At 46.7% G+C, this 57,671-nt stretch carries 50 protein-coding genes and 1 riboswitch; of the genes, 32 read left to right on the top strand and 18 right to left on the bottom strand.

Annotated features, from left to right (window positions below):
* Positions 1-168 precede the first annotated feature (168 nt).
* The 5 genes from AC15IQ_RS10885 to AC15IQ_RS10865 all read left to right on the top strand — a co-directional run bounded on the left by AC15IQ_RS10885 (position 169) and on the right by AC15IQ_RS10865 (position 5,544).
* Positions 169-450, top strand: a complete 282-nt coding sequence (locus AC15IQ_RS10885) for a hypothetical protein (protein WP_483179122.1) — start codon at positions 169-171, stop codon at positions 448-450.
* Positions 422-1,108 (top strand): response regulator transcription factor, encoded by a 687-nt coding sequence (locus AC15IQ_RS10880; RefSeq protein ID WP_483179121.1) that lies wholly within the window; start codon positions 422-424, stop codon positions 1,106-1,108. The genes AC15IQ_RS10885 and AC15IQ_RS10880 overlap by 29 nt, the downstream gene beginning before the upstream one ends.
* Entirely contained in the window at positions 1,101-2,111 is a 1,011-nt protein-coding gene (locus tag AC15IQ_RS10875; RefSeq protein WP_483179120.1) for a sensor histidine kinase, read from the top strand. The genes AC15IQ_RS10880 and AC15IQ_RS10875 overlap by 8 nt, the downstream gene beginning before the upstream one ends.
* 155 nt (positions 2,112-2,266) lie before the next feature.
* Positions 2,267-2,950, top strand: coding sequence for an ABC transporter ATP-binding protein (locus AC15IQ_RS10870; RefSeq protein ID WP_483179119.1), 684 nt, complete (start codon positions 2,267-2,269; stop codon positions 2,948-2,950).
* Positions 2,947-5,544 (top strand): ABC transporter permease, encoded by a 2,598-nt coding sequence (locus AC15IQ_RS10865; RefSeq protein WP_483179117.1) that lies wholly within the window; start codon positions 2,947-2,949, stop codon positions 5,542-5,544. The genes AC15IQ_RS10870 and AC15IQ_RS10865 overlap by 4 nt, the downstream gene beginning before the upstream one ends.
* A 153-nt stretch (positions 5,545-5,697) precedes the next feature.
* Here AC15IQ_RS10865 and AC15IQ_RS10860 read toward each other — a convergent pair whose 3' ends face one another.
* Positions 5,698-6,477, bottom strand: coding sequence for an alpha/beta fold hydrolase (locus AC15IQ_RS10860; protein WP_483179116.1), 780 nt, complete (start codon positions 6,475-6,477; stop codon positions 5,698-5,700).
* 219 nt (positions 6,478-6,696) lie between these two features.
* Here AC15IQ_RS10860 and AC15IQ_RS10855 point away from each other — a divergent pair, with 219 nt between their 5' ends.
* The 3 genes from AC15IQ_RS10855 to AC15IQ_RS10845 all read left to right on the top strand — a co-directional run bounded on the left by AC15IQ_RS10855 (position 6,697) and on the right by AC15IQ_RS10845 (position 9,683).
* A complete protein-coding gene (locus tag AC15IQ_RS10855; protein WP_483179114.1) occupies positions 6,697-7,134 on the top strand; it encodes an acyl-CoA thioesterase in 438 nt (145 codons plus the stop codon).
* Positions 7,135-7,389: 255 nt separating this feature from the next.
* The gene (locus AC15IQ_RS10850) at positions 7,390-8,103 is read left to right on the top strand and encodes an ABC transporter ATP-binding protein (protein ID WP_483179112.1); all 714 of its coding nucleotides are present in this window, start codon (positions 7,390-7,392) and stop codon (positions 8,101-8,103) included.
* Complete coding sequence (locus tag AC15IQ_RS10845) at positions 8,100-9,683, top strand: putative ABC exporter domain-containing protein (protein WP_483179111.1); 1,584 nt, start codon at positions 8,100-8,102, stop codon at positions 9,681-9,683. Before AC15IQ_RS10850 ends, AC15IQ_RS10845 begins: the two co-directional genes overlap by 4 nt.
* A gap of 257 nt (positions 9,684-9,940) precedes the next feature.
* Here the strand turns inward: AC15IQ_RS10845 and AC15IQ_RS10840 are convergent, their stop codons facing one another.
* Positions 9,941-11,548 carry an ABC transporter permease gene (locus tag AC15IQ_RS10840; RefSeq protein WP_483179109.1) on the bottom strand — a complete coding sequence of 536 codons (1,608 nt, stop codon included), beginning with the start codon at positions 11,546-11,548 and terminating at the stop codon, positions 9,941-9,943.
* On the bottom strand, positions 11,538-12,452 hold the full coding sequence (locus tag AC15IQ_RS10835) for an ABC transporter ATP-binding protein (RefSeq protein ID WP_483179108.1): 915 nt from the start codon (positions 12,450-12,452) through the stop codon (positions 11,538-11,540). The genes AC15IQ_RS10840 and AC15IQ_RS10835 overlap by 11 nt, the downstream gene beginning before the upstream one ends.
* A gap of 147 nt (positions 12,453-12,599) precedes the next feature.
* On the opposite strand from AC15IQ_RS10835, the gene AC15IQ_RS10830 reads away from it, so the two are divergent.
* The 5 genes from AC15IQ_RS10830 to AC15IQ_RS10810 all read left to right on the top strand — a co-directional run bounded on the left by AC15IQ_RS10830 (position 12,600) and on the right by AC15IQ_RS10810 (position 18,692).
* Positions 12,600-13,202 carry a TetR/AcrR family transcriptional regulator gene (locus AC15IQ_RS10830; RefSeq protein ID WP_483179106.1) on the top strand — a complete coding sequence of 201 codons (603 nt, stop codon included), beginning with the start codon at positions 12,600-12,602 and terminating at the stop codon, positions 13,200-13,202.
* Between the two features lie 454 nt (positions 13,203-13,656).
* Positions 13,657-14,280, top strand: a complete 624-nt coding sequence (locus AC15IQ_RS10825; protein WP_483179381.1) for a SanA/YdcF family protein — start codon at positions 13,657-13,659, stop codon at positions 14,278-14,280.
* A 199-nt stretch (positions 14,281-14,479) separates the two neighbouring features.
* On the top strand, positions 14,480-15,730 hold the full coding sequence (locus tag AC15IQ_RS10820) for a stalk domain-containing protein (protein WP_483179105.1): 1,251 nt from the start codon (positions 14,480-14,482) through the stop codon (positions 15,728-15,730).
* A gap of 226 nt (positions 15,731-15,956) precedes the next feature.
* On the top strand, positions 15,957-17,813 hold the full coding sequence (locus AC15IQ_RS10815; RefSeq protein WP_483179103.1) for a YecA family protein: 1,857 nt from the start codon (positions 15,957-15,959) through the stop codon (positions 17,811-17,813).
* Between the two features lie 24 nt (positions 17,814-17,837).
* Positions 17,838-18,692 carry an REP-associated tyrosine transposase gene (locus AC15IQ_RS10810; RefSeq protein ID WP_483179102.1) on the top strand — a complete coding sequence of 285 codons (855 nt, stop codon included), beginning with the start codon at positions 17,838-17,840 and terminating at the stop codon, positions 18,690-18,692.
* Positions 18,693-18,826: 134 nt separating this feature from the next.
* Here the strand turns inward: AC15IQ_RS10810 and AC15IQ_RS10805 are convergent, their stop codons facing one another.
* The 5 genes from AC15IQ_RS10805 to AC15IQ_RS10785 form a co-directional block, all read right to left on the bottom strand.
* Positions 18,827-19,702, bottom strand: a complete 876-nt coding sequence (locus AC15IQ_RS10805; RefSeq protein WP_483179101.1) for a DUF6544 family protein — start codon at positions 19,700-19,702, stop codon at positions 18,827-18,829.
* A 75-nt stretch (positions 19,703-19,777) separates the two neighbouring features.
* Positions 19,778-20,230 (bottom strand): MarR family winged helix-turn-helix transcriptional regulator, encoded by a 453-nt coding sequence (locus AC15IQ_RS10800; protein ID WP_483179100.1) that lies wholly within the window; start codon positions 20,228-20,230, stop codon positions 19,778-19,780.
* A 123-nt stretch (positions 20,231-20,353) separates the two neighbouring features.
* Positions 20,354-21,835 carry an alpha/beta fold hydrolase gene (locus tag AC15IQ_RS10795; RefSeq protein ID WP_483179098.1) on the bottom strand — a complete coding sequence of 494 codons (1,482 nt, stop codon included), beginning with the start codon at positions 21,833-21,835 and terminating at the stop codon, positions 20,354-20,356.
* A 244-nt stretch (positions 21,836-22,079) separates the two neighbouring features.
* A complete protein-coding gene (locus AC15IQ_RS10790; protein WP_483179096.1) occupies positions 22,080-23,195 on the bottom strand; it encodes a mechanosensitive ion channel family protein in 1,116 nt (371 codons plus the stop codon).
* Positions 23,196-23,327: 132 nt separating this feature from the next.
* Positions 23,328-23,594, bottom strand: a complete 267-nt coding sequence (locus tag AC15IQ_RS10785; protein ID WP_483179095.1) for a hypothetical protein — start codon at positions 23,592-23,594, stop codon at positions 23,328-23,330.
* Positions 23,595-23,859: 265 nt separating this feature from the next.
* On the opposite strand from AC15IQ_RS10785, the gene AC15IQ_RS10780 reads away from it, so the two are divergent.
* The 9 genes from AC15IQ_RS10780 (at position 23,860) to AC15IQ_RS10740 (ending at position 35,129) form a co-directional block, all read left to right on the top strand.
* Positions 23,860-25,611, top strand: a complete 1,752-nt coding sequence (locus AC15IQ_RS10780) for a sigma 54-interacting transcriptional regulator (RefSeq protein ID WP_483179094.1) — start codon at positions 23,860-23,862, stop codon at positions 25,609-25,611.
* A gap of 286 nt (positions 25,612-25,897) precedes the next feature.
* A complete protein-coding gene (locus tag AC15IQ_RS10775; RefSeq protein WP_483179093.1) occupies positions 25,898-26,104 on the top strand; it encodes a hypothetical protein in 207 nt (68 codons plus the stop codon).
* A gap of 120 nt (positions 26,105-26,224) precedes the next feature.
* Positions 26,225-26,548, top strand: a complete 324-nt coding sequence (locus tag AC15IQ_RS10770) for a hypothetical protein (protein WP_483179092.1) — start codon at positions 26,225-26,227, stop codon at positions 26,546-26,548.
* Between the two features lie 468 nt (positions 26,549-27,016).
* The gene (locus tag AC15IQ_RS10765; protein ID WP_483179091.1) at positions 27,017-28,084 is read left to right on the top strand and encodes a hypothetical protein; all 1,068 of its coding nucleotides are present in this window, start codon (positions 27,017-27,019) and stop codon (positions 28,082-28,084) included.
* The gene (locus AC15IQ_RS10760) at positions 28,084-28,326 is read left to right on the top strand and encodes a DUF6504 family protein (RefSeq protein ID WP_483179090.1); all 243 of its coding nucleotides are present in this window, start codon (positions 28,084-28,086) and stop codon (positions 28,324-28,326) included. Before AC15IQ_RS10765 ends, AC15IQ_RS10760 begins: the two co-directional genes overlap by 1 nt.
* Before the next feature lie 510 nt (positions 28,327-28,836).
* Positions 28,837-29,277, top strand: coding sequence for an RNA-directed DNA polymerase (locus AC15IQ_RS10755; protein WP_483179089.1), 441 nt, complete (start codon positions 28,837-28,839; stop codon positions 29,275-29,277).
* A 55-nt stretch (positions 29,278-29,332) separates the two neighbouring features.
* A complete protein-coding gene (locus AC15IQ_RS10750) occupies positions 29,333-32,407 on the top strand; it encodes a DNA polymerase III subunit alpha (protein WP_483179088.1) in 3,075 nt (1,024 codons plus the stop codon).
* 432 nt (positions 32,408-32,839) lie between these two features.
* On the top strand, positions 32,840-34,558 hold the full coding sequence (locus tag AC15IQ_RS10745) for a glutamine--tRNA ligase/YqeY domain fusion protein (protein WP_483179086.1): 1,719 nt from the start codon (positions 32,840-32,842) through the stop codon (positions 34,556-34,558).
* Positions 34,559-34,895: 337 nt separating this feature from the next.
* Complete coding sequence (locus AC15IQ_RS10740; RefSeq protein WP_483179085.1) at positions 34,896-35,129, top strand: hypothetical protein; 234 nt, start codon at positions 34,896-34,898, stop codon at positions 35,127-35,129.
* Here the strand turns inward: AC15IQ_RS10740 and AC15IQ_RS10735 are convergent.
* Positions 35,119-35,292: a hypothetical protein gene (locus AC15IQ_RS10735; RefSeq protein WP_483179083.1), complete on the bottom strand. Its 174-nt coding sequence runs from the start codon at positions 35,290-35,292 to the stop codon at positions 35,119-35,121. The genes AC15IQ_RS10740 and AC15IQ_RS10735 overlap by 11 nt on opposite strands.
* A gap of 225 nt (positions 35,293-35,517) precedes the next feature.
* On the opposite strand from AC15IQ_RS10735, the gene AC15IQ_RS10730 reads away from it, so the two are divergent.
* Complete coding sequence (locus AC15IQ_RS10730) at positions 35,518-37,212, top strand: IS1634 family transposase (protein ID WP_483176844.1); 1,695 nt, start codon at positions 35,518-35,520, stop codon at positions 37,210-37,212.
* Between the two features lie 132 nt (positions 37,213-37,344).
* On the opposite strand, the gene AC15IQ_RS10725 is transcribed toward AC15IQ_RS10730, so the two are convergent.
* The 5 genes from AC15IQ_RS10725 to AC15IQ_RS10705 form a co-directional block, all read right to left on the bottom strand.
* Complete coding sequence (locus AC15IQ_RS10725) at positions 37,345-37,746, bottom strand: hypothetical protein (RefSeq protein WP_483179081.1); 402 nt, start codon at positions 37,744-37,746, stop codon at positions 37,345-37,347.
* Positions 37,724-38,599: a ParA family protein gene (locus AC15IQ_RS10720; protein WP_483179080.1), complete on the bottom strand. Its 876-nt coding sequence runs from the start codon at positions 38,597-38,599 to the stop codon at positions 37,724-37,726. The genes AC15IQ_RS10725 and AC15IQ_RS10720 overlap by 23 nt, the downstream gene beginning before the upstream one ends.
* Before the next feature lie 430 nt (positions 38,600-39,029).
* Entirely contained in the window at positions 39,030-39,554 is a 525-nt protein-coding gene (locus AC15IQ_RS10715) for a hypothetical protein (protein WP_483179078.1), read from the bottom strand.
* A 193-nt stretch (positions 39,555-39,747) separates the two neighbouring features.
* Positions 39,748-40,185: a universal stress protein gene (locus AC15IQ_RS10710; protein ID WP_483179077.1), complete on the bottom strand. Its 438-nt coding sequence runs from the start codon at positions 40,183-40,185 to the stop codon at positions 39,748-39,750.
* Positions 40,186-40,243: 58 nt separating this feature from the next.
* Positions 40,244-40,702, bottom strand: a complete 459-nt coding sequence (locus AC15IQ_RS10705; RefSeq protein ID WP_483179076.1) for a universal stress protein — start codon at positions 40,700-40,702, stop codon at positions 40,244-40,246.
* Positions 40,703-41,269: 567 nt separating this feature from the next.
* On the opposite strand from AC15IQ_RS10705, the gene AC15IQ_RS10700 reads away from it, so the two are divergent.
* Together AC15IQ_RS10700 and AC15IQ_RS10695 are read left to right on the top strand one after the other, a co-directional pair.
* Entirely contained in the window at positions 41,270-41,461 is a 192-nt protein-coding gene (locus tag AC15IQ_RS10700) for a hypothetical protein (RefSeq protein ID WP_483179075.1), read from the top strand.
* 128 nt (positions 41,462-41,589) lie between these two features.
* Positions 41,590-41,964 carry a hypothetical protein gene (locus AC15IQ_RS10695; protein WP_483179073.1) on the top strand — a complete coding sequence of 125 codons (375 nt, stop codon included), beginning with the start codon at positions 41,590-41,592 and terminating at the stop codon, positions 41,962-41,964.
* A gap of 160 nt (positions 41,965-42,124) precedes the next feature.
* Here the strand turns inward: AC15IQ_RS10695 and AC15IQ_RS10690 are convergent, their stop codons facing one another.
* Both AC15IQ_RS10690 and AC15IQ_RS10685 read right to left on the bottom strand, forming a co-directional pair.
* Positions 42,125-42,289 carry a hypothetical protein gene (locus tag AC15IQ_RS10690; RefSeq protein ID WP_483179072.1) on the bottom strand — a complete coding sequence of 55 codons (165 nt, stop codon included), beginning with the start codon at positions 42,287-42,289 and terminating at the stop codon, positions 42,125-42,127.
* A 598-nt stretch (positions 42,290-42,887) separates the two neighbouring features.
* Positions 42,888-44,078 (bottom strand): M24 family metallopeptidase, encoded by a 1,191-nt coding sequence (locus AC15IQ_RS10685; RefSeq protein ID WP_483179070.1) that lies wholly within the window; start codon positions 44,076-44,078, stop codon positions 42,888-42,890.
* A gap of 628 nt (positions 44,079-44,706) precedes the next feature.
* Between AC15IQ_RS10685 and AC15IQ_RS10680 the strand changes: the two genes are divergently transcribed.
* The gene (locus AC15IQ_RS10680) at positions 44,707-45,780 is read left to right on the top strand and encodes a UDP-N-acetylmuramoyl-tripeptide--D-alanyl-D-alanine ligase (RefSeq protein ID WP_483179069.1); all 1,074 of its coding nucleotides are present in this window, start codon (positions 44,707-44,709) and stop codon (positions 45,778-45,780) included.
* A gap of 8 nt (positions 45,781-45,788) precedes the next feature.
* Here AC15IQ_RS10680 and AC15IQ_RS10675 read toward each other — a convergent pair whose 3' ends face one another.
* Complete coding sequence (locus AC15IQ_RS10675; protein WP_483179068.1) at positions 45,789-46,880, bottom strand: purple acid phosphatase family protein; 1,092 nt, start codon at positions 46,878-46,880, stop codon at positions 45,789-45,791.
* A 698-nt stretch (positions 46,881-47,578) separates the two neighbouring features.
* Between AC15IQ_RS10675 and AC15IQ_RS10670 the strand changes: the two genes are divergently transcribed.
* The 6 genes from AC15IQ_RS10670 (at position 47,579) to AC15IQ_RS10645 (ending at position 57,530) form a co-directional block, all read left to right on the top strand.
* On the top strand, positions 47,579-49,147 hold the full coding sequence (locus tag AC15IQ_RS10670) for a S8 family peptidase (protein WP_483179067.1): 1,569 nt from the start codon (positions 47,579-47,581) through the stop codon (positions 49,145-49,147).
* Between the two features lie 94 nt (positions 49,148-49,241).
* A riboswitch (molybdenum cofactor riboswitch) is annotated at positions 49,242-49,360 on the top strand.
* 275 nt (positions 49,361-49,635) lie between these two features.
* Positions 49,636-50,469: a Rossmann-like domain-containing protein gene (locus tag AC15IQ_RS10665; protein ID WP_483179380.1), complete on the top strand. Its 834-nt coding sequence runs from the start codon at positions 49,636-49,638 to the stop codon at positions 50,467-50,469.
* 31 nt (positions 50,470-50,500) lie between these two features.
* A complete protein-coding gene (locus AC15IQ_RS10660; RefSeq protein ID WP_483179379.1) occupies positions 50,501-51,316 on the top strand; it encodes a class I SAM-dependent methyltransferase in 816 nt (271 codons plus the stop codon).
* Positions 51,317-51,525: 209 nt separating this feature from the next.
* Positions 51,526-52,983, top strand: a complete 1,458-nt coding sequence (locus AC15IQ_RS10655) for a type I restriction-modification system subunit M (protein ID WP_483179065.1) — start codon at positions 51,526-51,528, stop codon at positions 52,981-52,983.
* Positions 52,976-54,172: a restriction endonuclease subunit S gene (locus AC15IQ_RS10650; protein ID WP_483179063.1), complete on the top strand. Its 1,197-nt coding sequence runs from the start codon at positions 52,976-52,978 to the stop codon at positions 54,170-54,172. The genes AC15IQ_RS10655 and AC15IQ_RS10650 overlap by 8 nt, the downstream gene beginning before the upstream one ends.
* 16 nt (positions 54,173-54,188) lie before the next feature.
* Positions 54,189-57,530, top strand: coding sequence for a DEAD/DEAH box helicase family protein (locus AC15IQ_RS10645; RefSeq protein WP_483179062.1), 3,342 nt, complete (start codon positions 54,189-54,191; stop codon positions 57,528-57,530).
* Positions 57,531-57,577: 47 nt separating this feature from the next.
* On the opposite strand, the gene AC15IQ_RS10640 is transcribed toward AC15IQ_RS10645, so the two are convergent.
* Complete coding sequence (locus AC15IQ_RS10640) at positions 57,578-57,661, bottom strand: DUF4411 family protein (protein ID WP_483179378.1); 84 nt, start codon at positions 57,659-57,661, stop codon at positions 57,578-57,580.
* Between the last annotated feature and the right edge of the window lie 10 nt (positions 57,662-57,671).

The raw sequence follows: 57,671 nt of genomic DNA, 5'->3' as shown, positions 1-57,671 counted from the left end.
AAACCCATCAATCGTAATAAAAGTGCAAGATATTACAGTACCATTGCATAACCATTTTAGAGGACAACTAACCTGATACTGGGATTATAACCGCCAAGTGTATCAGTCTCTGAAAGTGGCCTGGGGAAGTGGGGCAAATAACGTTAGCTCCTTTTTTAGACTGCCTGAGTGCGACTTCAACCAATTGTCGTGGTATTCTTAGGCATTAACCGCATCAAACAAAAGCTATCAGATATGCTCCAGGATCGTGTGAATGTGGGGTGCCAGCTGTACTTACATGGCAAAGCCTCCAAGATAATCGTTAGCGGTGACCATAGCCGCAAAGACTATGATGAAGTCAACACTATGAAGGATTTTCTTAGCGTAAGGGCGCACCCCGAAAAGATATTTTTATGGACCATTCTGGAAAAGGTTGAAGCACATGACCAAAATTCTGCTGGCAGAAGATGATAAAACCATAGCCGCTGGGATCGAGTATTCTCTTATGCAAGAGGGATTTTCTACGCTGCTGTGCTATGATTTCAAATCAGCGCAAAAAGTCCTGTCTGAAGAAATGCACCATATTGATTTGTGCCTGTTTGATTTATCCCTGCCGGATGGAAGCGGCTATGAGCTGTGCAAGTTTGTTAAACAGCGCAGTGATATGCCGGTGATTTTTTTAACCGCCATTGATGATGAGGTTAACGTAGTAATGGGACTTGATATGGGAGCAGATGATTATATTATCAAGCCTTTTCGTATCCGGGAGCTTATTTCAAGAATAAAATCGGTTTTACGCCGCTATCAAAAACAAGGCCAGGGCAAAAGCATCATCGAGATAGATGATGTTATGATTAACACCTTGGAAGGAAAGGTCTATAAAAATAACCGTGAAATCACCCTGACTGCTCTGGAGTACCGCATACTGCTCATATTCGCCAACCACATCGGACAGGTTCTGTCCAGAAATCAGCTATTAGAGCAGATATGGGATATAGCCGGCGACTTTGTAAACGATAATACCTTAACGGTATATATAAAAAGACTAAGGGAAAAGCTGGAAAATGATCCACAGCACCCAGCCCTGATTAAAACAGTACGCGGTTTGGGATACAAGGTTGGTGAGTAAACTGCTGCGTAATAAAGAGATTCAAAGATTATTAATGGTAATGGGCCTGATTAATGCGGCAGCAACTGTTGTTGCTGCATTCATTTCTCCTTGGGCTGCACTGCTGGTCTTTTTGTCCGGTAGTTTGATAACGGGCTGCAGCTGGATTTATACCAGATGGAGATATGGAGAAATAGCCAGGCTCTCAAGGTATCTGCGCCAAATCAGTGGAGGTGATTACTCCCTCGATATCCGGGACAATCAGGAAGGGGAGCTTAGCATATTAAAAAACGAGATTTATAAGGTTACTTTAATGCTGTCAGAGCAGAACTCCCTGCTGCAGTATGAAAAGCTACGCCTAACTGATGCCATTGCAGATATATCCCATCAGCTCAAGACTCCATTGACCTCCATGATGGTAATGGCTGATTTGCTAAGCGATGCTAGACTGCCCGAAGCCAAAAGAATCGAATTCACCCATATGATCCGGGTGCAGCTGGAACGCATTGAATGGCTCTTGGCTTCATTATTGAAATTGGCCCGGATTGACGCCGGAACGGTAGTTTTTAAGCAAGATGTGATAATGGTGAGTCAGCTTGTTCAAAAGGCCTTGGAGCCGGTCTTGATCCCCATGGATATAAAAGAGCAAACCTTCACCATCAGCGGAGATGATAAGGTTTCTTTTCAGGGGGATATCAAATGGACCACTGAGGCTTTGATCAATATTCTGAAAAACTGTGTGGAACATACCCCCGAAGGCGGGGTTATTTCGGTTTCATTTGCGGAAAATGCGCTGTTTACAGAAATAATCATCACCGATAATGGAGCAGGAATTCCTAAAGAGGATTTACCCCATATTTTCCAACGCTTTTATAAAGGGAAGAATGCCGCTGAGGATAGCATTGGTATCGGGCTGGCCATGGCTCACAGCATCGTTTCCGCTCAAAATGGAACCATCGAAGTAATAAGCAAGGGGGACCAGGGCACCCAATTTATTATAAAGTTTTATCGGCAAATGATTTAACTTAAATCAGGGGGGAGAGTTCGAGCTGACACCAGCTGCTTATACTGACCCATCTCCTGGCTTTCAAAGTGACTAAATAGTTATATTACAGTCACTTGTTTGTCATTTTGGACAGATATACTGTACCCAGCATCACAAAATGGAGGTTTTATAACTTGGAAATCTTGAAGATAGAAAATCTGTCTAAAATCTATGGTAGGGGGGAGACAGCTGTAAAAGCCCTGGATGAGGTCAGCTTTTCGGTTAGAAGAGGCGAATTCATCGCCGTTGTCGGCCCTTCCGGATCAGGCAAATCTACGCTCTTGCATCTGTTGGGCGGAGTGGACCGGCCTACCAGCGGCAGGGTGATGGTGGACAACACTGACATATACCGCCTCAACGAGACTCAGCTGGCCATTTTTAGACGCCGGCAAATTGGCCTGGTTTATCAGTTTTACAATTTGATTCCGGTGTTGACGGTGGAAGAAAATATTGCTCTGCCATTGCTGCTTGATGGTCATCAGGTCGATAAAGAGCATTTCAACAATATTGTTAACACCCTAGATCTGCAAAACCGATTGTCTTATCTGCCCAATCAGCTTTCCGGCGGTCAGCAGCAGCGGGTTTCCATTGGCAGAGCCTTGATCAATAATCCTGCATTGATGCTGGCTGACGAACCCACCGGCAACCTGGACAGCAAGAACAGCCATGAGATCGTTGACCTACTTAAAATGTTTAACAAAACCCATAAGCAAACCCTGATCATCATCACCCATGATGAACGAATTGCCTTACAAGCGGACCGAATCATCTCCATCGAGGACGGCCGAATTGCCCGGGATGAGGTGATTCGCCCATGAATATCGTAAACCTGCTTACTTTAAGAAATTTACAGCAGAACCGCAGACGGACCCTGGTTACCATCGTGGGTGTTATCATCTCTGTAGCGATGGTAACGGCGGTGGCGACTTTGGGCATATCCTTTATGGATTTGCTGCAGAGAGCTGCTATCGCCAGGGATGGGGAATGGCATGTCTTGTATAAAGATGTAAATCAACAGCAATTACAGGCGATCAAGCATGATGCACAAACAAAAACCCTCATCATATCCAGGGATCGCGGCTATGCTCTTTTGGAAGGAAGCCAAAATAGAAACCGACCTTATCTGTTTATAACGGAATACAACCCCCAGGGTTTTGAGCAGTTTCCCATCGAATTGACCGGTGGGCGTCTGCCGCAGGCCAAGGGCGAAATTGTTATCTCAGAGGAAATCGCCCAGAGCGCCAAGGTAAACTATCAGATTGGCGATCAACTTGTGCTGGATATCGGTCAGCGTCTTAAGGCTGAAGGCAATGAAGAGGTCCTAACTCAGAAGGCACCGTTACAGAGAAACGAAAACGGTGAGTTTGCTGCCGAGAAGATTATAAATAAAACTACCCAGAGCTACACAGTAGTGGGTACTATAGCCCGTCCGACCTGGGAACCCACCTGGGCCCCGGGGTATACCATTATCGGCTATGTTGACGAGAAGATGGTAACCGCAGATGATCCCGCCAATGGCCTGGTGGTTTTGAATAAAGTGAAAAGATCACTCTACAGCCATGCCCGGGATCTGGCCGTAGATAATAACATTGCCAACGTAGATTTCAACAATTCCTTGCTGCGCTATCACGGTGTAACCGATATCGATTCCCTGCACAAGACCCTTTACTCTCTGATCGCCATTATTATGACCATAACTGTAGTAGGTTCAGTGGCATTAATCTATAATGCGTTTGCTATCTCAGTTGCTGAACGCTCCCGCTATCTAGGCATGTTCTCCAGTGTAGGGGCAACCAGACGCCAGAAAAGGAACTCGGTATTTTTTGAGGGAGCAGTAATAGCCCTGATAAGCATCCCCATAGGAATCTTATGCGGTCTGGGCGGCCTGGCCATTACCTTCTGGTTTATCAACCCCATATTACAGGGGGGATTAGGGGTATCTGAACCGTTCACGGTGGTAGTAACCCCTATGACAATACTGGGGGCTGGGGTTATATCCCTGTTGACTATCTTCATTTCTACCTATTGGCCAGCCAAACGGGCCTCTAATATCTCGGCTATCGATGCCATCAGACAATCAATGGATATTCGGCTCACCCCCAAGGCAGTCAAATCTTCTCCGCTTATTCGTAGACTTTTCGGATTTGAAGCTGAAATCGGCTTAAAAAATCTAAGAAGGAACCGGCGCAGGTACCAGGCCACCGTATTATCGTTGGTAATAAGCATAGTGCTGTTTTTAACAGTCTCATTTTTTACCGACAATCTAATAAAATCAGCGGAACTGTCCCGGGATGGGATCAATTTTGATATCCAGGTTACCCTGCCGGGGGAAAGTGCTGAAAAGGATTATAAGCTAGCCCAGTCTATTGCCGGCCTGAATAATGTAACAGAATATTCGATAGTAAAAGACTTGACTTTAAATTCATGGTTAGATGAAAAATCCATTGCCGGGGAATTGCAAGCAAGAGTACGGGAAGATAAGCAAATGCTTAAGAACGGGAAATACCCATATTATATCGATATACATGCGCTGGAGGAGAAGAGTCTGAAGGATTATGCTGAGATGGTCGGCGCCGATTATGATCAGCTTACAAACCCCCATGAATTATCCGGAATTGTAATTGATAAAATCTCCTATCAGGATTATGATGCCAGAAAATTTATTGAGACTAGGGCTATACAGACGGAAATCGGCCAAAAAATAGAACTGCACCATATTGATAGGGATTCGGCCCAAGAAACCTATTTAAATCAGCTGCAAATTGCTTCATTTACCGATCAAGTCCCAATGGGTGTTTTTACTGCTGGACTGGGTGGACTGACTGTTATTGTATCGGAACAAGTGATGGATGAGTTGCTTGCCCAGGGCATAACTGCTGACACCCGACTTTTGCTTAATAGTACTGACCCCATGGCAACCCAACATCAGATTGAGGAACTGCCGGAGAGCAATCTGAGTATCTACAATGTGTATCAGCAAAGACAGCAAGAAGAGCAGATAATTTTACTGATATCGGTTTTTACCTACGGGTTTATTGTTTTGATCACGGCAATTTGTATTGCCAATATCTTTAATACCATCTCCACCAGCATTGCCCTGCGAAAAAGGGAATTCGCCATGCTCAAATCGGTCGGCATGACTCCACAGGGTTTTGGCAAAATGTTAAATTACGAGAGTATCTTCTACGGCATTAAGTCTCTGCTTTATGGACTGCCGCTTAGTGTAATGGTAATGTATTTGATCTACCGATCTATGATGTACAGTTTTAGCTATGGATTGGAACTGCCCTGGAGTAGTCTGGGTTATGTCATTGTCATCGTATTTATTATCGTAGGTGCAGCAATGCTCTATTCCAGTTCCAAAGTAAAACAAGATAATATTATCGATGCCTTGAAACAGGAGAATATCTGATAATGAGCCAATCAACCCAGCTGAGGCAGGGAAACGGAGGGAATGCTTTAAGCCCTGCTGGGAAGATTCCAGTAACCCCCATGCATATGCTCTTCAGTTTGAAAAATGCGGATATAGGCGGCGTTTTTTCCTGGAAAACGGGAACTCCAATGCTTACTGGGATAGACTGCTTAAAAATAGGTCGATAGCCTGGTTAACAGCTTGAGGGTTATCTAAATTGGTGGCATGGTGAGCCCGAGGGATTACCACCAACTGAGATGCGGTAATATTCCGGTGCATGAATACTTGCTGACGCATGGTCAGCACATCATGGTCCCCAATTAATAACAGAGTAGGGGCATGTACTTTTCGCAGATCATGTTTGCTTTCCATGCGGGTAACTGCATCCCAGAGACGAACCCAATTATTATGGGGAATCATTGCAAAAGCTTCTTCTATGTAAGCCTTAATCTTAGGATTGAACTTGCCAAGCATCTGTGCCTGTAATTTTGCTAAAGTAGGTATAGCAATGAAACGAGTCGATATCCGGTTAATCGGCACTGCCATCATTTCGTACAGGTTGAAAGTGTTGCTGCAGGGTGTTCCTATCAATATTAATGCCATGACCCGTTGAGGGTAGCGGATGGCGGTCTGTAAGGAAATATGTCCGCCCATGGATAGGCCGCACAAAACCGCTTGCTGGATGCCCAAATGATCAAGCAGTCCGATGAGGTCGCCGCTGAAATCTTCCGAATCAACTTTACCGGGCGGCAGCGATGAATAGCCATGTCCCCGAACATCCCAGACGATAACCCGGTGGCTTTTAGCAAAATGCTCAATTTGTGGCCCCCATTGCTTGTGATTCCAGGAGGCACCATGGGTAAAAACGATTGGGGTGCCAATACCAATCTGCTCGTAGTATATTATGGCTCCGTTGTTTTCAAACTCAGGCATATTTTAATTTTATCCATTATTAGAACAGTTTATCGATAACAATCGAAGTTTACGCCTGGGATAGGTCTGGTTTTGCAATGTGCAATGCGGTGGCATCGGGTGCCGCGTTACTTCTGGTGGTTGCAATTATACTTAATACCATTACATTGCTGGTGTATAAGGGGAAAGACAACCGATCTGAAAGTAAATAACCAAATACTGTTGTATGGAGGCAAACTGATGGGAAAGATAGGGCATAAAACGGAAATCCGGGTAATATATGCTGACACCGACGCGATGTCAGTAGTATACCACGGCAACTATTTCAAATGGTTTGAAGTGGGCAGGACAGAATTATTGAGAAATATAGGCTTTCCGTACCGTCGTTTGGAACAAGAAGGGGTAATGCTCCCTGTTGTCGAGTGCGGCTGCAAGTATATCAAACCGGCTGTATACGATGACCTGCTGGAGATAACCGCTGTTATTGAGGAAGTAAAAGCCGCTACTTTTATAATAGAATATGAAATATGCCGAAAAGGTACAGGAGAGCGCCTGGTAACTGGTTTCACCAGACATGCGGTTACCAACCACAACTTGAAGCCGGTTCGATTAAGGGTTGCTGCTCCTGATCTGTATAAACTATTATTCAATAATGATAATGAAAACCTGATTTCGTGATTTGTAGGAGTAATGTGTAGGATCAGAAACAAGTAGGTGAGCTATATCAGCCTTATCTTTAGGCTGCTGGATTGCTGGGCCAAAATGCTATAGTAAAAATCAAAATAAGGCTATTATTGGAGATGATAATAAACTGGGAATACTATTTCTTATTCTAACACTGCCATTTATTGTTTTAGCCATGACAAATCAAAGCTTCTTTGGCTGGGCATACACTAGTTGCTCATGGTTGCTACCAAGTAAGGAGATTCATAGGTGATTGAAGTCCAGAACATGACCAAGAAATACGGCAAGCTAGTAGCCAATGACAACCTAAACCTATCCGTGGGCAAGGGACAGCTGGCCGTACTGCTCGGCCCCAACGGCGCAGGCAAATCAACCCTGATTAAGGCTGTTTGCGGCCTGTTGCGTTTCCAAGGTGTAATTACCATCAACGGGCATGATAATCATACGGTGGAAGCGAAACGAATTTTGGGATATGTACCGGAGTTCCCCGTATTGTACCCGATGTTGACGGTGTCGGAGCATTTGGAGTTCATTGCCAAAGCGTACCGGTTGGAGGCCTGGGAGGAAAGAGCAGAGGTATTGCTGCGCCGCTTTGAGCTGGAAGATAAAAAAATGAAGTTGGGTAAAGAACTTTCCAAAGGAATGCAGCAAAAGGTCAGTGTCTGCTGTGCGCTTCTGCCCCAGCCCCAAGCCGTCATTATGGATGAACCGCTGGTGGGGCTTGACCCGCATGGAATCCGAGAATTAAAAGCGGTTATTGCTAAGTTGCGGGACAGCGGCTGTGCTCTTATTATCAGCACCCATATGATCGAAAGCGTGGAGGAAGACTGGGATGTGACCTACATCATGGTCAAAGGCCGCATCGCACGCGTTTGCCGTCGCACCGACCTTGCGATTGGGCAAAGCCTGGAAGATGTATATTTCAACATCACAGAAGGAAAAACCGGGGAGGCCACGCCATGAACAGTCTGGTTTTTCTGCTGCTAAGAAGCGCCAAGAACACCCTGCTGGAGCTGCGGCGGAAACCGGCCAAGCTGCTGTTATGGGTGCTTGTGATCGCAGGGATTGGCGGTATTTTTATTCTTTCCCTGTTTACCCGCCAAAGCACAGCCGGTTCACTTGATCTAGTCTGGCTCAAAGGCCTCCTGTTCGTATTCATTCTAATTTTTGTCGTGACCGCGATTCAAAAGGGCCTAGCCAACGGAGACGTCATTTTCGACATGAATGATGTTAATTTGCTGTTTGTTTCACCGGTTAGCTCCCGTATGATCCTGATGTACGGCATCGTACGCATGGCGAAAATGGCTTTTCTGGCGGGCTTTTTTATCCTGTTCCAAAGCAATTCCCTCAGCGTTGGCTTTGGGGTAGGTTTTGAGGGGGTGCTCCTGGTTCTGCTCGGGTTTATATTGGCTGTCGGAGTCCTCCAAATTATGTCCCTCCTGATTTACAGCCTGACCAACGGGAGACCGAGGCGGAAATTGATGGTTCGTGTGCTTGCCGTTCTGGCCTTTCTCCCGCTTTTAGCTTATACCGGCCTGCAGCTTATCAAAATGGATGATCTTCTTCTAGCCCTGGAAAGCGTTTTGGGTTCACCCTTGGTAGATTGGACGCCGGTGGCGGGATGGGCGTCGGCAGGGGTTTTAGCTCTTATTGCCGGCGATATGGTTAAGGGAGTCTTATTTTTAGGGCTGTTGGTGCTGTCTGGAGTGGCGCTGATCCTCTATATTGCCTTGAGCAATCCCGATTATTATGAAGACGTATTGGTTGCTACAGAAACCGCATTTGAGAGAAAGCGCGTTCTGGCCGAAGGGCAGATCAACCCGGAAGCCTCATCGACGAAGAAAGTTAAGGTTGCCCAAACCGGTATCGGCGGTCGGGGAACCAGCGCCATTTTTTATAAGCACCTGCGGGAATCCTTTCGTGCCAATCAGCTCGGGCTTTGGGGCATGTCATCCATCATTATGGTATTAGGCGCGGCCCTGTTTTCTTGGTTTATGCGCGATGGGGAGGGCGGGATTCTAGTTTTGCTGCAAATTCTGATGTGGATTCAGATTGGCATGATTGGAACCGGGCGGGGCTTGAAAGAGCTTTATATGCATTACATCTACCTGATTCCTGAAGGTTCTTTTCAGAAAATTGTCTGGAGCAACCTGGAAATAGTGTTTAAGGTACTGGTGGAAAGCATGGCTATTTTCGGCATCGCAGGCCTGATCATGGGCGAGCCGATTGGGCTGATTCTTGCGGCCAATTTGGTTTACACCCTGTTTTCATTTCTATTGCTGGGCATCAACTATCTCTTCCTGCGCTGGACGGGTGCGGATATCAGTGCCGGACTCCTGATTTTCATTTACACCATAGCCGTAATAGTTATTATGCTGCCCGGCCTGATTGCCGCCATTGTCATTGGCGGTATGTTTCAGGCAAGCGGCGTGCTGATCGGACTTGTGGTGCTGGCTTTATGGGAATTGCTGGCTGCACTTGGCTGCTTCGCACTGTCCAAGGGTGTTTTGCACCATTCGGATATGCCGGTACTGAAGGTGTGACGCGGAAGCAGGGAGACGTTCTTTTTATACGAAAATGACTTACACCATCTTTCATGAACCCTGTTATCTGAGCATGAAATCAATTACCCTGGGACCAGCAATAAGCAAATACGTACCAACACTTCAAGACCCATAGATACCGTAAAACATAAAACATGTAAAAGTTCAATCGACCTTAAGAAGATATAGTAAGCCACAATTCATGGTTGCCTGGATAAAATTGCGGACCCTGGAGGAAAACCTGATGAGCAGGATTGCTATATGGGTGTCAATATATCTCTATTTCTAAATCCCAGCAAACCAATCCCTGTCAATAATACTGAAATACAAACCAAGCAGACCAGTGGAAACAGCGGCAGATGTGCAATATCAATGGTATAGTGGACATAACTAAAGGGGGAAATCTGCAGCAGTGACCAATCTACTATCTGCGCTTCCCAGCCAAGTTCCAGCAAAATAAACGCTAACCAGGCAACCCAGGATAGTGATGTTACTCGAGGCCATAAGCCATATAATAAAGCAGTTACACCTAGTAGTATCCATACAGGTGGTATTTTGGAAACATTCATAAGAAAGATATTCCAGAAGCCGTTACTTAAATCACTGCTAACCAAGCCATAGGTCAGTCCACCGGCAATGCCCATTGCTAGCAGTAGTCCAGCCGAACATAGTGCTGTTACGATCAAATGGCTGCACATCCAACCAGTCCGGCTGATTTGTTTATCTACCAGTAATTCTGCTCTGCCTTCATTTTCTTCACTTTTAATGAGCAGCACAGAACTCATGGCGTAGACAGCCACGGCAAGTGAAGCCAGATAAATGGTGATACTTATAAAGACATAGCCCAAACCTGCCTGTTCAGTCCAGTCTGTACCACCAAGGCTGGACAGCCAACCGCTTATTCCACCGGATTGGGCCAAACCAGGTGAGAAGGCGGAAAACACAATTATATATAATAAGATACAAATCATCCAGCCGAAAAAACCTTTTTTATGTAGTTTCCATGCCAAGGCAAAAGTGCTGGAGAAATGAGGATCTGCTTCCGAAGGTCCGGGACGGGACGGAAGAACACCTGCCCCCAAATCTCTTCGGGTTGATAATACGTAAGAAATCACTATAGGCACAGCTGCCATAGCAGTAAAGTACATCAAACTCCAGCCATAGTTTCCAGCAAAAGGCCTGGTTACTCGCTGCCAAGCCATAGGACTGATCCATTTCAACACGGTATCTCCGCCTCCAGCGTTATTCAAAATCATCATTATGATTCCCAGACCAGCAACGGCAAGACCAATTCCTTTAGCGCTTCCGCTGTTTTCCCGCAACTGAACACCTAAAGAACCTATGCCGGCAAAAAAACAACCACTGGCCGACATGGTTGCTCCAAACACAAATGAACCGGCTACTTCACCTCCAAGGGCAATTACACTTAAGGCAATCAACACTCCTGACACCAAGTTTCCGGCGATAGTTAAGCTCAATGCAGCAGTCATGCTGGCGTAAGGGCCAACTTCGTAAGCTCGAATCAGCTCGCTGCGACCTGTTTCTTCATCTGTACGTGTATGACGAATAACTGTAAGCAGGCTGCCAATGGCCAAAACAAGTGCCATTTGTGAAGCACCCCTCCAAACCATAGCCCCCGCAAGATCAAAGGACATGACCGGACCCAGAATCGCAGAAACCAAAGGATCTTTATCAAATTCATTTAAAACACTATACATTCCCTGGTCTGCCATAGCGGAAAAAGTAGCTGCTACAAATAAACCGAGAATTGCAGGCAGCACTATCCAGAGAGGGAGCCAAAATCGATCCCTGCGAAGAAAAAGTTTAAAAAGCGCTCTAGTACCTGTAAATGCACTAAGCTTCATCTCTTTTGGCCTCCTTTTCACGAGTATCGTCACCATAATGACGCATGAACAGTTCCTCCAAGCTAGGCGGTTCAACCGTTAAGGATTTGATTTTCAAGGGTAGGAGAAAGCGCAGAATTTCTGTCATGGCCTGAGAATCAGCAGAAAACCGGTATTTGCGGCCATCCTGAACTACATCATAAATTCCAGGCACCTCGTTCAATCCTTTGGCTTCATGCTCAGTGGTCACACTTACGGTAGTACGGGTAAGATGCCGAAGATCATGTAAAGCTCCTGATTCGACGATCTGCCCTTGCCGAATAATACTTACCCGGTCGCAAAGGGCCTCTACTTCGGAGAGGATATGACTAGAAAGAAACACCGTCTTGTCCGAGTTCTTTACTTCCGCTACGCATTCTTGAAAAACCATTTCCATCAGGGGATCCAGGCCTGAGGTAGGCTCATCCAGAAGATACAGTTCCGCATCACAAGAAAATGCTGCCACCAAAGCAACCTTCTGGCGGTTTCCTTTGGAATAGGTTCGGCTTTTCTTGGTGGGATCAAGCTGAAAGCGCTCCAGAAGCTGTTTTTTTCGAGATATATTAAGCCCTCCATGCAGCCGTCCCAGAAAATCTATTATCTCCCCTCCGGATAAATCAGGCCACAGGGTAACATCACCAGGGACATATGCAATTTTGCGATGGAGCCTCACTGCATCCTTCCACGGGTCTCCTCCGAGCAATATTACTTTTCCAGATGTTTTCTTCAAAATCCCTAACAGGATGCGGATCGTTGTAGACTTCCCGGCACCGTTAGGACCAATAAATCCATGCACCTCTCCCTGTTCAACTGTAAGATCGATTCCCTTTAAAGCCTGGGTGGCACCAAAGGATTTGGTCAGCTGTTGAATATCAATTACATTCATATAAAATCCCCCGGTTAGTTTTATAGTATTATATATGTATTCTATAAAACTATAATAAATCGGCTCACAGTATTTGTCAATAAGTTTTGTAGTTTTACATTGACTAACTATAAAACTTTTAGTATGATTTCGATGAGGTGAAAAAATATGAATGGATACGAACGCAGAACAGAGCTAAAAAAAGATAAAATACGAACTGCTGCTCTAGAACTATTTTGCAAATACGGCCCGGATAAAACTAGCATAAATGAAATTGCTCAAAAGGCAGGGGTTTCCCCAGCCAGTATTTTTAATTATTTCGGCAGCAAAGAAGGCCTTATGAAAGATACAATCATTGCCTTGCTAGATAGCAGTTGGAAATTAAGGGAGGCACTGTGGGCAAGCGAACTGCCATTTCCTGAATTGTTGAAGCGCACAGTAACAATGAAAAATGATTTCTTTGACAAATTAGACCTTAATAATTTCTTGGCTTTGTTGAATTCTAATCCGGAGATAAAAAAACACATTGATGACTTTAACCAAAAAAAATACCCTCAGATTGTAGCAAAATTCATTGAAAAAGGCCGTAGGGAGGGGTATATACGCAAAGAGATCTCATTTGAGGCCGCGATCATCTACCTGACAATGTATCAGGACGTGCTACAGGAGCCTGAAATGCAAAAAAGAATAAATAACGAATTGTTAAAGGAATTACTGGATTTGATGATATATGGCCTGGCAGGACAGCCTATCGATGATAAGATGGAGTAAGTCACATCCAAAATAATGTATTAGTTTAAAAACATGGAACGTCCATTTTGATAAACTGTCTCATAGACGTTCTATTTGTTTTAGATAGCTGTAGCGCATCTTTTATGGGTATCATAGTCTGGCAATCCGGAATACCCTTGCTTGTTTCCCCGCTTCCGCACCAACCTCATACCACTCATGGCATGCGATAAGGCCTTTTTACTGAATGGTTGGAAATTTCATTTTGTTATAATTAAATGAAGAATCCTAATTAACCAATTGCCCAACTTTAACGGAGGTATGGAATGGGCACACTAGGGGATCGCGGGAGCAGTTTCCACTTCTTTTGCTGAAAGATATATCTCTTATTTGGCATAAAACTAATAACTTGATCGATCTAGGGATGGAACGAACATTGAACAGATTTCTACGAAAACACGGCAAGCAAATTATAAAACTAGGGATTATTCTGCTAATGATTTGTGGCTCCGTGTTTTTTGCGGTTAATCATTATGTTGAGCAGGTTGGGGTCAAATACATATATTCGGCCGCCGATGTCCCCGAAGCTGATACTGTACTTGTGCTGGGGGCCTATGTATATCCCAATGGAACATTATCAACCATGCTAAAGGACCGCGTGACTGCAGGGTACGAGCTGTACCGACTCGGGAAAGCCCCCAAGATTATCGTGAGCGGCGACCATGGGCGCAAAGACTATGATGAAGTCAATACCATGAAGGACTATCTTAAGAGTAAAGGTGTACCCGGGCAGGATATTTTTATGGATCATGCCGGTTTTAGTACCTATGAAAGCCTGTATCGAGCTCGGGATATTTTTCAGGCCAAAAAGGTTATTATCGTTACCCAGAAGTACCATTTGATGCGGGCAGTCTTCATAGCCAGAGAACTAGGCTTGGAGGCCTATGGGGTCGCTTCAGACATGCATGATTACGGGCAAGTGATGGTAATTTATGAAGGGCGTGAAATGATGGCCCGGAACAAGGACTTCTGGCTGGCCAAGGTCATCAAGCCTCAGCCCACTTTTCTAGGGGAGGTCATCCCGGTGTTTGGCGATGGCGGGGCCACGGATGATAAATAGGTGGACGCCCGGCAAAACAAATTGTGGTTTCTCAGAGGTTAAAAAGGAGGCGAGAATCTCCCTGGCGTTGCCTGGATGCTGAATAGGAGATGTTCTATTTGCTGCCTTACCTTGATTTTAGCGTAACAAAAGGAAGCAAAATGAACGCCCCCATTCTTCCTACAGTGATAATTAATTTTTCTATGGAGGTTACTATGTCATGAAAAAAATCATATCAATTCTAATTGTAGCGTTAATGCTAATGGTTAGTCCGCCTTGGACTGTCATGGCTCAAGCGCAGCCGCCGGTCACAGTGTATGTGGATGGATTGCCCCTGATTATGGATGTGCTGCCGATTATTGAGAACGGCCGCACCTTGGTGCCTTTCCGGGCTATTGCTGAGGCCATGAATATAACTGTTAGCTGGGATAGCCAGTCGCGCACGGTCAACGCGACCGACGGAATCGCAGCGGTGCGCCTGCAGATTGACAGCCGCACCGCCTACATAAACAACACTGCGGTCAGCCTGGAGGCGCCGCCTAGAATAGCTAATCATCGCACTCTGATTCCTTTGCGCTTTTTCAGTGAGGCCTTTGATTGTCAGGTTGCCTGGGATGGGAGCCTATATAGGGCGAATATAACCACGCCCCTTAAAGACATGACCGTTATTGGATTTTACGCCCTGGGTGACAGTCAGAGCAGCAGCTGGACCGATTTGTTCGGCCAAAGCTATCCCCAAACTGGGGTAGGCAATACCGACATAGTTAATGAACTGGCCTTGGGATGGTACAGTATTGACAGGCAGGGCAACCTTTTAGATAAAAGCCGCACCGGCTGGCAGAGGCCCGATGGCTGGGAGGCAGTATTGGAAGGCGCCGAAAAATATGGTTTACCTGGTGAAATGGTTGTTCACGTCACTGATGGTGATGGTACCATTTCCGCGCTGTTGAATAATCCTGCCGCCATGTCGCAGGCTGCCCGGGAGATTGCCGCCGAAGCCTCGCAATACGGCGGCGTTAACCTGGATTTCGAGGGATTGGGCTTCAACGATAGCGGGGATGTGCTTAAACAGGTGCAGCAGCGGTTTACTAGCTTTGTAGAATTACTGGAGCAGGAATTGCAGGCTGGTGGCAGCGGGTTGACCCTTACCCTGCACGCCCCCAACAGCGCCTATCCCGGGTATGATTACCAGGCTTTAGGCCAGATCGCTGATCGCATTATTATTATGGCTTATGATTATGGACCCAAGCCGGAACCGGTCACCCAAGTGACCCAGGCGGTGGAAATGGCTCTGGCTTCTGTCCCCGCCAACAAACTGATTCTGGGCATATCCGCTCACAGCGAAAGTGCTGCCAGCATTGGTGCCAAAGTGGGCATTGCAAAACGCTACCGTCTAAACGGGGTGGCATTGTGGCGCTTAGGGCTGATTGATGATGGTATGTGGCAGGTATTACGGGGACGGAGTTGTTGACAAGTTTTTGTCAAAGGGACAGAGTTATTGATAGGTTTTTCTTCAAGAATGGGTAGGTTGATTTACATCGTTGTTTTCAGGGATGGGGTTAATTTGCCGTAGTAAGATAAACAAAGGTGGCTCGGTTAGTATTTTCTAACTCAATGGATATAATATGATAATTTAACATTTAGAGATTTCGGACCTATACTGAATGAATTATTATTTTCCGAGGAGCTGAGTAAGGTTGGATAAAATTTATTCCCAGGTGTCTGCTTATGTGTATTATTATGGAGTGATCCATATCAAGGATCTCTATCCATTGCTAAAAAAGAGTCTAGGAAAACATATGACCCAAATCACTCTAACAAAGTTGAAACAGATTCTACTGACTGAAGCCAACAATCCCGCCAGCTTATATGATTTTGAACTGGCCGGCGACTTTATTCGGTATTTCACATTGGATGATTATCACTCAGTGTTAGAGAAGCAATCTACGCGAGCGCTAGAATACCGCCCCGTTTCCCCGCGCGAAGTTGAACTTATTAATCAGTGTTGTGATGAAGAATTATGGGGAGAAGCCACACAGCGATTCTGTGATTGGATAAAACAAAAGGGAAGTTTCGATTCCGAGACCGCTACTGACATTACCATTGGATATGTAGAGGCTATGCGCTTCGATTGTGACATAGCTGAACTTATAGAGTCCATCAGTGAACAGTTTGCCCTGGACAACTTAGGCGAATTGCATGCCGTAGTGGATATAGTAACGGGGGTGATCAACGAGATTCCGCGCTGGGAGCTAAAAGGCTGGAGTTCAAAAGAGGTTTACCAAAAGCATGACAAGCCTATTTTACAGCCTATACAAGATTCACTTTTCGATTTGCAGCCTGAAAAACATTCACCTGCTGCCAATACGGTAAGTTCAACTGTTATTAATGTGGGGCGCAATGATCCCTGCCCGTGTGGATCCGGCAAGAAATTCAAGAAGTGCTGCCTTAATAAGATCATTGATAATACAATTGATGAAATCAATGGCATGATAAATGAAAATAAAATGAATGATATTCCGACAGTAGAATACCTGGGTGCTGTTACTGACGAAGCTATGCAAGCCCTGCTTGAAACTTTTATCCACTTTACAACCATGAAACCATGGCAATGGATAAGCGGCAGCGAATTGTTTGCAGTCGAGTTGCCACAGGGTGAGACACATTATGCTGCCATCCTGGGATTTGAAGGAGAAGTATTCGGGCTGGTAGTATATTTAGGCTCTCAAGGCCTGCAATTACATACCAAACAGAGCCATCCCTATTATTCGACTCAGATCGATTTGCATGAGATGGGGCCGCAGTTGTTGCTGTCTTTGGGCAATAAAGAGGAATTGGATCCAGCCGAGGCCCGGTTGTATGCACAATTAGGATATAAGTTCCGTGGTCGAAATTCCTGGCCGGTTTTTCGTAAAATGATTCCCGGTCATTATCCATGGAAATTAGAACAACAAGATGTGATTCTTGCCACAACCATGCTTAGTCAGGCTACGGAAATGGCTGCTCATTGCAGAAAACACCGCCGCCAGTGGACCAACCGAGTATTCAAGAAATCACAGATGGCTATATGTAAGGCTGGCCAAACGGCTGAAGATTTGGAAAAAAGGCTGCGATGGATCCCATATCCAGCTTATGAGCCGGAACCATTGCTATATGATCAAATAAGGGCTGTTAGATTGGCAAAATCACTGCCTTACAGTGATTTTGCCTGGGAGATGGATAGCTTTTATGATGATATCCCAATACAAGAAAAACCCAAGGAAGTACCGTGGTTTCCACTATACACGGTAATTGGCGAGGCACATACCGGGATTGTAATAAAATATGAAATTGATAATTTTTATAGCTGCCAACCAGATAAAACTTTCCTGGATTTAGTAGAGAAAATGGGGTACTTACCATCAAACTTGATCTTCAGTAATCCTTCCAAGGCAAATCTGCTCCAACCTCTTTGCCAGCAGATGGGTCTGAAAGTGCGACTCGCGGACAAACTGCAAATCGACGAGTTTAAACAACAGATCTTGTCTGGCCTGTCGCGGGGACGGAGTTCTTGACAAGTTTGTGACACGGGGACGGAGTTGTTGATAACTGATTCAATTCTTCCAAGCAATGGCCGCCACGTATTGACACTTTTTACCAATAAGGTTATTTTTGGAAAAGAGGTGATTATTATGCCAAGGCGGGCAAGGAAGAAGAGTTCATCAGGGATATATCACATTATAATGCGCGGTATCAATCGGAAAACAATATTTGTAGAACAGAATGACGGCGCTAGGTTTATTAAAACTCTAAGCAAATATAAAGATAAATGTGGGTATATTATCTATGCCTATTGTCTGATGCCTAACCATATTCATCTTTTGATCAAGGTCGGAAACGAACCACTCGAGCAGGTGATGCGCCGGATATGCGGCAGCTACGTTTACTGGTATAACCGCAAATATCAAAGGATCGGGAACCTTTTTCAAGACCGATTCAGAAGTGAGGCAGTAGAAGACGATAGTTATTTCCTAACGGTAATGAGATATATCCACCAAAACCCGGTTAAAGCTGGACTTGTAAAGAAAGCTGACGATTATCGCTGGAGCAGTTTTCGAGAGTATACAAATAAACAGCTGCTCATTGATACCGATTTTGTGCTCAAGCTATTTGCCCCCGACCGTGACAAAGCCGTCAAGAGCCTTATCCAATTCTGCAATACATTAACCGATGATCGCTGCTTGGAAATAGACGAAAAATGTCTATTGACTGATGCAGAAGCAATGGAATTGATCATGAATCTATTTCAAATCACGAATATATTGGAGTTGCTGAAGTATGATAAAGCACTTAGGAATTTACATTTGAGACAACTGAAAGAAGAACATCACCTATCTGTTAGACGGATTGAGAGATTGACTGGTCTGAACAGAGGCATTATTCAAAACGCCTGAACACCAAGAACCCATCAACAGACCTAAGGATATTAGACTCCGTCCCCCTGACAGAAAAGTGTCAACAACTCCGTCCCCGCGTCCCCTTAGAATTTTGAGATTGGCGTTTTGGGCAATCGTTTAGTCTGATGACTTCACTTAATTTTGCCGGAAGGGCTATCATATTCGATTACAACACCCTGGCTGTTGAAATACATCAGATCACCATCATCATAATGCCAGATGGCCTGTAAAATAGTGGGTTTTCTGGTCCCGCCGCTTTCCTTATAATCTTGTAAGATCGCAGACCACCTGACCTTTTCACTGCGGCCATCAGAGGTCACGGCTTCCCGGTCGTCGGTGGTGAAGGATACTGCCTCGCCATTTTCAATGAATGTAAACATACCACTGGCCTTAATACCGTAATACGATATGGTCGCTTTAGCGTGTAAATCATCGACTGCTTCCCAGGTGATATAATCCTGCAAAGCAGCATTGGGGACTAACAGGCATTCTGACAGGAATGTCACCAGGCTGGCTTTATCCATTGAGGGGCCGGTCTGATCAAATAGAGTAATAGACTTCGCCAATACGCCTTTCATGGAACCGTGTCCGTCAATAAAAGCATCCAGGCCTTCAAAGGGGATTCCATACATGGAACTGTCAATATAGGCTATTCGGTTCGGCCTATCAACAAAATTGTATTGCGTATAATCGATCTTTACCTGCTTGTTTTTATCCAGTATGAAGTCCACATCTGTGAAGCTGGCTTTCATTGATGACATTTTAGGTGTGCCAATATAACCGCAATACCTGAAATACTTCTGTACCGGCAGGGGTAAACCGGCGATATCTTGTTCGGTAAAAACATCATTTTCGTTCGCGGTCCTGGCTAACAAATTGTCGGCACTATCTACAAATACTATCCGGGTTTTGGAATAGGGGATATTAAAATACACGATAGTAGCTCCAATTACAATGAGCAAAATCCCGATAATAATCAATAGCATATTCCTGCTCCTTTTTTTCATATGAATTCTCCATTCATCATTATTTATAAATGTTCCCCATGAATCATTGCAACTACCTTGTCACAACATTAATTTTTAAATATTATTTGGTTTATTAAGCATCCCTTCAACGTTATTGACCAGTTTAGTCAGGCCTCTGTAAAATCCCTCAGTCAATTCAGAATCAAAATCATTAAAGATTTTGGCCAGGAAATCCAATTCTTTTTCATAACGCCCCGAAAAATGCTCTCTGCATTTGTCGGTCAATTCAATTCGTAATGCCCGGGCGTCATATTTGTCCTTGCTTATGTTTACATAGCCGCGTTTTTCCAGAGTCTCGGCCAGCCGCTTGGCGTTTTGGCGCGAGTAACCCACGAAATGTGCCACCTCACTTACAATAGGCGGCTCGGGGAATTTAGATACTCCAACCAGAAACAGCCATTGTTTGATAGTAATATTGGCATCAAATTTATCCCCGATAACCTGCAATTTGTTGGCTAATGAGAATATCGAAGCAAAAATATAGGCCTTCTTTTCCAGTTCATCCATGACTAATCCTCCTATTACACCCTGCACTTTCAGCAAATCTGATACAGTAGCCTTGCCATCTGTATGGGGACTAACCCCTGGTCTGTGCAGATTTACGTCTATTAAAGTGACTTAAGGACCGGATCAATTCTCCAGGCGAATGGCATTCACAATTTTATCGAATAGCTCTTGATCCTGCTCAGTGACTTGAGGCGAATAAAAGACTATGCTGAAACCGTAGTTGCCGCTGGTTAACCGGTATATGTGCGGGTTCCAAAGACCTGACTCTGTCGCGATTCTGGTGATGGTTCTTGATCCCGGATAATTATCAATCTGAATCGCTTCTGTGCAAATCAGTTCTTCAGACTGATTTATTTCAGGCTTATAATTCAGAAATACGGCTTGCTCTCCCGGCTTGAGCAAGATTGGAGGGGGAATCTCAGCCACCTTTTTGTTGTTGCCATCGTAGAAGACGCTCGAATCGATAGTCCAATCGCCGGGGAAGTGAATAGTAAATCTCAGTTCTGTTGGGCTATCCATAGGTTGTGACCCGTAAGCCGTCAGTTGGCTCAATGCCAGATTTGCCTGAACTTTCTTCCAACCCGGTATCTTATCTGATGCAGTCACTGAAAACGGCTCATCCTGTTGAGAAACCCTGGAGACATCAGTGTATTTATTGATAAACTCTCGGGCGGCTACACAAATATCCCCTACATTGGTCTGATACATAAAATGAGTGCTATTTATTTGGCTTGACTCAACATGTGCCCCCAGTCTCTTGAGGTGATTGGCCTGACATTCTGCACCGGCTTTTTCAACCGTCTGTGAGGATATCAGCTTCAACACTGGTATTTGTTTTGGAAATGCCATGGCGTTTACTTCTTTGATATTGTCGAGCAGACGAAACGACTGATCGATGATAGTATCATTGAGAACATGATAAGCGAATAATCGATAATCACTTATTTCCTTGGCGGTATATCCGTTTGCGGGCAGCTGTGCAGCAGGTGCCAACTTGTAGGTGAGGCGGGTCAAACCAATGGATTGCTGCCATTTGGCTATGGTGTATATGAATTTGGGCGGATTAGTGGCATCTGCTGTAATGGCCGTTGAGGTTGTATCCAGCATTATGATGGCTGAAACTTCCTGCGGATATTTGGCAGCATAGTATTCACTGTATACACCGGATGCCGAATGCGGCATCAATATATAAGGGGGGGTAAAACCGGCGGCAGCCAACGCTACTCGGGTCTCTTCGGTGTAGTTCTCATTAGTCCGGGGTGTATCGGTCTGTTCACTGAAACCAATGCCGAAATAATCAATGCAAACCACAGTATATTCTTTGGAGAGCTCTCTCATCAGGGGACCAAAGTCGGCACTGGGCAGTGCTACCCCGAAACCCGGCAGCAATACAATGGTTTTTTCGCCATCGCCCATGGAATACACATGCATTTTATGCTCGTTGACTTCCACCATCTGTCCGTATGGAGAAATGGCTTCAAGTTCATTTCTGAAGAATAGGCTATTGCCAGCAAGGCCAAGCAGGTTGATAAAGACAATGGCTCCGAAGATTGTTGCCAGGGCTTTAAATACTTTTTTAGCCCAACCCGATTTGACTTTCCTCATCGTATTCACTCACCTTTCACATAAGCAGGGTGCTGCTAGCGGGTCGATAGATCTCAACAAAGACTATGCCTGCTTTTCGGGGTGAATTCATAATAATGAACTCCGCATTAACAGTAGGGCAACATGTTACCTATAATATATGTAACATATTACCTTTTGTCAACTATTTTAAGCTAACAAAGAAGTAAACAAATACAAGGGGTGGATAAATTGAAGAGTGGGAATAACCCATAGCTGGCAAGAATCAGGGCTGATTGGCGGAGCTATGGTTTTTTGCCGGTGGCATTTTCTCAACATATAGGCTCTGGCTCGGAAGTGCAAAACTAACTTCGAGTTCTTCGAGTATTTCCATTATTTTCAGATTAATATCTTCTCGTACTGCCAGGTGATCAGCCCAGACAGTAGTAACAGTGAAAAAGTAAATTTTTATGTCCAGACTACTCTCATTAAAATGTTCAAAATAAACCATTATAGTCTCAGGGTGCACATCAGGATGGTTTGCCAGCATAATTTTGATGCGATTTACACACTGCTGTATTTGATCGCGGGTGGCATCATATGTGATCTGCAGGTAAAAACTAACCCGTCTTTTGCCTCGGCGTGAATTATTAGTAATAGACTCATTGGCCAGAGTAGCGTTGGGAACCAGAATTAAGGATTCATCAAATCCCCTTATTCGGGTAGTTCGAAAAGTAATATTCTCCACTACGCCATCGATGGTGCTGCTAGTAATCCAATCGCCTGAAACGAATGGTTTTTCAAGTATAATAACAATTCCTCCGAATACGTTAGCCAGAACATCCTTGGCTGCCAGAGCAAAAGCCAATCCTCCTAAGCCCAGGCCAGCGATAAAACCATTTACATCGTATCCCCATTCCTGTGCTATTATTACCAATACCAGAGAAATAAGTATCAATCGGGCGGTCTTGGAGAAAAAGCCGATTATAATGCCATCCAGATTAAACTTGCGCCGCAGCTCCTGTGATAAGGGGGAGTCAGTTTCAGCCAGAGAATACAACCCCCAGGCGATTAATACAATTATCAGAGATCTGAACAGATTTAGCACCAGCAGGTCTGCAGCAGCGTTGAGAGGCAGATAACGAAGTGCAAAGTAAAACCCGCTTAGTAAAATGAGCCATTCCGCTGGTCCATAAAAAGCAGCCAGTAATTTGTCATCGTAATCACTGCCGCTTTTTTTAGCAAGGCCTTCTAACCAGGGAAAAACCAACTTCTTTACTAACTTACCCAGGATATAAAACCCCAGGAAAATCAGCAAAGCAATAGTGGCTGATTGTACTATGTGGTAAGTCCATAAAGTCTGAAGCGAGGTCAGACCTAGTTGCTCAAGAAGTCTATGCATAGCATCAATAAACGGACAACCGCCGACCATTCCTTTCTAAATCTAGGGCAATATCCATATTAGCACAGTTTAAAGCCAGTTTATACCTTAAAAGGGAGCAGAGAAAAAAATATCCAAAAGGACGATCTGAGTTTACCAGCGGGAAGGGGGGTGATTCTTGGGAAAACGGCTGCGTGGGGGAATCTCATCAGTATAATAAAGATGGTAGTGGTTTTCTACCTTTATTTCCGTTGAGCTTTGTTCAAAACAAAGCTTGAGACAAAAGGATGAAGCCCAACCGCCCATTATCAAGGCCAATAGATAGGGCCACCAGCCCGTAAGCACCAATCCATATATGGCAACCTGACAGAGCAGCAGACTAAAAACCAGTAGACCGCAATGCTGGCTTCGTTTTGACAAATCATTATCCTCCTGACTAATGTCATTACTGAGTTTCCACCAGATTTTAGTCCTTTATACCTTTTGTCCAGGCCAGGCTAAATAGCTTCAATTTCAAGATCAAAATTCCATGATTTAGGTTGTAAATAAGTTCATTAAATGGCAAAGGGGATAGACACAGCCGAATAACATCGTATTGAGCATTAAGCTGCCCTTTTAGGCTTTGAACAATAATGAATAAGGTTATAGAATAAAAGTAGACAGAGAATTATGAGGGGTGAAGATAGTGCCCGAACGCTCGTTGTTGCCGGGTAAGTTTTTCTTCGAGTATATTCCCGATATAGCATTGATAGTCAAGCCGGACGGCCAAATCGTGGAGGCCAATCCGGCTGCTTGTAATGCCTACGGATACGATAGGGAAGAACTGTTGGAAATGGATATTTTCAAACTGACCCCTGCTTACCTGCACGGCCTGCTACTTGAGAATTTCAAAAAGGCTAAGAAGGGCGGGGCCTTGGTGGAGATGCTGCAGCATGACCGTGCCGGACAGGATATTCCAGTGGAAATGAACCTGCAGCCGGTGCGTTATCAGGAGCAATTGTACTTTCTGTGCTCAATCCGAGATATAACCCACCTCTTGGAGATATTATCCAAGAAAGACCATTTAAGCTGGCTTACACGCATGTTCACCAACATATTCATGCACATAACCGATGGGGTCATGATCCTCGATTCCGAGGGCAATATCAATGAGGTCAATTTAGCTGCGGAGAGGATCCTCAACAAAAATGCGGCTGAAATGAAAGGTAAACCACTAGGTCAGGTACTGGGCATTAAAACCCCCTACACCAATGAACTGCTACGGCGCGGTAAGCCTTACAGCGACATTGAGGTATTTGTAGAGAGCGGCAACAAGAACATCCAACTGACCCTGACTGGTAACCCGGTTAGGGATGAAAACAACCAGCTCAGTGGCGGGATACTGTTCATGCGCCCTATCGAGAACATCCATAACCTGGTGCACCGCTTCACCGGCAACCGGGCTAGTTTTCAGTTCGAGGATATAGTGACAGTGAGCGACAACGTTCTGGAGACCATCCGCCTGGCCGCCCAGGCTGCCGGGAGCACCAGCAACGTGCTCCTGGAAGGTGAGAGTGGCACCGGTAAAGAGGTTTTTGCCCAGGCCATTCACAACCAGGGCAGCCGCCGCAGTGGACCCTTTATCGCTGTGAACTGCGGTGCCATACCCCGTGAGCTGGTGGGCAGTGAACTGTTTGGCTATACTGAAGGTGCTTTTACCGGCGCCAGAAAAGGGGGCAGCCCCGGCAAATTTGAACTGGCCAACGGTGGCACCCTGTTCCTGGATGAGATCGGCGACATGCCCCTAGAGCAGCAGGTTACATTGCTGCGGGTTTTACAGGAGAAATCCATCACCCGCATAGGGGGCAGCAAACTGATCCCCATCGACGTGCGGGTGATCTGCGCCACCAATAAGAACCTGTGGGAAGAGGTGGAAATGGGCAGCTTCAGGGCTGACCTCTTCTACCGCCTCAACGTCATCTCCATACAGATTCCCCCCTTGCGGTCGCGCATCAAGGATATCTCACTGTTGTTCGATTATTTCCTGAAATCCATCCAGGCTAAGACCGGCCGCCAGTTCTACTATGATGAAGAGAGCCTGATGAAGCCTCTGCAAAATTATCACTGGCCGGGCAACATCCGCGAACTGCAGAACGTAGTGGAGCGAATGGTCAATATTGCCGGAGGTCCCAACCTGAGTGTTGAGCACCTGCCTCCAGAAATTAGAAAAACTGATTTTAATGGCAGTCACTTCAATCGGGGGGCTAAAACGGAAACCACCATTTTTGAAGCCCGGCAGAACAGCAAAAAGCAACGGGCTGAACAGGAAAAACAGAATATCGTAGCTCTCCTGGACAAATACCAGGGCAATGTCAGCCAGGTTGCTCGGGAGTTGGGCTATGATCGCAGTACCATTTATAGGAAAATGCGCCAATATAGTATACAATCCAATTCATAAAACAGCCTCACAAACTGTTGCATATTGTTGCGATAAACAACATTATGCAACATAGTGCTACAGCAATACCACAACATATTACAGAACAAATTGCTAGGCCGATAGTTGGTATACCAAATTAATAAATGCCTTAAAATCGCCCCTCGGGGCGGTTTTATAATTTTTATAACTCTCAAATCGATAAATTGGCACAAAGATTGCTTATATAATTGATCAGAACCAGTTGCATTGTAGTAATCTTTTCGGGGAGGTTGAAGCCAGGAGATGAAGATTCGTCACGGCAGGGATGATCCCGCAGAGTAAAGACAACCAGGCAATCAGGTTGGCGTCTCTTGCGGGTGTGGAAATGAGCGGAAACGCATCCGCTTCCTCGGCCGAGGATCAAGACAGCTGGATGATTGTCCCCAAGAAGGCTGGATGTCATCAAATCACCTATAGAAAGGCCATAAAATGGCATGTTAAGCGCCAGGAGGAGTTATTAAAATACGTATAGATAAATTAAAAGAACCTGCCGGGTTCTAAGAAACACCGGCAGAACTAGAAAAAGGGCCTGCTAGTAAAAAGGAGTAATAGAGCGGAATTATGGCAAGGCCTATCGAGAGGAGGAGCATGCTTGGCGCGGATTGATGACCTGGTTCTAAAAAACGCCTTGATTGCTAATTACGAAGGAGAGGTCAAGGACCGAAAGCCACATGGCAAGGGCTGTGCTTATTATCGAAGTGGAGGACGTTATGAAGGAAATTGGGAAGAAGGTAAGCGTTCCGGGTATGGAAAGGAATTCTATCCCGATGGCACTTTGAGATATGAAGGTAACTGGGAGAACGGGTTGCGCAGTGGTTATGGCAAATCATACTACACCACCGGCGAACTGGCCTATGAAGGAGAATGGTCCAAGGATAAACCTATTAATTATCCCGAGGCCTACTTAACTCCCTAAAAATAGTAAACTCTATTAAATAGCTACCCCCACCCCTTCACAATATTTCTCTCTAAACCCGCTTAAAACCTAGGCGGGTATTTTTTTGCCCTTTTTTTGTGGTGACAGACTAATGTGACAAGTCTTAGAATTGTCGGCGTATACCGCATCAAACCAGTATTGCCGAGATAGTCTAATGTGACAAGTCTTAGGATCTTATCCCGACTAAAGATTTTATTTAATTCAACAATTCCGCCTTCTCGGTATTGAACTTAAATCCGACTTTTCTAAACACGCAGCATGGATTGGTTTTCCAGCATTAAGGAGGCCGTAAAGCTCAACAGACCACTTTTCTCAGCCAGATATATCAGATAGGACAGCAATTCAGTCATCATTTAGCACCTTCCTCCAAGGCTTTCCTGTTGACCGAACAAGTGTTCTATTATAGTATGTTTATACTAAACATTGTTTGAACAGGCGGATGATGTTGTGCGAAATATTGTTTTTATTAAAGCTGTCAATACAGGGATTGGCGAAGCCGGGCTGGAAATCTGCAGCCACTGCACGCCGCTGGTGGAACCGCAGCAAGATGGCAGCGTATATCTGGATATCAGCGGCTGCGGGTCAGCTAACCAGATTGTTGGGGATCTGGCCGAGAAAATAGCCTCGCTGGTGGGAGAATTAATGATAGGCTGGGCCAGCTCGCGTCTGCTGGCCTTCGTCGCCGTGCAAGCTGACCTGGGTTCTAAAAGCCCTAAAGGGGCGTGCCGTTGGCATAACACTTCCCGGGCCGCAATCACTGAGGTGATAGCCGGTTGTGAAGCGGATTTCCTCAGCCAATTGCCCCTTAAGCAATTTCCGCCCTTAAAGCCGCAAGAGGTCAAGAAATTGGCCCGGGCAGCCTTTAGTACCGTGGGAGAAATAGCCCGGCTGCCCCGTCAGCGCCTGGCCCTATTGGTAGGCAAGAGAGCGGATCTCCTGGCCAGAACCAGCCAGGGTTTGGACGATACCCCGGTAGTGGGGTTGTATCCGCCCCGGCGCCTGGCGGTGCCATTGGGCAGCGCTGGTGAAGAAGAGGGCATGGAGCGAATCGGGCAGCACTTGAGCCTGGCGGCGCAGACTTTGGCAGGGCTCTTAGGGGAGCGTGGAGCCGGAGCCTCGCGGGTGCGCTTAGAGATTTTCGGGTATCAGAATATGATCCGGGAACGCCGCTTGAGCCAGCCTTGTTTTGAGTCCCGCCGCCTGAATAATATCCTCCTGGGGTTGTGGCGGCAGTTGCCCCCTTTTCAAGGGAGCTGGCAGGGGAGGGTGGTCTTGGAGGAAGTGGCGGTCTTAAACTGGCAGGAGCAGGATTTGTTCACCTTACCGGTTGGTGAGCGGGAGCGTCATAACTCCTATTTGGAGGACGCCTTGCATAGCCTGGAGGCGCGCTTTCCAGGGCAGATCAGGCTGGGCCCTGCAGAGGTGGAACGCCGCGAACAGGTTTTGGCTCTGTGGGATCCGTGGCGCTTTCCGGCAGATCATAAAGCTTTGAAGGGCAAGGCGGAGGTGCAGTGATGGGAGTAAAGCCGATTTCTATCGGGGTGCGATGCCGTAAAGGGGCTCCGGTTGCAATCCGTTACGGCGGCTATGTTCTGGCAGTGGAAAAAATTCTGGAACGCTGGCGGGACACCGGTTGCTGGTGGGAAGGAGAGAGTGAGAAGGCTTTCTTTCGGGTGTTGTGTCAGGACGGAGGCATACGTGAGATTTACTGTGACCTCACTTTGAAGCAATGGTTTTTGTACAGGATTTACGATTAGGACACAGGGGGACGCGAGCGACCGAGCAAGGTCGTGACATATAGTGGGTGAGAAGCCCACCGAGAAAGGACTAGCCAACCACTCGTAGCCAGCCTTGGAGCGCAACTGGCAACAGAAGCGTTTAAGCGTAGGCAGGCGAGGTAATGGGCCGAAAGCCAGAGGCTGAAGGGAATGAGCCCCGAAATGTGTGTGGATGAGGAGGCCGATGCCGTACGTCCAGCAGAAGGCAACACCTCAGCGGTCGATAGGGCGAGAACGCTGAGGCTCCTCCGGGGTCAGAGACCTTGGCACGTTACACATTGTTAAGTCACGGTAACTCGGGAGACCCTGACAGTTCTTCCGCAGGGGAGTATGGCCGACAAGCAATACAAAGCAAGGGAGCCAAAAGTCTGTCAGGGAGTCGGATTGCTGCATAGTACTGATGAACAGGGTAATGCCTGGGGAGGAAAGGCGGCAACGTATTATAGCCCTTAGTCAAGGAAACATTGTCCTACTGGAGAGGAGAAGACAGTGGAAACGCAACTGGCAAGGATAGCCGAACGAGCAAGAGAAAATCCCAAGTACAAATTCATGACCCTAATCCATCTCATCAACGAGGATACGCTAAGTGCTGCACATAACCAGATGGCAGCACGAAAAGCACCAGGAGTGGATGGGGTAACCAGAAAAGACTACGGCGAAAACCTGGAAGAAAACATCAAAAACCTGGTGTCAAGAATGAAGAAACAAGCCTACAAACCGCAAGAGGTCAGGCGGGTTCGCATCCCCAAGCCAGGAACAGACAAAACGCGTCCGCTCGGAATACCCGCCTATGAAGACAAACTTGTACAGGCAGTAGCAGCACAGATACTAAACGCCATCTATGAACAGGACTTCATGGGTTTCTCCTATGGATTTCGACCACAAGGGAAGTCTCCCGCATTTATTGGTTGGAGGGGTAAAAAGGGGTGAAAATGACACAGATAAATGTGTCATTCGTCCCCATGTGTCATTTTGAGGTGAGGATATGGTTGTTCATCTGCATGTGCACGGACCTTTTTCTTTTCTGGATGGAGGCAGTTCGGCTGAGGAACTGGTAGCCCGGGCAGCCAGTTTTGATATGCCCGCCCTGGCCTTGACTGATCATAACTGTATGAGCGGGGCGGTGCGCTTCCAGAAGGCCGCCCGGGCGGCAGGCATCAAGGCCATTCAGGGAGTGGAGATCACCCTCGATAATGGCACCCATCTGACTCTCCTGGCTAAAAACCCGCGGGGCTATGCCTCTTTATGCCGCCTGGTCAGCAGAGCCCACCTGGACAATCCTCGAGGGGAACCGGGGGCCAGTTTTGAAGCTCTCCTGACATTGGAAGAAGTCATTATCATGTCGGGCTGCCGCCGCGGGGAACTGGCCTCACTGATTCTGCAGGGGCGCTGCCGCGAAGCTGCTGAACTGGCTTCGCACTATAAAGATCTGTGGGGCGATAATTTCTATATCGAGCTGCAGGATAACCTCTTGCCCGGCAATCATTTGCTAAATCAGAGCCTGTTGGAACTGGCCCGGGCCATGGACATAAAACCGGTGGCCACCAACAATGTCCATTACGCCAGCCGCGAGGATTTCGTGCTGCATGACATTCTTACCTGTATACGCACCCTGAGCACGGTGCAGGATATACATCCTGCCCGGCCTTTAAACGGGGAGAGCTATCTCAAATCCTCCCCTGAGATGGAAGAATTATTCCGATTCTGCCCCGAGGCCTTGCAGAATACCCTGCAGATTGCGGAGAGGTGCGAACCGGCACTTGAACTCGACAAAATCCATTTTCCCTGTTTCCATTTAAAACCGGGGCAGAAGGCTGCCACTTTGCTGCGTCAGGTGACTTTTGCGGGGGCCGAAAAGCGCTATCACAGGATAAGCTCAAAAATAAGACAGCGCCTGGAGACAGAACTGGATATCATCGAAAAACTGGGCTTCCCCGAGTATTTCCTGGTGGTCTGGGATCTGGCCTGCTTTGCCCGCCGCCATGGCATCCGCTATGCCGGGCGGGGTTCGGCGGCCGATTCACTGGTGGCCTATTGCCTGTTCATCACTGAGGTGGATTCGCTGCAGAGAGGTTTGCTTTTTGAGCGCTTCATGAGCCTGGAACGTCAGGGACTGCCGGATATTGACATTGATTTCGAATACCGTCACCGTGATGAGGTGATTGATTATGTCTATCAGCGCTATGGGGAGGAACGGGTGGCCAGGGTGGCCACTTATAACACCTTTCAGGGGCGTTCTGCTTTGCGTGAGGTGGGCAAAGCCCTGGGCTTCCCGGAGGAAGAAATAGGTCCCATGGCCAAAAAACTGCCCCATACTCATGCGGATAATATCCGCAAGATGATGGACCTCTTGCCGGAATTGAAAGACAGCCCGTTGCATGAGGAGCGCTATGCGTTTTTGCTGGATGTCTGTGAAAAGATCGCAGGTTTCCCCAAATTCTTAGGAATGCACTTGGGCGGAGTGGTGATCAGTGATATCCCCCTGCAACAGTTGACCCCTGTGCAGAAATCGGCCCTGGGTCCGGTAATTTGTCATTTTGATAAAGATGATGTGGAAGAATTGGGCCTGGTCAAACTGGATCTGCTCTCTTTAAGGACGCTGTCAGTGGTGCAGGATACCCTGGCTTCCCTGAATGAGGAGGGCCAGGGGATCGATTACGACAGTATCCCCATGGATGACCCGGACAGCTATGCCATGATCCGCCAGGGTGAGACCATCGGGGTTTTCCAACTGGAAAGCCCGGCGCAGCGGGCCTTGCAGGCACGCCTGGAGGCCAGTCATATGGAGGATGTGGTGGCCAGCATGGCCTTGATACGCCCCGGACCCATCAAGGGCAATATGGTGGAACCCTACATTGACCGCCGCCAGGGCCGGGCAGAGGTAGAATACCTCCACCCCCTCTTAAAGCCTATCCTGGAGAAGACTTACGGGGTGGTCTTGTTTCAGGAGCAGGTGATTGAGATCGCTATTGCTATCGCTGGTTTCACCCCGGGGGAGGCCGATCAGCTGCGCCGGGTGATGACTCATGCCCGCTCTCGCAAAGCCATGGAGGAGATCGGGGAAAAATTCATCAGCCGGGCAATGTCGCGGGGCATTGACAGCGAGCTGGCCGAAAAAATTTTCTCCTATATCGCCGGGTATGCCAGCTACGGCTTCTGCGAGGCCCATGCGGCCGCGTTTGCCACTACCAGCTTCAAGACCGCCTATCTGATCCAGCACTATCCGGCCCAATATTTCACGGCCTTGTTAAACAACCAGCCGCTGGGTTATTATCCTCCGGCCATACTCTGCAACGAGGCCCGCCGCCGCGGCATCAGCATACTGCCCCCGGATGTCAATCTCAGCCAGGCCGGTTTTGAGGCTATCGGGAACGAACACATCCGCACCGGGCTCAAGCAGGTTAAAGGCATCAGCCGGGAAGCCTTGCAAGCCATTATCGCCGGGCGCAAGCCAGGGCCTTATAAGGACCTGCCCGATTTCATCAGCCGCACCGGTATTGACCGGGATATCGCGGAAAATCTCATCAAATGCGGAGCCTTGGACAACCTGCATAAGAACCGTCGTCAGATGCTGTTGGAACTACCGGGCTGGCTGGAATGGCGCCGCAGTAGGGAACAAGGCACAGCCCAGCTTTTTGCCCCTCCGGCAGGGGAGGGGGAGGATTTTTCACTATTAGAAAAGGCCGCCTGGGAGCGCCTCATCCTGGGAATAGATACCGAACATCATGTGATGGCCATTTATAGGCCGGAGCTGCAGCGGCGCGGCATCAAGTCCAGCTGTGAGGCCAAACGGATGGCCAGCGGCGACCGCATAACTGCAGCCGGGCTGTTGCTGCGTCCCCACCGCCCCCCCACCCGCAGCGGCAAAATTACCGTATTCCTGTCTCTGGAGGATGAGTTCGGGCTCCTTGATGTAACGGTATTTGAACGAGTGTATTTTCAATATGGATCTTTTATTTTTGGGGAGCAGCAGGGACCCCTATTGGTACGGGGCATGGTGCAGCGGCGTGGCAATGGAGTCAGCCTAATGGCGCAGAGTCTCTCATTTGTTAATATGTAAGGGAAATCTATAGTTCTGGCATTTATTAAATCAAAACAATAATTCTTTGGTAAATTAAAAAATGACACAGATAAAGCGTCCCCCTGTGTCATTTTTTATTTTTGGAGAACAGCAGGGGCCTCTCTTGGTGCGGGGCACGGTGCAGCGGCGCGGCAATGGAGTCAGTCTGATAGCTCAGAGTCTCTCATTTGTTAATATGTAAGGGAAATCTATCTTTGTGTCAGTTCTGGCATTTATTAATTCCAAAATAATGATTCTTTGGTGAATTAAAAAATGACACAGATAAAGCGTCCCCCTGTGTCATTGTTTGATGCACTTGCTTCAGGTGATGAGGGGGGATATAATTATAAGTTAGTATATACGGCGATAAATACCCCGCAGAATGCAGAAGATTGGTACAGCAGGGTGTTGGAACATATAAGGGGGTTCATTATGACGACAGCAGGAACACCGGATGAAGCCGGCCTAGGTGCAAACCGGGACTTACCAGTCAATTTTATTCAGGACATCATCAGCAATGACCTAAAAACCGGAAAGGTGAGGAGCATACATACCCGTTTCCCGCCAGAGCCGAACGGCTACCTGCATATCGGCCATGCCAAATCGATATGTCTCAACTTTGGTTTGGCCAAAGCCAATAACGGCCTGTGCAATCTGCGTTTTGACGACACCAACCCCAGCAAAGAAGAGACCGAGTTTGTGGAGTCCATTATGCGCGATGTGCGCTGGCTAGGTTTTGATTGGGATGATCGCCTATATTACGCTTCAGATTACTTCCAGGACTGTTATGACTGGGCGGTGCAGCTTATAAAAGAAGGCAAAGCCTATGTGTGCGATCTCAGCGCTGAGGAGATCCGGGCTTATCGCGGCACTTTGACCGAGCCTGGCAAGGATAGCCCGTACCGCAACCGCTCCATTGAGGAAAATCTGGACCTGTTCGAACGCATGAAAAACGGGGAATTCCCCGACGGCTCCCGGGTCTTGAGGGCCAAAATCGATATGGCCTCGCCCAATATGAATATGCGCGATCCGGTTTTATACCGTATCATGCGGGCTACTCACCACCGCACCGGGGATAAATGGTGCATCTACCCGATGTACGATTATTCCCATCCCCTGGGGGACGCCAAGGAAAATATCACCCATTCGGTCTGCACCCTGGAGTTTGCCGACCACCGTCCCTTATACGACTGGTTTATCGAAAACGTGCGTCCTGGCAGTGAACCGCATCAATACGAGTTCGCGCGCCTCAACCTCAATTACACTGTGATGAGCAAGCGCAAGCTGCGCCGCCTGGTTGAGGAGGGTTTTGTCAATGGCTGGGACGATCCGCGTATGCCTACCATTTCTGGCCTGCGCCGCCGCGGCTACACGCCTGAGTCGATCCGCGATTTCTGCGAGCGCATCGGGGTGGCCAAACGCGACAGCGTGGTGGATATCGGCCTCTTAGAACATTGCATCAGAGAGGATTTGAACAAGAAAGCCCAAAGGGTGATGGCTGTCCTAAAACCCCTCAAGATTGTCCTGACCAATTACCCGGAAAACCAGGTTGAATGGCTGGAAATCGAAAACAATCCGGAAAACTCGGCCGCAGGCAGCAGAAAAGTACCGTTTGGGCGGGAGTTGTACATTGAACAGGATGATTTTATGGAGGTCCCGGTGAAAAAGTTTTTCCGCCTCTTCCCGGGTGGCGAGGTGCGTCTGAAAGGCGCTTTCATAATTAAATGCGAAAAAGTGGCGAAAGATGCCGAAGGCAATATCGTTCAATTGTACTGCACTTATGATCCGGATACCAGGAGCGGCGGTCCGGCCTCGGGACGCAAGGTAAAAGGCACTCTGCATTGGGTGGAAGCCAGTCATGCTATCCCAGCAGAGGTCCGACTGTACGAAAAGCTATTCCTGGTCGAAGATCCTGACAGTGACGAAGACGGTACTGATTTTGTAACCAAGATCAACCCCAACTCGCTGCAAGTTCTGAACAATTGCCTGGTAGAGCCGGAGTTGGCCGAGGCTCAGGTTGAAGACCGTTTTCAATTCCTGCGCCATGGATATTTCAGTGTAGACCCCGATAGCAAACCGGGAGCACTGGTTTTCAACCGTATCGTCTCATTGCGTGACAGTTGGGCTAAGATCCAAAAAACAGCGCAGTAGCCACTTGAGATCTGTTAATTGAGCGAGCTAACAGCTGTCTAATTACACTATGAATGTCAGCCGTGAAAGTGTCGCAGAGCAAAACCTGCGGCATATCGAGCTAGACCGGCAGCTGTCTAAACACCGCAGATATTTCAGCGAAAAGTGCTGTAGGGTAAAACCTGGCACTTTTTGTATGGTTGAGAAAAAATTAACAATCACTTTTATTAATAACTATGGCCTACCAATAATATATTATTGTAAGATATATGTAGCTGGCAAGAGACTATAGGCCAGACAAAATGTACCAGGTAAGGGAGGAGATAGTATCAGTATTATGCTTCCCAAACATGAGTACGTGGTAAAAGCGCTCGCGCAAATGGATAAGAAAGATGCCCTCATGCTTAAAAAAAGATGGGGCATCGAAGATGGCAAACCGATGCAGATATCGTCTTTGGCCAAGTACTTCAGCTTGACGCACGATAAAGTTATGGAGGAGTTGCGGAGAGTAGAACATCAGGTATTCAAACGCGCCCGCGAACTAGAGGACATTGAAAAATCAGCTGCAGAATCACTGCCTACTAATCGTTAAATACCTCGCCTTTATTCACAACCGCCTTGACCCGTTGCACAATCAATTCTACCAACCTATCCTGCCTGCGCAGTCGCACGTAACTACGGGAGGGGTCCAGGGCGTAATGACTGATTAGGTTTTTGCATTGAGCAGCATCCAGATTATCTAAGGACTTCAACAACAGAATACTACCGCCTTCGAGGAATGCCTTGAAGGGATCAATGGCAGGGGGCTCCTTAACCGGAGCCTTTTTCCTGACTTTTGCAGATAAGCTGAAAAGAATACCCGTGTAAATGCTGTAATATTAGTATTTATCGGGTATTTTTTATATCCCTCTACTGTATATCTAACGTATGTATGTTATAATATGGTTATACTATACTTGGTTCATACGAGGGGTGCAGGCATGAGCAGTCTACAGGTATATAACAGCCGAGGGATCAAATATGTGAGAATCGTGGAGTCTTATCGGGATCCAGTTAATAAGAAGCCCAAGACCAGGGTACTTAAGGTATTAGGGCGTGCAGACGAATTGGAAGCGCAGGAGCCTGGAATTCTGAATCGTTTGCGCAGAGAATGCCGGGAGTCCAGGGCTTTCAACGAGAGTCTTAAACAAGAAGCAATATTTAAAGATATCCAGCATTACCTGGAAGGATCTGATAACGACGCTGCTAAAGGCTTTCCTATTCGTAATTACGGCGTTAAGGTATACGAGAGTATCTGGGATGAATTGAAACTTGATTACTTCTTCGATTATCGCCAGAAGCGTGATTCCAACCTTAAGTTCAAAGTCAAAGATACGACATCTATGCTCGTTTACTTCCGGCTGCTAAAACCGGCATCAAAGAAAAAGAGCTTTGAACAAAAGGAGTTCTTTATCAACTCCAAGGAAATGAATTTAGAACAAATATACCGGAGTCTTTCTTTTCTTGCCAATGAAAAGAAATCTCTGGAAAGGCACTTGAACAAGCAGCTATCACTTAAAATGACACGCAACCTTGGAGTTGCTTTCTACGATGTTACCACTTATTACTTTGAGTCAGTCAGAGCCGATGAACTTAAGAAGTTCGGTTATTCTAAAGACAACAAAGTAAATCAGGTCCAAGTCGTAATGGGGCTCTTAATTGACGATGAGGGCATCCCAATTAGCTATGAACTGTTCCCCGGAAATACCAATGATTTTAAGACGCTGGTGCCAGTTATGGAATACTTACGGGAAACCTATGGCATAAAGAAGATTATAATAACCGCTGATCGTGGGCTAAATTCTAAACAGAACCTGGCCTACCTCAGGTCAAAAGGTTTTGATTATGTCATGGCATACAAAATCCGATCTGCAAGTAAAGCAATTAAGAACCTAGTTCTTGGGGACGAGGGCTACACTGTGGAGAGCCCGCAATTTAAATGGAAGGTCTGCAATTTTCAGAACAGTGTTAAGATTAATGGCGAAAAAGTCTTGCTCGATGACAATATGGTGATAACTTGGTCAGCTAAACGTGCTGAGAAAGACCGTAGAGACCGCGAACGATTGATAGAGAAGTCCCGGCGCCTTGTGGACTCCAAATCCAGTCTCAAAGCAGAAATGAAAAAGGGTGGCAAAAAGTATGTGCAACTGGCCATTTTTGATGACGATCACGTTTCATTCAACGAAAATCAGGTTGAAATGGATGCACAATTCGATGGATATTATGGAATTCAAAGCTCGGACAAAAGCCTGTCAGCGGCGCAGGTGATAGGGATCTATCAAGGCCTTTGGAAGATTGAGGAGAGCTTCAGGGTTATGAAAAGCAATTTAGAGGCCAGACCCATCTTTGTTTGGACAGAATCGAGTATTCGCGGCCATTTCGTAATGTGCTACCTGGCTTTGGTAATCCAGCGGTATCTAGAATACAAACTCAGAAAAGAAAAACTTGAGTTGTCTACCGAAAAGATCCAAGATGCTCTTCGAAGTGCTAATCTTACTGTTATTGATGATGCAAAAAGCAACAGCTCATATTATCTAAAGAACCAATCAAATGAAGACTTTTCGGCAATCCTAAGTACTTTACAACTTCCTGAAATCTTACCGTATGGTAAACTGAAAGACATCCGCAAAGCTTAGATATACAATCCTACAATTAAAAGAAAAGCTCTCAATTGCCTATCATCTAGGGGCGCGGAGAGCTTTCTTCTTCCTCTATTTTGCAAAAGTCAGGAGAGGACATTGAAAAATCAGCTGCAGAATCACTGCCTACTAATCGTTAAATACCTCGCCTTTATTCACAACCGCCTTGACCCGTTGCACAATCAATTCTACCAACCTATCCTGCCTGCGCAGTCGCACGTAACTACGGGAGGGGTCCAGGGCGTAATGACTGATTAGGTTTTTGCATTGAGCAGCATCCAGATTATCTAAGGACTTCAACAACAGAATACTACCGCCTTCGAGGAATGCCTTGAAGGGATCAATGGCAGGGGGCTCCTTAACCGGAGCCTTTTTCTTTCGCTGGGGTTTGTCTGCAGGTATGGCCGATTCAGCTATATAGGCCTGCCAGGGTACCGAGAGTCTGCTGGCCAGGCGTTTGTTGCCTGCCACCTCTTCGGCAAGAATATGCAGCATCTCAGCCATACATTTATTCAGTCTCTCGTCGGACATAATGCAGAACCTCCTCGGTCAATTGACGGTATTGCTGATAAGGCACTTGATATCCGTATTTGCCGTGCAAACTGGAATAAGGCACAGAAAAATCCATAGCCGCTGCAGCCTGCGAACTCTCCGGCAGGATGGTATTAAATACCCGCCCATATCCAGATCGGTCCGCATCCATGCTGAGTATATGTGACTGGGTGCGGTGCAGGGCGCTTTGGTGGCGGTATTTATTGATCACCACTCCCAGAGGCTCAAGCTGAGCGCCGGTCTCTGTAACCAAGCGGCGCACGCGGCTGACGATCTGAGGGATGCCATAGGTAGATAGTATATCGGGAATGACCGGGATCAAATAATACTGACTGAAAACCAGCCCATTCTGAGTGATCAGGCCTAAATTGGGTGGACAATCGATTAAGACCAGATCATAAGCGGTTGCCAATTCTGCCAAGGCCTCACCGAGTATTGTCAGGGGGCGGTCAGAAATGATCCCGCTGGGCTCTATGCCAGCCAAATTGTCCTGCAGGTCGATTAGATCCAGGCTGGAGGGCAGCAGATCCAGCCCAGCAATGCCTCCCCCGATGTTTGAGACCCGGTGTACGATGGCCTCCTCAGCGTAGAATACGGTGCGCTGCTGCTGCAGTCGGTCACGGAAAAGCTGCACCACGGTCTGACCCCTGACATTGCGCCGTTTCCATTCGTATTCGTTCATTAAGGCCATGGTGGCATTGGTTTGCGGGTCCAGGTCCACCACCAAGACCTTGAGCTGGTGCTGCAAAGCCATAAACTCCGCCAGGGCTACAGTTATGGTGGTCTTTCCCACCCCGCCTTTTAAATTGATGATGCTGATTATCGAAGCCATAAAAACCTTCATCCATACAGAAATAGGCAAATTCGACATTATTTTAAGGTAATTGTAACTTATAAGACCGTAAATGGGTACCCTCGATATATGATGGGGAAAAGAGTGATCAATATCAAAGCGCGGAAAAGGTTGGCATTCCTGCTGACAACAGGAGTGATTGACCGTTGTGGATCAGGTGGTTGGGTATGGTAAGGGACAGGAGAAACATCCAAGAGAACGATGGAAAAAGAGTGGTGTCATTCTGATGAATAGCCGAAGAATCTCCTTGTTTTGTTAGTTACAAGCTCCTTCACTAGCGTTCAGGATGACAAAGAGGGGCTTTATCAGTAATCTCGAACCGTCCCCATGTTGATTGGGGGTGGGAGGAAGCTGCAAGTGCGGGAAAGAAAAGGCGGCCCACTGGCCGCCTTTTTGAGTATGAGGAGGACTATAAATTAGATGTCATCTTTTGAACCCCTTCAAGGTAGTAGCTCCGTTTGACCGTCTTTCCATCGACAAGCACTCTGACCGCAGGGCCGTTTTCGCGATGCAGCTGGCCCTGAAAATACCACATTTCCTTGTAGCTATGGTGCTCCGGTTGACGCTCTATCCAGGCCGGCCCATCGACACGGTGCAGCCTGCCTTCTTGGTACCATTGCTGACCTATCACCTCGCCGCAGTGGTCATAGACAGTTACAGCCGGCAATCCGCTGCGGTGCAGAAGGCCAAGTTGGTAGTATTCTTCCCGCATCACCATGTTAAGGCCGGGAAAATAAATCACCGCGGCAGGTCCATCCAGACGATGCAGTCGGTTTTCGACATACCATTGTTCAGCCAGCAGAAAGCCGTCGGCTTTAAGAGCCGTGACCGCCGGACCATTCTCGCGGTGTTTAATTGTTTTGGTTTTGTCCTTATAGTATACGACTAGCTCTAGGTTTGGGTAGTTATCGGTAAGGCGGTTGGCAGCGAACAAAGCATATACCCTCCCAATGGTAAAAATAGCCCTTTATCAGGCTTTTGCGTTAGCAAAAGGGTACCACGACCATGGGAGAGAATTCAATATATCGGCATGAACAGCCGTTTTACAGCCATGAATAGCCGCTGATTTGACATGAAAGTACAATTTTCTTAAATAACCAACAAATGAAACAGTTGTGATACAGTCGCTATTTGACAACCAGCACCGGACAGGGGGCCTGTTGCACCACCCGACTACTTACACTGCCCAACAGAATCCCGCCCAAAGTACTCAATCCCCGGCTGCCAATTACTACCAGATCATATGTTCCTGAGTTCAACTGGCTTATGATGGCCCGCTCGGGGGTTCCCCAGACCAGTTCGGTATCCACCGTCACGCTATGTGGCGGTATTTGTTTAAGAGTATCGGCGATAATACTCTGGCCGACATCATTGAGTCTGGCGGCCATGCCTTCGGTTACCAGCGGTGGACCCTGCATGGTGTCCAGTCCGGTCAACTGACTTATATTGATGACATGAAGCAAAGTAACAGAGCTGCGGTATTTTTCCGCGATGTCCACCGCCTGAACTGCGGCCATCATTGAATGTTTGGAACCGTCTATGGGGACCAGGATCTTCTTAAACATTTTATCATCCTCCCATTAGTCAGTTTGTGTAAGTTGCTTATTATTCTTCCGTTAGGACTCATTCACCGCGCACGATCAAAACCGGACAAGGAGCCAGTTTGACCACCCGGTCGCTAACGCTGCCTAACAGTAAGCCACTTATGGCTCCCAGGCCGCGGCTGCCCATGACGATCAGGTCATAGCCGCCGCTTCTGGCCTTTTCCACGATGACCTCGGAGGGATTGCCCCAGGCCAGTTCAGTGGCGATGGAGATCCTGTCATACTTATCGGCGCCTTGGATCAACTCCAAGTTGGTAAATACTTTATCCAACAATAGCTTACCGTCATGTTCCAATTGGTCCATGAGCTCGTTTTTAAGAGATGGTCTGATGTAATTGCCCCGACTGCCCTGCCCATAATTTATAACATGCAGCAGAGTCACCATTCCGCCATTCTTCACTGCCATGAACACCGCCCGCTGTGCGGCCAGGTAGGCAAAATCAGAGCCGTCTATTGGGACTAATATTTTTTTAAACATGGATCACCTTTCCTTTACTTGCGGCATTAGGAAAAAGAAAACATTCACAAAAGTTCAAAATATTCTGAAAACATTGACCCAATATATATTATAGTATAAACTAAAATTACGGGGGAAGGGTTGAAAAGAACCTAACTCCCGAAAACACTCCCAAGGGGCAGGTTCTTTGAAAAGCTGAGCAGGGCGGTAACCATCGGGCAGGGCAGGGTAGGCTGCAGGCTCGATGAAGACAATGACCGCCTGACCGCCTGAATAGGAGAACAGTGTTTCCAGCTGGAGTGAACATAGGAGGTAATGGATTGTATCCAAAAGCTCCAAAGTAAAAGGGTTAGCATCAAGATTGTGCTGACCCTTTTGCCATTTCTGATCGAATAAGGGTGTAAACTCACAGAACTAGAGAAATTGGCTCTCAGCCAATAGCTATAACAAGTCAGTGCTGGTTGGACAGTTGACCGACTTTAATGTAATGCAAGCCATTCAATTCTACAAAAGGTTGCATATTTATTATGGGAACATAATCATTAAATGGCTATTAGTGTTATACTATACTAGTAGGGGGTGATGTTCGTGAACAGAGCCACTCTGTTGCAGGAACTCAAATGCGCCATCACGGAGATTGTTGAGTTACAGGAGCAGATCACCCTAACCGATAATTTCCGGGAGGTGAGGCGGCTGAAAAAGCGCCTCAGGGAGGTGCGGTGCTTGAGAACCTGGCTTTTGCAGCAGCTTGACTGCCTCAGGGTTCGGCACACCGCGTAAACCAATCACACTGACAGAGAGGCTAGACCTCCTTATTTTTTTGCCCATTTTTAGGATTTATTATATTAATGGTAATAAGAGGAGAACTCTTATCGATTAACGAAATCATATCATGGGAGGTGTTACTGATGGGGATGACAAAGGATGAGAAATTCGAAATGATGTTTGATACGGTCTTAGAGATCGCCAGGAAAACCAAGGCAATACCTTATTCGGATTATCTACAGGCCAAGTTCGATATCGATGAAACCGATATAGACATGATGGAAAAGCTCAGCCGCCCTCTTATAGAGGATTTCCAGCACGGCAAACGCACTGATTACGGCTTCATCCAACAGAGTCTTACCAAAGCGGGTCTGCCCCTTAACAAAGTAGATGCCCTGATCTGCTTGTTCTATGCACAGGGAGATAAGGACGATTTCTGGGAAATGCTCAAGAACAAGCCTCATTACATTGAAAAGCGTTTTAAACAGATTAAAGACAGCCTTAAGCCGTTGTACTAGTAGCTCTAAAAGGCTCCTCACAGAGGTGAGCCGGACGAGCTGCAGGTTGAGCCCAACATGCCGGCTAAAACAGCCTGGTCATGGGGGATATGCCGCTATATCCGGCTTTAAGGTTTTCGCTGTCTGCCGACCAGCATCAACTGCTGGTTATACATTACATTTATTCAGATTTCCTGTGAAACAGACGGTAGACAACAAAACCGAGCCAGCACCCGAGAACAACCAGACTGATCATCTGTAAATGAGTAAGGGCGTTGAAGTCCAGCGTAATCACCCACAGGGTGAACGCGATCAGGAAAAGCACATCCATCAAGGAGATACGCATAATAGCAGCCTCACATTCCGCCTGGGTCGGATAAGCCCAGGCTGTTTTCTATTCTTCCGGTGAAATTACCTTACCACCTTATCTGAAATACCAGCAACCAGGATTATAATTAAAGAATGTAATTGGGAGAACTTATTATGAATTAATGCAGTTCAATGTTGATGTTCATCAGATATTTAAGCATTTTGAAAGCATAGAGCTCTATTTTATCGGCCCCGGGGGAAAATCCTGCCTAGCCACCTGTGGTATAAGCAAATCCCGCTTTTGGAAACCTAATTATATTATTGGGCAACTGGTTCTGTATGCGGTCCATTACGCGTATTAAGCGGATTTGGCAAGATCGGGTACAGGCTGCTGGGCCTTTTTAGGCCATAGTTGTACATGGGCAGCTTGGGCCAAAGAATCAGACTATCAAATCATCAGGAGGTATATGATGCGCTATATTCACCACCATACTGACATGGAAAGACGCGCTCACATAACCCACTATGCCCCTTTAGCATCTTCTGAGATAGCCACATTGTGGAAAACTGCTCAGTACCGCAAAGCTCACTCACAGTACCGCATTGAAACATAAGTATTTAAGCGCTCGGTCGGGTTAAAGACCAATCCTTAAGATATCACGCGGTGTAGAAGAAAGATAGCGGGCACCGTCCTTTCCCTCAATCACCAGATCATCTTCTATCCCCACCACACCCTCGCCGGGAAAGAAAAACTTGGGTTCGACGGCTACGGTCATCCCGGGCTGCAAAATTTCTTTGCCTCCCTGGCAGATTATGGGCAGTTCATCGAGCTCCAGACCAATACCATGTCCGATAAAGCGCACCTGGGAGGAACCGAAGCCCATGAAATTGGCGGCAAATGGTGTCTCTTTCCTAACCCAGGCCAGGATTTCATCATATACCTCTCCCGCAGTGCGGCCGGGGACCAGAGCCCGGCGGATCATTTCTTCAACTTCCAGAGCGGTTGAATAGGCATTCTGCAGCTTTTGAGGGAGATCTCCTATAACCAACATGCGGGTAACATCGGCATGATAGCCTTTATTGGCCAGGGCAAAGTCCATCACAATGGCCTCACCGGGTTTAATTGGACTGCGTGAAGGGCCTATGGGATGAGCCCATGAAGGCCCCAATCCTCCGGTAGGGCCGTCAAAGTAGGTGGGCAGCGCGGCTCGAGGACCAGCCGCAACTCCTCCGAAATGAAGCTCGCCGCCAAAACACCTCATTCGGATCATGGGTTCATGACCGAGCTGCCGGGCTTTCACTTCGAGAAGGCTTTCCAGTTCGATTTCTGTAATACCCGGTCGCAGCAGGGTGGATACATGCTCCAGCAAGCCCGAATAAATCTGGCTGGTTCTGGTGATTTGGGCGATCTCCCATTCAGATTTAACCGCCCTGAGCAGTCGCAGCGGATAGGAAATATCTATGAATGAAGTATCCGCAAAGGCTTTTCTATACCTCTGGAAACACGCCACCGGAAGCACATCGTATTCCAAGCCTAGAATTTTTGGCACAGGCAATCCTGCGGCTGCAATGGTTTTAACCAGCTTGGAAGTGCCGGTAAGCGGCCTGACCTCCCAGGGGCATTCCGCCTGGGCCCGTTCCAGGTCCCGGTAAGCCAGGATTACCGGTCTGCCGGTGTTTGGTATATATACGTGCAGGTCCTGAGCGGTACCTGTGAAGTACATAGTATCAACCCGTTGTACCAGTAGAGCCCCGTCAATTTCTTTGTCTCTCAAGATTTCCTGAAAGCAGTCCAGCCTCTTTTGCAATTCATCTCTTGTCAACATAAATAACGCCCCCCAATTTCCTTATTTATGGACTTCAGGGAGCCTCAATTAATCTTGTCAGATATATATCAGTATAAGTGATGCTATTCAGGGGGAAGCAGGCTGGCAGGCCAGGCGCATAGATCTGGCAACCTCAGTACGGTTGGTTGTGGTTTTCTTCATAATCCTCTTAACTCCTTATCACGCGTTACTTTCATTTTACCTTTCTAATTACATTTAGAGCCTTGTAAATGAAAAACATAACAACTCGACTCTTTTAATAATATCATCCCGCTGACTATTTAGTTAACAGTTATTGAACAAATTATGTAGCAGACATGTGTCATGGTTACGGCAGAATGCGGTTTGATCTAACCCGATCAAGATACCCAAACAGTTAGAGCTTCAACAATTCTTCAGGATCATACTGGGGTCTGCCAGGGCGGAAGCGACCGCGAAGTATTAACCTGGTGAACCGTTTGTTAACCTTCGGAATACTATGCAAAAAGAATAAAGGTTCTCTGAAGCGCGAAGGTTTCTTAAAACCACTGAAAGGCAGTTGAATCTCATCGGGATAATACAAAGGCGTTCCGCCATCATATCATCGGCCTGCAGCAGTAGAAGAAAATACAAGGTAATTAGGATTCAGGTGATCGGAAGTTCAGGCAAGTCAACTGCGAAAGAAATGATCGGGGCGGTGCTCAGGCAAAGATACAAAACCCTGGTGGGCAGCAAAAATCATAATACCATCCCGGGTATAGCTCGAAATCTATGCCTCTTAAATAGTACTCATGAGGTGGCGGTCTTGGAATCGGGTATGAAATCTCCCGGCATAATTCGCACTGCAGCAAAGATGATCCGACCCCATATCGGCGTAGTGACCAGCATTCACGAGGCTCATCGGATCAGGCTGGGGTCTCTTAGGAACATTATCAAGGCCAAGGCGGAGATGCTTCAATATCTGGATAAAGACGGGACCTTAATCATCAACGGATATGACAGATACTGCCGGCAGTACCCTTACCACCGATTTAAGGGTAAGGTGATTCGCTTTGGTTTTACGGATGATTGCGATATCTGGGCCAGTGACATAAAAAGAGAAGGACTTGTAACCCATTTTATGGTTCACTGTGGTGAAATCCAGTTTCCATGCACTATCAATATTATCGGCAGGTTTAATGTAGGCAATGCCCTGGCGGCAGCTGCGGTTGGCCTGCAACTGGGATTGAGTCCGGAGGAAATTTCACGAGGCCTGGCCAATTTTACGCCGATTCCTGGAAGGTTGAAGGTCTACCCCCTCAGTGACGGGGCTGCACTTATCTGTGATAATTATAACGCCAACCCCGAATCCACCCGCTTGCTTGTTGAAGAATTAATCGAGCTGGCCGAGGAATACCCGGTTGTCCTCGTTCTCGGCGATATGGAGCGCCCCTCTCGGAACATAGAAAGGTATGCGCGCAAGGTGCACCGTCAGATCGGGGAAAAACTGGCCCGAGGCAATTTTGTCCACGTTTTGGCGGTGGGCTTTTGGGCCAAGGAATATCTGAAAGGCGCAGTAGAGGCTGGTTTTCCTCCTGAGAGAATTACCTATTACCGGACCGTTCGGGCTGCTGAGAAGCATTTCCAGCGATTGCTGATGCCGGGGACTATTGCCGTATTGAAGGCATCAATCTATACCAAACTGCGCATACTGCGCATCAATACCATCGGGGATATTCTATAACGCCGTAATCAGCCTTTCACTTTTTCATAACGATCTATAATTTTGTCTGCCTGGCTTTTTGCTTCTATTGCCAAAGTATTTCCCGCCACCATAACCCGCAAATAATGATAGTCTTTTATTCTCACCTTGCTCCATTGCTTTTCCCAACGGGTCAACTTTTTATAAGGGATAAACGGCTTCAGGATTGCTCCGCCACCGCCGCTGGTAATATAGGTTATTCCCTTTTCTTGATCTACCCGGTTTTGCCGTATGGGAAGGGTGCGTTCATAACCGTGGTTATGGCCGCAGAACACCACGTCAACCCCGTGTTGTTCAAATATGGGGCAAAGTATCGACCGCACCTTTAGATTGCTATGATGACAGGCATTGGTAGAATAAGGCGGTTTATGAAGATAGACAAATTTCCATTTGCTTTTATTCGAACGCAGAGTCTTTACAATAAATCTATACTGAGGGCTGCCTGCGGTATATCTATCCTGCGTATTTACAGCCAGGAATAGTGCATTGGAGTAATTGAACGTGTACCAGGTGCGGTTCTGGGGATAGTGAAAATAATATTTAAACAAGACCCCGGTTCCGTCGTGATTGCCGGGAACCGCCATAAGGGGGAGGGAGGCCCAGGAATTTTCTATATAGTCGAAAAAATCCCGCTTCCAGGCCCTGGGAAGGTTGCCATTGGCCACCAGATCCCCGGGGAATAGGATAAAATCCGGTTTTTCCACCATGATCGCACTGTACAGCTGCTGTTTTGTCCGTTTATTTCCCAATTGTGCATAGTCCCCATAAACCACAAAGTTAAAAGGCTGGGGAACATCAGGGGCGGTTTTGAAAGAATGGTTTTCACCCTCAGAACCAATTTTATAATAGTACAAGGTTGAGGGTTTTAAGCCGCGAAGCGTAATGACCTTTTCTGTACCCGGTCCAGTATTGACCATCGAAACCGGTTCTGAGCCGCATCCATAGTAGATCGAATCAGGTTCAGCCTTATTGCTTGCATAACTTATGGTGATGGTGGTGGTTGGATCCTCGGACCATGACAAATAAGGACCGCGGGGAAATGATTTTTTTACCTCTGGATGTCTGGCTTTTTTACCGGGCACAAAATCCTCCATTTACGGCGATGGTTTCAGCGGCCACCATACCCCGAGTTTTCGCATAGATGCCTGATTAAATTGAATTTCAACTCCGCTGTATATGGTTGGGATTAAATAAGACCCAACCCATACTATCTGAATATGATGTTCCGAACCAATCTGTGAATGCTCACGCAAGCAGAAGCAGGGGAACGTTCTTGTTGCTTCCTTCCAAAAAGGAAGCAACAAGAACGTCCCCCTGCTCCTTGAAAACCTATTATAATGATGGCATCAAGCCCACTTCCTGGCCTCTCAAAACCTATTGTAGGCCAAATAACTCTCAGAGGTAATATGAAAGATTGTATGTTAGTTGAAAATGTCCATAACCTCCAGGCCATAATCAGCCGTCATGGACTTAAACTTAAGGTCCATAATGATCCGCCTCACTCATCCAATTTTTATAATAATATCATTTCAGACCAGGGAAAGGTTTTTGTATGGAATGTCTGAACCCACCACCTGAGTTTGATCATTGCGTATATAGTTTAGCGCACGTGTTCATTGAAAAAAGTTGGCAAAATAATTCTGCAGCAATTAAACATTAAAACCAGACAATGGTCCTGAATAGTTTTATAAATATTGTAATTTACCACACGAACTAATATAGTTGAGATAATCTAATCGCACCAATGTACACTCAAAGTTCAAACTAGGGAGGAATTATATTGAAGAGGCTGGTCAGTTTAGTTGTAATTGCTGCAATGTTTTGGATGGCTTGCGGAGGGATTCCGGTCAGCGCTGCTAGCACCGATAGCAGAGGAATGGATTCTCCTGGAGAAGCTGTAACCGATTTTGTTGCCGATGAAATCATCGTAAAATTCAAAAACGATAAAAAGCCCTTCCAAACCTTGAAGGTCCCTAAAGGCAAGGTGCTGGGCAAGGTACTGGAATACTCTCAAAGGTCAGACGTGGCTTATGCCGAACCCAACTATTACGCTAAAGCCTTGTTTACCCCCGATGACGAGTTGTATGACCTGCAATGGAACTTTGGCGATCAGGCCAAGGGAGGCATCAGAATGCAAGAGGCCTGGGAGCTGTCTGACGGCAGTGGTGTGACGGTAGCTGTTATTGACACCGGTATCGCTTATGAAAACTACCAGCAATACGTGAAAGCTCCGGATTTGGCCAGTACCCGCTTTTCCGAATGGGGCTACGATTTTGTCAATCAGGATACCCACCCCAATGACGACAATGGTCATGGAACCCATGTAGCCGGTACTATCGCCCAGAGTACCAATAATGGCATAGGAGTGGCTGGAATCGCTTTTGGAGCTACCCTGATGCCTATCAAAGTGCTGGACAGCGATGGTTCAGGCACTTATGCTGATATTGCCAACGGCATTCGCTGGGCTGCCGATAAGGGCGCCCAGGTCATCAATCTCAGTCTGGGGGGATCTCAGCCTTCCTCGGTGCTAAAAGACGCCCTGGCCTATGCATATGGCAAAGGAGTGACTATAGTCGCGGCTGCCGGTAACGATGGGTCCAACAAGCTCAGCTATCCCGCTGCCTATGATGACTATGTCATCGCGGTGGGGGCCACCTATTCGGACAAGACCGCGGCCGATTACTCCAACTATGGAAAAGGATTGGACCTGATGGCTCCAGGCGGATACGTATTTTTCGATGAGAATGGTGACATTGTTGGCGATGGAATACTGCAGCAAACCTTTAATCCGCTAACCAGAGATGTCAGTGATTTCGGTTATTGGCCTTATCTTGGAACCTCTCAGTCCTCTGCCCATGTAGCCGGAGTCGCTGCTCTGTTGATTTCCAGGGGCAATGCCACCACCCCCTCCCAGGTGCGCCGAGCATTGCAGGAGACCGCCCTGGATCTGGGTAAGTACGGCTGGGATAAGACTTATGGTTGGGGTCTGGTGGATGCTTATTCGGCATTGAATTGGCCATTGGCTGCGACCAAAACCGTGAATATCAGCATTGACCTGACACCGCAATTTAAAACGGCTGGCAAGAACGTTTTCACCCGTGTCGAGGCCAAAGTCAGGGTTGGCGAACCTGGGGTTCCGATTGCCGATGCCACTGTCTTAGGACGCTGGAGCAGCCCCGCTGCTGATGCCGACAAAGGTATTACCGGCCCGGACGGAGTCGCTGTGCTGACTTCTGACCAGACCAAATCTCCTCCAGAATCATACACTTTCACCGTCGAAAGTGTTACTATAAACGGCATAGTTTATCAACCCATTGGTGAGACCAGCGATTCTATCAGCATAATGTAGTCTCAGGGACGGGGTTGTTGACAAAAAATTGTCAACAACCCCGTCCCCGATGTTTAGGCAGGATTTTTGACGTATTTCGCGAAGTCGTTCATAACATAATACACATCTTCGAGTTTGAGAGCCTACGGCATTGGCTATGGTGACCAGACCGTTAGGGTTTCAGGGGAAACACTGAGGCCTCCCGCTGCGGAAAGAAGATTGACCATGCAATTCGTTAGGTGACGGTCTGCTCTTTTGCATACCGCCTTTTTTTATACACATGGATTGACTTCTTTGCAGTACTGCACACACAACCGGTACCTGGCGGTAGAGTAGATATGATTGAAATGCCAGCTCTTACTGAGTGCCCATTGGTCTCCGCTGGGGTAAAGATATGCCGGTCTGCCTCGAATGAGGCGAGAACACACCAGGCCGTTGCAGGACGAGAAAGTGCTGATCAAGTATCTTAATGTTGACTATGATAAGACTATTTTAAGGAGGGATCGACGATTAATAATGAAATACTATCCGAAACCATTAATCATGTCAGTGAAATCCTCGGAGACGGTATGGATAAGCTAACCGTGGAACGGGCGGTAATAGGTTTGTTTTTTTCGGGTGTAAAACTGAGCGATGGTCATGGGGGACTCTGTTTCACCCCCATAAAAGAAATCCCTGAGGCTGTCTGCTGCCCCACTTCGGCCAGAGCTATGCCCTTGCCCGGGAAATTAGCGGGTCGAAGTGTAAAGGCCTATCTAGCGGATATCTTCAAGGATAGCATAATGAAAAAGACCCTGGGAATAGCCACCTTGAACGCATTGAGCGCCTCGTGCTGGGACCGCATGCCGGACAAAGCATATCAGCTCGAATTAGGACTGGACGCGTTTGAAATGGTTGATATCGATCCGTCCCAAAAAACCGTGGTGGTTGGTGCTCTGGTTCCGGTGATTAGAAGATTGATGGCGGCCAATGCAGATTTTCATATTTTGGAGTTGGACAAGGCCACCTTGAAACCGGATGAGATGCCCCATTTTGCTGAAGCCAGTCGAGCGGCGGAGTTTGTCCCCGATGCTGATTTATTAGTTATTACCGGCACCACTCTCATCAATGATACCCTGCCGGGATTATTGGCCTTGGCCAAGCCGGAAGCCCGAATCGTGGTTACCGGTCCGACCGTCAGCATGCTTCCGGACGCCTTTTTTCAGCGCGGTGTAACCTCACTGGGCGGGATTCTGGTAACCAGGCCGGACGAATTATTAGATATTATAAGCGAGGGTGGCTCGGGATACCACTTTTTTGGGAAATCAGCGGAAATGATGGTAATCAACCGCGATAAGGCCTAAGGACAAATCAGGAGGCAGGTGATGGGTGCAGATGAATAATATTGAGATGCATACCAAAGAGTTCTGGAATGTCAAATCAGAACGGTGGGCTCAGGATTTAAACAACAATGAATCAAGGCAGGAAAATGAAGCTCGCTACCAACACACCGATGACTTCCTGCTTCAACAAGGCCTGTATAACAGCGGCTCGGACATCCTGGACATCGGATGCGGACTGGGCATGTTCACAGTGCGGTTTGCACAGAAAGCCCGGTCGGTAACGGGGCTGGATATATCCGATAGAATGATTGCATATGCCCGGCAGAATATCGAACAAAACCATTTGAATAATGTGAGTTTTATAAATATCCCCTGGCAAGACATAGATTTAAAGGATTATCGCATGGAAAAAGCCTTTGATCTCGTTTTTGCTTCGCTCTGTCCCGGGATCAGCGCTGCGGAGTCCTTATCGAAAATGTCCCTGGCCAGCCGCGGCTGGTGTTTTATCTGCTGCTTTGCACGTAAATTCAGCAGTCTAAAAAACGATATATATCAACGCATATTAGGTGTCCCTTATGATGCCGACTGGGGCAAAGCTTCTGTGAGCCAGTCTTTCGATCATCTGATAAAGTCGGGTTACTATCCCTATGTGACCTATTATGATTCTGAGGCACAGCTGAAATGGCCTCTGAACAATAATACCGCCGCCCATTTTGCCGGACATCTCGGACCGATCAGTGAGGAAAAGGAGAATATTGAGAAGTATACCAGTACAGTATTCGACTACTTGCGGGAAATCGCTGTTGATGGCATCGTCCCCGACGATACCCAGTCAAGGATAGCTTTTCTTTATTGGCAGGCCGGTTGAGGAGTTGGGTGTAGATACGAACGTATTCCCCGATGTTTGATTTTAAGAAGCAAGGGTATAGAGCAGCCGCTTATTAAGGCGGCTGTTGTTTTTTATGGTTATCCGTATTAATGTTCAGCCGCATTAAAACCCCATAATTCTCCAGCTATGAAATTAAAATGGTATAATTTCTGATAACTGGCTTATTATCGTCACTCTAGGAGGCAGTAATGGTTACAGGAGATTTCAAGAACAAAGTCGATCGCATTTGGGAGGTTTTCTGGACCGGAGGGGTGACCAACCCGCTATCGGTTATTGAGCAAATCACTTATCTGTTGTTTATTAAAGGCCTGGATGAAGCCGATCAGAAGAGGGAAAAGGAATCGCTGGTTTTGGGATTAAAACATGATAGTATATTTCCTCAAGATAAGCCGCATTTGCGTTGGAGTGTGTTCAAGGATTTGGCTGCGGAGAAAATGTACAAAGTAGTTGCCGATGAGGTGTTTCCTTTTATTAAAGGACTTCACGGGGATAAGGAATCAGCCTATGCCAAATACATGTCCGATGCCATTTTCATAATCCCCACTCCACAAATGCTAGAAAAGGTGGTTACCGGTTTATCGGCATTGCCTATGGATGACCGGGATAGTAAAGGGGATTTGTATGAATACCTGTTATCCAAGCTGTCCCAGTCCGGTACCAACGGGCAGTTTCGGACACCTCGACACATTATCAAAATGATTGTCGAGCTAATGAAACCGACCCCGGAAGATATTATCGCCGATCCGGCAGCAGGAACGGCTGGCTTTCTGGTTTGCGCGGGGGAGTATCTGCGCGATAGGCACCTAGATTTATTCATGGATAAAGAGCTGCGCGATCATTTCAACAATAACATGTTCCACGGTTTTGACATGGATAGGACCATGCTTAGAATCGGGGCCATGAATATGATGCTACATGGGGTCGACAACCCCAACATAGCTTACCGTGATTCCTTATCGGAGCAGAATACTGACACCAGTAAATATACCCTGGTGATGACCAATCCGCCCTTTAAAGGTTCACTGGACTATGAAGCGGTTTCAGCTGATCTTCTGCGGGTTACCAGAACCAAAAAGACCGAATTGTTGTTTCTATCCCTGTTCCTGCGAATACTTAAAACCGGCGGCCGATGTGCTTCTATTGTCCCAGATGGGGTATTATTCGGCAGTTCCAAAGCCCACCGGGCAATCCGCAAGGAAATCATCGAAAACCACAAACTGGAGGCTGTCATCTCTATGCCCAGCGGGGTTTTTAAGCCTTATGCCGGGGTTTCGACGGCCATAATTATCTTCACCAAAACCGGCGCAGGTGGGACTGATAAGGTATGGTTTTACGATATGAAAGCCGATGGCTTTTCGCTGGATGACAAACGCAACCCCATAGAAGACAATGATATTCCCGACATAATCAACAGGTTTAACAATCTGGATGCGGAACAAGACCGCCAGCGAACTGAACAATCCTTCTTCGTCCCCAAAAACGAAATCGTGGCCAATGAATATGACCTGTCGATTAATAAGTATAAAGTGATTGAACAGGAAGAGATTGAGTATGCTCCGCCTAAAGAGATAATAGACTTACTAATAGTGCTCGAGGAAGAAATTAAGGTTGGATTATTGGAACTGGGTGAGATGATTAATGAGTAACATACTCAATTCAAAGTATAAATTGGCTTATGTTGGAACTCTAATCCAGCAGATTCGTGGTGTATCCTATTCTGCAGAAGAGACTAGTGAAACATTTAGAGATGGCATGGTGCCTATTCTTCGAGCCAATAATATTGGAGATAAGATAAATTTCGACAAACTCATATTTGTAAAAAAGGCTAGGGTAAAGGATAATCAATATCTAAAAAAGGGCGACATTCTAATAGCAACATCAAGTGGCAGCAAAAACATGGTCGGTAAAGCTGTGCAGATAAGCGGAGATATGAAATATTCTTTCGGTGCATTCTGCAAGGTGTTAAGACCTAATTCCAATATTGATGCAAATTATTTGGGGTTTTTCTTTTTATCGTCTTATTATAGACAGACAATTTCTTATTTGTCTGAAGGGGTAAGTATTAACAATATACGAAGCGAACATATAGATAAGCTTCAGATGCCACTCCCCCCACTCGAAACCCAACGAAAAATAGCTGCGGTTCTGGATAAAGCCCAGGAGTTGATAGATAAACGCAAGCAACAGATTGCTTTGCTGGATGAGCTTATCAAGAGCGTGTTTATTGATATGTTTGGCGACCCTGAAAAAAATAATTTAAAACTATCCACGATCAAATTAGGTGATATAGGTTATTGGCAAAGTGGGGGCACGCCATCCAGAAAAAACGAAGATTATTTCAAAGGTGATATTCCTTGGTTAACCTCTGGTGAGTTGGGTAGTATGTACATAAATGATAGCCTTGAAAGAATAACTGAAGACGCTATACAGAATACATCTGCTAAGATAGTTGATGTGGGCAGTCTGCTTCTGGGTATGTACGATACAGCTGCACTCAAATCATCAATTAATACTGTGGTTTGCAGCTGCAACCAAGCAATTGCATTTTCGCATTTGGATAAAGAGTTGGTTAATACCATATATGTATACCACGCTATTCAAATTGGAAGAGACTATTTCAAAAGACTCCAGAGAGGAGTAAGACAGAAAAACCTCAACCTGTCAATGATTAGGTCGATAGAGATATTATATCCGCCCAAAGACTTTCAAGATAAGTTCGCGGAAATAGCTGATACAATAGAACTTCAGAAATATAAAATGCAACAAAGCCTCACCGAAATGGAACACTTCTTCAACAGCTTGATGCAACACGCATTTAAGGGGGAACTGTTCTAAATCGCAGGAGATGAGTATGGCTTCCAATTTTTCTTTTTTGCAAAAGGATGTAAAGTTTAAGAGCTTTGCTAACGCCTGCATGGAGGCTGAACTGAGCATTGCGGTCAGTCCGGCCACTACGGCTATATTATCGCGCCGTGCACTGGAACTGGCGGTCAGATGGGTTTACAGTTTTGACAGCTATTTGAAGGTTCCGTATCAGGACAACCTCTCCAGCCTGATCCATGACCGCACCTTCAGGGATGTTATAACTGCGGAATTGTTCCCCTTAATAAAATACATTGTCAAGCTGGGCAATGTCGCCGCCCACACCAGCAGCCGTATAAAGCGCGAAGAAGCCGTATTGTCTTTGCACAACCTGCATCGGTTCGTGTCCTGGATTGATTACTGTTACTCCCCAGAATATACCGCCGGGCAATTCGACGAATCCATATTGCCTGCCGCAGCAGAGCAGCAGATAAAGGCTAAGGATCTGGAAGCCCTCTATGAGCAACTGGGGGCCAAGGACAGGAAACTCAGCGAACTGGTAGAGCAGAATAAGTTGCTCCGCGAAGAACTGCGCCAGGTCAGGGAACGCCATCAAAGACAGCGCTCCTTTAATGTGGACCAGATCGGCGAATACGAAACCCGCAAGAGGTATATTGACCTGGATCTAAAAGAGGCCGGCTGGGTATTTGATCAGGATTGTATTGAAGAATATGAAGTACAGGGCATGCCCTTTGGCAGCGGAACCGGCTATGTGGACTATGTGCTGTTTGCCGATAACGGCAAACCCCTGGCGGTGGTGGAAGCCAAAAGAACCAGCAAAGACCCTTATGAAGGCCAGCAGCAGGCCAAGCTATATGCCGATTGTCTGCAGGAAAAGTTCCAGCAAAGGCCGATAATCTTCTATACCAATGGCTTTGAGACCCATTTGTGGGATGATTGTGCCTATCCTCCACGACGGGTAGCCGGGTTTTATACCAAAGATGAATTGCAGCTAATAGTCAACCGCAGGTCCAGCCGCATCGGGTTGGACAATATACAGATAAACAACCTCATTACTGACCGCTATTATCAAAAAGAAGCCATAAAGGCAGTTTGTGAAGCATTCTCTGCTGGTGACCGCAAAGCTCTCCTGGTCATGGCTACCGGCAGCGGCAAGACCAGGACAGTTATATCGTTAATTGATGTTTTAACCCGCCACGAATGGGTTAAGAATTGTCTGTTCTTGGCCGACAGGACCGCTCTGGTCAGGCAGGCTAAAAATAGCTTCAACAATTTGCTGCCCAATCAATCCTTGTGCAGCCTGTTGGAAAGCAAGGACGATCCTGACAGCCGCATCGTTTTTTCCACTTATCCCACCATGATGAATGCCATCGATGAGATAAAGGCCAAAGATGGCAACAAGCTGTTTACTGTGGGGCATTTCGATCTGATCGTGATCGATGAAGCTCACCGCAGCATTTATAAGAAGTATCAGGCCATATTCGACTACTTTGACGCTATGACCATCGGCCTCACCGCTACCCCCAAAGATGACATCGATAAAAACACCTACCACATATTTGAACTGGAAAACAATGTGCCCACCTATGCCTTTGAATTGCAGGAAGCGGTTGAAAACGGCTTTTTGGTACCATTCAATACTGTAGAAACTGAGCTTAAGTTCCTGGAAGAGGGCATCAAGTATGATGAGCTTTCCGAGGAAGAGAAAGAGGCCTATGAGGAGACTTTCCTGGAAGAAGACAACATGCCCGAATACATATCCAGCGATAAGCTAAATACCTGGCTTTTTAACGATGACACCATTGACAAGGTCTTGGATATCTTGATGGAAAAAGGCATCAAAGTGGAAGGCGGAGATAAGCTGGGCAAGACTATAATCTTCGCCAAAAACCACAAACACGCCATCAGAATAGTGGAGCGGTTCAATGTACTTTATCCCCAGTATAAAGGGGAATTCGCACGGGTAATCGACAATCAGATCAATTATGCCCTGGATTTGATCGACAAGTTCGCGAATAAGGATAAAATGCCGCAGATAGCGGTTTCAGTGGATATGCTGGACACCGGCATAGACATCCCGGAAATAGTAAACCTAGTTTTCTTTAAGAAGGTACGCTCCAAGGCCAAGTTCTGGCAGATGATCGGGCGCGGCACCCGGCTGTGCAAGGACCTGTTCGGTACTGGTATGGATAAAGAGAACTTCCTGATATTTGATTTCTGTGGCAACTTTGAGTTTTTCAATGAGAACCCGCGGGGCAAGGAAATCAAGCTCACCCCCAGCTTGAGCGAGAAGCTGTTCAACATTAAAGTGGATATAATCAAAGCCCTGCAAGACATTGATTATCAGACACCCGATTATATAGGCTACCGCAAGCAACTGATAGCCGAGGTGATACAGGATATAAAAACCCTCAACCAGGAAAATTTCAGGGTCAAGCTGCACCTTAAGTTTATTGAAAAATGTAGCCGGGAGGAAGCCTGGGTCAACCTGGAGAGCCTGGATATAGCCAATATCAAGGAGCATATCACCCCGCTGGTCATACCTAAGGCCGATGACGAACTGGCCAAAAGGTTTGATTACTTGATGTATACTATTGAACTGGCGGAATTGACTGGTGCCCAGGCCAATCAAGCCAAAGATAATGTGGTCAAGACAGCCCAGGCGTTAAACAAACTGGGCACCATTCCACAGGTTTTAGCCCAGAAGGAGATAGTCTTAAAGGTACAGACGGATTTGTTCTGGCAAGAGGCTGATGTATTTGACTATGAACTGGTCAGGGAAGCCTTGCGGGACCTGGTTAAGTTCATTGAGAAGGCCAACACCAAAATCTACTACACTAATTTCACCGATGAGATATTGAATATTAGTGAGAAACCAGGTGAATACTCCACCTCCACCCTGCAGAATTATAAAAAGAAAGTAAATACCTATCTAAGGGAAAACCAGGACCATATCGCTATTTACAAACTGAAAAACAACAAACCGCTCACCAGGCAGGACTTTCAGGAGTTGGAGCAACTGATGTGGAAAGACATGGGCAGCAGAGAAGACTACGCCAGGGAGTTTGGGGACACCCCGCTGACTATTCTGGTCAGACAGGTGGTAGGTTTAGACCCCAAAGCCGCTAATGAAGCCTTCTCTGAATTTTTGAACGACACCAACCTGGACAGCAAACAGATCAGGTTTGTTAAGACAATAGTTGATTATGTGGTTAAGAACGGGCACATGCTGGATAAAAGCGTCCTGCAGGATGAGCCTTTCGAATCCATCGGCAGCATCACTGAATTATTCGCTATGGAAAAGGCCTTGAAAATAGTGGGCGTGATCGAAGAGATAAATAGGAATGCGATGGAAGTCGTGGGGGCGTAAAATGTTTCTACAGCGTGAAGCACTTTGGCCTATTGGCTACGGTACCGTTATCGCAGTTTAATGTTCAATCTACGCAACATTTCAAAGGTGTTAATGTAAGTAATCCCCAGAGCAACACATACGTTGGGGATTGGAATTTTT

This window comes from Syntrophomonas sp. DTU019 (genome assembly GCA_913757435.1).
Classification (GTDB): Bacteria; Bacillota; Syntrophomonadia; order Syntrophomonadales; family Syntrophomonadaceae; genus DTU019.
This window is presented reverse-complemented; position numbering and strand designations above follow the sequence as displayed.

Excerpts from the sequence above, each read along its gene's own strand:
- AC15IQ_RS10880 (WP_483179121.1), top strand. The coding sequence starts at position 422 with ATGACCAAAATTCTGCTGGCAGAAGATGATAAAACCATAGCCGCTGGG.
- AC15IQ_RS10865 (WP_483179117.1), top strand. The coding sequence starts at position 2,947 with ATGAATATCGTAAACCTGCTTACTTTAAGAAATTTACAGCAGAACCGC.
- AC15IQ_RS10860 (WP_483179116.1), bottom strand. The coding sequence starts at position 6,477 with ATGCCTGAGTTTGAAAACAACGGAGCCATAATATACTACGAGCAGATT.
- AC15IQ_RS10855 (WP_483179114.1), top strand. The coding sequence starts at position 6,697 with ATGGGAAAGATAGGGCATAAAACGGAAATCCGGGTAATATATGCTGAC.
- AC15IQ_RS10845 (WP_483179111.1), top strand. The coding sequence starts at position 8,100 with ATGAACAGTCTGGTTTTTCTGCTGCTAAGAAGCGCCAAGAACACCCTG.
- AC15IQ_RS10840 (WP_483179109.1), bottom strand. The coding sequence starts at position 11,548 with ATGAAGCTTAGTGCATTTACAGGTACTAGAGCGCTTTTTAAACTTTTT.
- AC15IQ_RS10835 (WP_483179108.1), bottom strand. The coding sequence starts at position 12,452 with ATGAATGTAATTGATATTCAACAGCTGACCAAATCCTTTGGTGCCACC.
- AC15IQ_RS10830 (WP_483179106.1), top strand. The coding sequence starts at position 12,600 with ATGAATGGATACGAACGCAGAACAGAGCTAAAAAAAGATAAAATACGA.
- AC15IQ_RS10825 (WP_483179381.1), top strand. The coding sequence starts at position 13,657 with ATGATTTGTGGCTCCGTGTTTTTTGCGGTTAATCATTATGTTGAGCAG.
- AC15IQ_RS10820 (WP_483179105.1), top strand. The coding sequence starts at position 14,480 with ATGAAAAAAATCATATCAATTCTAATTGTAGCGTTAATGCTAATGGTT.
- AC15IQ_RS10805 (WP_483179101.1), bottom strand. The coding sequence starts at position 19,702 with ATGAAAAAAAGGAGCAGGAATATGCTATTGATTATTATCGGGATTTTG.
- AC15IQ_RS10800 (WP_483179100.1), bottom strand. The coding sequence starts at position 20,230 with ATGGATGAACTGGAAAAGAAGGCCTATATTTTTGCTTCGATATTCTCA.
- AC15IQ_RS10795 (WP_483179098.1), bottom strand. The coding sequence starts at position 21,835 with ATGAGGAAAGTCAAATCGGGTTGGGCTAAAAAAGTATTTAAAGCCCTG.
- AC15IQ_RS10790 (WP_483179096.1), bottom strand. The coding sequence starts at position 23,195 with ATGCATAGACTTCTTGAGCAACTAGGTCTGACCTCGCTTCAGACTTTA.
- AC15IQ_RS10775 (WP_483179093.1), top strand. The coding sequence starts at position 25,898 with ATGATCCCGCAGAGTAAAGACAACCAGGCAATCAGGTTGGCGTCTCTT.
- AC15IQ_RS10760 (WP_483179090.1), top strand. The coding sequence starts at position 28,084 with ATGGGAGTAAAGCCGATTTCTATCGGGGTGCGATGCCGTAAAGGGGCT.
- AC15IQ_RS10750 (WP_483179088.1), top strand. The coding sequence starts at position 29,333 with ATGGTTGTTCATCTGCATGTGCACGGACCTTTTTCTTTTCTGGATGGA.
- AC15IQ_RS10745 (WP_483179086.1), top strand. The coding sequence starts at position 32,840 with ATGACGACAGCAGGAACACCGGATGAAGCCGGCCTAGGTGCAAACCGG.
- AC15IQ_RS10730 (WP_483176844.1), top strand. The coding sequence starts at position 35,518 with ATGAGCAGTCTACAGGTATATAACAGCCGAGGGATCAAATATGTGAGA.
- AC15IQ_RS10725 (WP_483179081.1), bottom strand. The coding sequence starts at position 37,746 with ATGTCCGACGAGAGACTGAATAAATGTATGGCTGAGATGCTGCATATT.
- AC15IQ_RS10720 (WP_483179080.1), bottom strand. The coding sequence starts at position 38,599 with ATGGCTTCGATAATCAGCATCATCAATTTAAAAGGCGGGGTGGGAAAG.
- AC15IQ_RS10710 (WP_483179077.1), bottom strand. The coding sequence starts at position 40,185 with ATGTTTAAGAAGATCCTGGTCCCCATAGACGGTTCCAAACATTCAATG.
- AC15IQ_RS10705 (WP_483179076.1), bottom strand. The coding sequence starts at position 40,702 with ATGTTTAAAAAAATATTAGTCCCAATAGACGGCTCTGATTTTGCCTAC.
- AC15IQ_RS10695 (WP_483179073.1), top strand. The coding sequence starts at position 41,590 with ATGGGGATGACAAAGGATGAGAAATTCGAAATGATGTTTGATACGGTC.
- AC15IQ_RS10690 (WP_483179072.1), bottom strand. The coding sequence starts at position 42,289 with ATGCGTATCTCCTTGATGGATGTGCTTTTCCTGATCGCGTTCACCCTG.
- AC15IQ_RS10685 (WP_483179070.1), bottom strand. The coding sequence starts at position 44,078 with ATGTTGACAAGAGATGAATTGCAAAAGAGGCTGGACTGCTTTCAGGAA.
- AC15IQ_RS10660 (WP_483179379.1), top strand. The coding sequence starts at position 50,501 with ATGAATAATATTGAGATGCATACCAAAGAGTTCTGGAATGTCAAATCA.
- AC15IQ_RS10655 (WP_483179065.1), top strand. The coding sequence starts at position 51,526 with ATGGTTACAGGAGATTTCAAGAACAAAGTCGATCGCATTTGGGAGGTT.
- AC15IQ_RS10650 (WP_483179063.1), top strand. The coding sequence starts at position 52,976 with ATGAGTAACATACTCAATTCAAAGTATAAATTGGCTTATGTTGGAACT.
- AC15IQ_RS10645 (WP_483179062.1), top strand. The coding sequence starts at position 54,189 with ATGGCTTCCAATTTTTCTTTTTTGCAAAAGGATGTAAAGTTTAAGAGC.